This window comes from Streptomyces sp. NPDC058751, from assembly GCF_042746485.1.
GTDB lineage: Bacteria > Actinomycetota > Actinomycetes > Streptomycetales > Streptomycetaceae > Streptomyces.
The window spans coordinates 1-56,064 of the sequence record NZ_JBHYPZ010000007.1 but is presented as its reverse complement, the minus strand read 5'-3'; the positions used below and the strand labels follow the sequence as shown (position 1 = coordinate 56,064).

General features: G+C 72.5%; 49 protein-coding genes (1 of these 49 only partly in view). 25 read left to right on the top strand and 24 right to left on the bottom strand.

The window, feature by feature from the left end:
- Positions 1 to 524 carry the 3' portion of a formyltetrahydrofolate deformylase gene (gene purU, locus ACFW6B_RS09160; protein WP_386593653.1) on the top strand. The gene continues 358 nt to the left of window position 1, outside the view, so only the last 524 of its 882 coding nucleotides appear in the window; its start codon lies beyond the left edge, outside the window; it ends in the stop codon at positions 522 to 524.
- Between the two features lie 84 nt (positions 525 to 608).
- Here purU and ACFW6B_RS09155 read toward each other — a convergent pair whose 3' ends face one another.
- A complete protein-coding gene (locus tag ACFW6B_RS09155) occupies positions 609 to 2,009 on the bottom strand; it encodes an MDMPI N domain containing protein (protein WP_386593651.1) in 1,401 nt (466 codons plus the stop codon).
- The gene (locus ACFW6B_RS09150; RefSeq protein WP_386593649.1) at positions 2,006 to 2,584 is read right to left on the bottom strand and encodes a sigma-70 family RNA polymerase sigma factor; all 579 of its coding nucleotides are present in this window, start codon (positions 2,582 to 2,584) and stop codon (positions 2,006 to 2,008) included. The genes ACFW6B_RS09155 and ACFW6B_RS09150 overlap by 4 nt, the downstream gene beginning before the upstream one ends.
- 400 nt (positions 2,585 to 2,984) lie before the next feature.
- On the opposite strand from ACFW6B_RS09150, the gene ACFW6B_RS09145 reads away from it, so the two are divergent.
- The gene (locus tag ACFW6B_RS09145) at positions 2,985 to 3,374 is read left to right on the top strand and encodes an STAS domain-containing protein (protein WP_386593647.1); all 390 of its coding nucleotides are present in this window, start codon (positions 2,985 to 2,987) and stop codon (positions 3,372 to 3,374) included.
- A 199-nt stretch (positions 3,375 to 3,573) separates the two neighbouring features.
- Positions 3,574 to 4,086 (top strand): EF-hand domain-containing protein, encoded by a 513-nt coding sequence (locus ACFW6B_RS09140; RefSeq protein WP_386593645.1) that lies wholly within the window; start codon positions 3,574 to 3,576, stop codon positions 4,084 to 4,086.
- 64 nt (positions 4,087 to 4,150) lie between these two features.
- Here the strand turns inward: ACFW6B_RS09140 and ACFW6B_RS09135 are convergent, their stop codons facing one another.
- Positions 4,151 to 5,683 (bottom strand): class I adenylate-forming enzyme family protein, encoded by a 1,533-nt coding sequence (locus tag ACFW6B_RS09135; RefSeq protein WP_386593643.1) that lies wholly within the window; start codon positions 5,681 to 5,683, stop codon positions 4,151 to 4,153.
- A 166-nt stretch (positions 5,684 to 5,849) separates the two neighbouring features.
- Between ACFW6B_RS09135 and ACFW6B_RS09130 the strand changes: the two genes are divergently transcribed.
- The 4 genes from ACFW6B_RS09130 (at position 5,850) to ACFW6B_RS09115 (ending at position 10,128) form a co-directional block, all read left to right on the top strand.
- The gene (locus ACFW6B_RS09130) at positions 5,850 to 7,037 is read left to right on the top strand and encodes an amidohydrolase family protein (protein WP_386593641.1); all 1,188 of its coding nucleotides are present in this window, start codon (positions 5,850 to 5,852) and stop codon (positions 7,035 to 7,037) included.
- Positions 7,037 to 8,191 (top strand): acyl-CoA dehydrogenase, encoded by a 1,155-nt coding sequence (locus ACFW6B_RS09125; RefSeq protein ID WP_386593639.1) that lies wholly within the window; start codon positions 7,037 to 7,039, stop codon positions 8,189 to 8,191. Before ACFW6B_RS09130 ends, ACFW6B_RS09125 begins: the two co-directional genes overlap by 1 nt.
- A gap of 9 nt (positions 8,192 to 8,200) precedes the next feature.
- Positions 8,201 to 9,187 (top strand): acyl-CoA dehydrogenase family protein, encoded by a 987-nt coding sequence (locus tag ACFW6B_RS09120; RefSeq protein WP_386593637.1) that lies wholly within the window; start codon positions 8,201 to 8,203, stop codon positions 9,185 to 9,187.
- A gap of 479 nt (positions 9,188 to 9,666) precedes the next feature.
- The gene (locus tag ACFW6B_RS09115; RefSeq protein WP_386593635.1) at positions 9,667 to 10,128 is read left to right on the top strand and encodes an ATP-binding protein; all 462 of its coding nucleotides are present in this window, start codon (positions 9,667 to 9,669) and stop codon (positions 10,126 to 10,128) included.
- Positions 10,129 to 10,669: 541 nt separating this feature from the next.
- On the opposite strand, the gene ACFW6B_RS09110 is transcribed toward ACFW6B_RS09115, so the two are convergent.
- Positions 10,670 to 11,605: a cyclase family protein gene (locus tag ACFW6B_RS09110; protein ID WP_386593633.1), complete on the bottom strand. Its 936-nt coding sequence runs from the start codon at positions 11,603 to 11,605 to the stop codon at positions 10,670 to 10,672.
- Between the two features lie 96 nt (positions 11,606 to 11,701).
- On the opposite strand from ACFW6B_RS09110, the gene ACFW6B_RS09105 reads away from it, so the two are divergent.
- From ACFW6B_RS09105 to ACFW6B_RS09095, 3 genes are all read left to right on the top strand, one after another.
- Entirely contained in the window at positions 11,702 to 12,613 is a 912-nt protein-coding gene (locus ACFW6B_RS09105) for an SDR family oxidoreductase (RefSeq protein WP_386593631.1), read from the top strand.
- Between the two features lie 45 nt (positions 12,614 to 12,658).
- On the top strand, positions 12,659 to 13,879 hold the full coding sequence (locus ACFW6B_RS09100) for an acyl-CoA dehydrogenase family protein (RefSeq protein ID WP_386593629.1): 1,221 nt from the start codon (positions 12,659 to 12,661) through the stop codon (positions 13,877 to 13,879).
- Positions 13,880 to 13,943: 64 nt separating this feature from the next.
- Positions 13,944 to 14,993 (top strand): Zn-dependent alcohol dehydrogenase, encoded by a 1,050-nt coding sequence (locus ACFW6B_RS09095; RefSeq protein WP_386593627.1) that lies wholly within the window; start codon positions 13,944 to 13,946, stop codon positions 14,991 to 14,993.
- A gap of 319 nt (positions 14,994 to 15,312) precedes the next feature.
- On the opposite strand, the gene ACFW6B_RS09090 is transcribed toward ACFW6B_RS09095, so the two are convergent.
- From ACFW6B_RS09090 to ACFW6B_RS09060, 7 genes are all read right to left on the bottom strand, one after another.
- Positions 15,313 to 15,954, bottom strand: a complete 642-nt coding sequence (locus tag ACFW6B_RS09090; RefSeq protein WP_386593625.1) for a hypothetical protein — start codon at positions 15,952 to 15,954, stop codon at positions 15,313 to 15,315.
- Between the two features lie 38 nt (positions 15,955 to 15,992).
- On the bottom strand, positions 15,993 to 16,625 hold the full coding sequence (locus tag ACFW6B_RS09085; RefSeq protein ID WP_386593623.1) for a hypothetical protein: 633 nt from the start codon (positions 16,623 to 16,625) through the stop codon (positions 15,993 to 15,995).
- Complete coding sequence (locus ACFW6B_RS09080) at positions 16,612 to 17,025, bottom strand: hypothetical protein (protein WP_386593622.1); 414 nt, start codon at positions 17,023 to 17,025, stop codon at positions 16,612 to 16,614. The genes ACFW6B_RS09085 and ACFW6B_RS09080 overlap by 14 nt, the downstream gene beginning before the upstream one ends.
- A 15-nt stretch (positions 17,026 to 17,040) precedes the next feature.
- The gene (locus ACFW6B_RS09075; protein ID WP_386593620.1) at positions 17,041 to 18,387 is read right to left on the bottom strand and encodes a hypothetical protein; all 1,347 of its coding nucleotides are present in this window, start codon (positions 18,385 to 18,387) and stop codon (positions 17,041 to 17,043) included.
- Positions 18,384 to 18,683, bottom strand: a complete 300-nt coding sequence (locus tag ACFW6B_RS09070; protein WP_386593617.1) for a hypothetical protein — start codon at positions 18,681 to 18,683, stop codon at positions 18,384 to 18,386. Before ACFW6B_RS09070 ends, ACFW6B_RS09075 begins: the two co-directional genes overlap by 4 nt.
- Before the next feature lie 40 nt (positions 18,684 to 18,723).
- Complete coding sequence (locus tag ACFW6B_RS09065) at positions 18,724 to 19,764, bottom strand: hypothetical protein (protein WP_386593907.1); 1,041 nt, start codon at positions 19,762 to 19,764, stop codon at positions 18,724 to 18,726.
- Positions 19,765 to 20,349: 585 nt separating this feature from the next.
- Complete coding sequence (locus ACFW6B_RS09060) at positions 20,350 to 21,351, bottom strand: GlxA family transcriptional regulator (RefSeq protein WP_386593615.1); 1,002 nt, start codon at positions 21,349 to 21,351, stop codon at positions 20,350 to 20,352.
- A gap of 71 nt (positions 21,352 to 21,422) precedes the next feature.
- On the opposite strand from ACFW6B_RS09060, the gene ACFW6B_RS09055 reads away from it, so the two are divergent.
- Positions 21,423 to 22,760 (top strand): MFS transporter, encoded by a 1,338-nt coding sequence (locus tag ACFW6B_RS09055; RefSeq protein WP_386593613.1) that lies wholly within the window; start codon positions 21,423 to 21,425, stop codon positions 22,758 to 22,760.
- On the opposite strand, the gene ACFW6B_RS09050 is transcribed toward ACFW6B_RS09055, so the two are convergent.
- Complete coding sequence (locus tag ACFW6B_RS09050) at positions 22,743 to 23,387, bottom strand: flavin reductase family protein (protein WP_386593610.1); 645 nt, start codon at positions 23,385 to 23,387, stop codon at positions 22,743 to 22,745. The two genes, ACFW6B_RS09055 and ACFW6B_RS09050, sit on opposite strands and share 18 nt — an antisense overlap.
- Positions 23,388 to 23,491: 104 nt before the next feature.
- On the opposite strand from ACFW6B_RS09050, the gene ACFW6B_RS09045 reads away from it, so the two are divergent.
- Complete coding sequence (locus ACFW6B_RS09045; RefSeq protein WP_386593608.1) at positions 23,492 to 24,460, top strand: hypothetical protein; 969 nt, start codon at positions 23,492 to 23,494, stop codon at positions 24,458 to 24,460.
- Between the two features lie 214 nt (positions 24,461 to 24,674).
- Here ACFW6B_RS09045 and ACFW6B_RS09040 read toward each other — a convergent pair whose 3' ends face one another.
- The 3 genes from ACFW6B_RS09040 to ACFW6B_RS09030 form a co-directional block, all read right to left on the bottom strand.
- On the bottom strand, positions 24,675 to 25,559 hold the full coding sequence (locus ACFW6B_RS09040; protein WP_386593607.1) for an enoyl-CoA hydratase/isomerase family protein: 885 nt from the start codon (positions 25,557 to 25,559) through the stop codon (positions 24,675 to 24,677).
- A 50-nt stretch (positions 25,560 to 25,609) separates the two neighbouring features.
- Positions 25,610 to 27,835, bottom strand: coding sequence for an acetate--CoA ligase family protein (locus ACFW6B_RS09035; protein ID WP_386593605.1), 2,226 nt, complete (start codon positions 27,833 to 27,835; stop codon positions 25,610 to 25,612).
- Positions 27,836 to 28,402: 567 nt separating this feature from the next.
- Entirely contained in the window at positions 28,403 to 29,602 is a 1,200-nt protein-coding gene (locus ACFW6B_RS09030) for a flavin-containing monooxygenase (RefSeq protein WP_386593603.1), read from the bottom strand.
- Between the two features lie 329 nt (positions 29,603 to 29,931).
- Here ACFW6B_RS09030 and ACFW6B_RS09025 point away from each other — a divergent pair, with 329 nt between their 5' ends.
- On the top strand, positions 29,932 to 30,384 hold the full coding sequence (locus ACFW6B_RS09025) for a DoxX family protein (RefSeq protein ID WP_386593601.1): 453 nt from the start codon (positions 29,932 to 29,934) through the stop codon (positions 30,382 to 30,384).
- Positions 30,385 to 30,437: 53 nt separating this feature from the next.
- Positions 30,438 to 30,815 (top strand): Zn-ribbon domain-containing OB-fold protein, encoded by a 378-nt coding sequence (locus tag ACFW6B_RS09020; RefSeq protein WP_386593599.1) that lies wholly within the window; start codon positions 30,438 to 30,440, stop codon positions 30,813 to 30,815.
- Here the strand turns inward: ACFW6B_RS09020 and ACFW6B_RS09015 are convergent.
- From ACFW6B_RS09015 to ACFW6B_RS09005, 3 genes are all read right to left on the bottom strand, one after another.
- Positions 30,798 to 31,448 (bottom strand): GNAT family N-acetyltransferase, encoded by a 651-nt coding sequence (locus ACFW6B_RS09015; protein ID WP_386593597.1) that lies wholly within the window; start codon positions 31,446 to 31,448, stop codon positions 30,798 to 30,800. The genes ACFW6B_RS09020 and ACFW6B_RS09015 overlap by 18 nt on opposite strands.
- 78 nt (positions 31,449 to 31,526) lie before the next feature.
- Entirely contained in the window at positions 31,527 to 32,183 is a 657-nt protein-coding gene (locus tag ACFW6B_RS09010) for a pyridoxal 5'-phosphate synthase (protein ID WP_386593595.1), read from the bottom strand.
- 90 nt (positions 32,184 to 32,273) lie between these two features.
- The gene (locus tag ACFW6B_RS09005) at positions 32,274 to 33,467 is read right to left on the bottom strand and encodes an acetyl-CoA acetyltransferase (RefSeq protein WP_386593594.1); all 1,194 of its coding nucleotides are present in this window, start codon (positions 33,465 to 33,467) and stop codon (positions 32,274 to 32,276) included.
- A gap of 137 nt (positions 33,468 to 33,604) precedes the next feature.
- Between ACFW6B_RS09005 and ACFW6B_RS09000 the strand changes: the two genes are divergently transcribed.
- Together ACFW6B_RS09000 and ACFW6B_RS08995 are read left to right on the top strand one after the other, a co-directional pair.
- Positions 33,605 to 34,792, top strand: coding sequence for an acyl-CoA dehydrogenase family protein (locus ACFW6B_RS09000; RefSeq protein ID WP_386593592.1), 1,188 nt, complete (start codon positions 33,605 to 33,607; stop codon positions 34,790 to 34,792).
- Between the two features lie 119 nt (positions 34,793 to 34,911).
- A complete protein-coding gene (locus ACFW6B_RS08995) occupies positions 34,912 to 35,490 on the top strand; it encodes a nitroreductase/quinone reductase family protein (protein ID WP_386593590.1) in 579 nt (192 codons plus the stop codon).
- A 127-nt stretch (positions 35,491 to 35,617) separates the two neighbouring features.
- Here the strand turns inward: ACFW6B_RS08995 and ACFW6B_RS08990 are convergent, their stop codons facing one another.
- A complete protein-coding gene (locus tag ACFW6B_RS08990) occupies positions 35,618 to 36,265 on the bottom strand; it encodes a TetR family transcriptional regulator (protein ID WP_386593588.1) in 648 nt (215 codons plus the stop codon).
- 462 nt (positions 36,266 to 36,727) lie between these two features.
- On the opposite strand from ACFW6B_RS08990, the gene ACFW6B_RS08985 reads away from it, so the two are divergent.
- Positions 36,728 to 37,462 carry a VOC family protein gene (locus ACFW6B_RS08985; protein ID WP_386593586.1) on the top strand — a complete coding sequence of 245 codons (735 nt, stop codon included), beginning with the start codon at positions 36,728 to 36,730 and terminating at the stop codon, positions 37,460 to 37,462.
- Positions 37,463 to 37,846: 384 nt separating this feature from the next.
- Positions 37,847 to 40,171: a PQQ-binding-like beta-propeller repeat protein gene (locus tag ACFW6B_RS08980; protein WP_386593584.1), complete on the top strand. Its 2,325-nt coding sequence runs from the start codon at positions 37,847 to 37,849 to the stop codon at positions 40,169 to 40,171.
- A 271-nt stretch (positions 40,172 to 40,442) separates the two neighbouring features.
- Here the strand turns inward: ACFW6B_RS08980 and ACFW6B_RS08975 are convergent, their stop codons facing one another.
- The 3 genes from ACFW6B_RS08975 to ACFW6B_RS08965 all read right to left on the bottom strand — a co-directional run bounded on the left by ACFW6B_RS08975 (position 40,443) and on the right by ACFW6B_RS08965 (position 42,889).
- Positions 40,443 to 41,240, bottom strand: a complete 798-nt coding sequence (locus tag ACFW6B_RS08975; RefSeq protein WP_386593582.1) for an enoyl-CoA hydratase/isomerase family protein — start codon at positions 41,238 to 41,240, stop codon at positions 40,443 to 40,445.
- Positions 41,237 to 41,662 carry a Zn-ribbon domain-containing OB-fold protein gene (locus ACFW6B_RS08970; protein ID WP_386593905.1) on the bottom strand — a complete coding sequence of 142 codons (426 nt, stop codon included), beginning with the start codon at positions 41,660 to 41,662 and terminating at the stop codon, positions 41,237 to 41,239. The genes ACFW6B_RS08975 and ACFW6B_RS08970 overlap by 4 nt, the downstream gene beginning before the upstream one ends.
- A 78-nt stretch (positions 41,663 to 41,740) precedes the next feature.
- A complete protein-coding gene (locus ACFW6B_RS08965; RefSeq protein ID WP_386593580.1) occupies positions 41,741 to 42,889 on the bottom strand; it encodes a lipid-transfer protein in 1,149 nt (382 codons plus the stop codon).
- A 98-nt stretch (positions 42,890 to 42,987) separates the two neighbouring features.
- Here ACFW6B_RS08965 and ACFW6B_RS08960 point away from each other — a divergent pair, with 98 nt between their 5' ends.
- Complete coding sequence (locus ACFW6B_RS08960) at positions 42,988 to 44,604, top strand: FadD3 family acyl-CoA ligase (RefSeq protein WP_386593578.1); 1,617 nt, start codon at positions 42,988 to 42,990, stop codon at positions 44,602 to 44,604.
- 128 nt (positions 44,605 to 44,732) lie between these two features.
- Here ACFW6B_RS08960 and ACFW6B_RS08955 read toward each other — a convergent pair whose 3' ends face one another.
- Positions 44,733 to 44,912, bottom strand: coding sequence for a hypothetical protein (locus tag ACFW6B_RS08955; protein ID WP_386593576.1), 180 nt, complete (start codon positions 44,910 to 44,912; stop codon positions 44,733 to 44,735).
- A gap of 230 nt (positions 44,913 to 45,142) precedes the next feature.
- The gene (locus tag ACFW6B_RS08950) at positions 45,143 to 48,097 is read right to left on the bottom strand and encodes a BTAD domain-containing putative transcriptional regulator (RefSeq protein ID WP_386593574.1); all 2,955 of its coding nucleotides are present in this window, start codon (positions 48,095 to 48,097) and stop codon (positions 45,143 to 45,145) included.
- 268 nt (positions 48,098 to 48,365) lie between these two features.
- On the opposite strand from ACFW6B_RS08950, the gene ACFW6B_RS08945 reads away from it, so the two are divergent.
- The 6 genes from ACFW6B_RS08945 (at position 48,366) to ACFW6B_RS08920 (ending at position 55,929) form a co-directional block, all read left to right on the top strand.
- The gene (locus tag ACFW6B_RS08945; protein ID WP_386593572.1) at positions 48,366 to 49,625 is read left to right on the top strand and encodes an amidohydrolase family protein; all 1,260 of its coding nucleotides are present in this window, start codon (positions 48,366 to 48,368) and stop codon (positions 49,623 to 49,625) included.
- A 152-nt stretch (positions 49,626 to 49,777) separates the two neighbouring features.
- Entirely contained in the window at positions 49,778 to 50,719 is a 942-nt protein-coding gene (locus ACFW6B_RS08940; RefSeq protein WP_386593570.1) for a TIGR03619 family F420-dependent LLM class oxidoreductase, read from the top strand.
- An 11-nt stretch (positions 50,720 to 50,730) separates the two neighbouring features.
- Complete coding sequence (locus ACFW6B_RS08935) at positions 50,731 to 51,507, top strand: SDR family NAD(P)-dependent oxidoreductase (RefSeq protein WP_386593567.1); 777 nt, start codon at positions 50,731 to 50,733, stop codon at positions 51,505 to 51,507.
- A gap of 98 nt (positions 51,508 to 51,605) precedes the next feature.
- A complete protein-coding gene (locus ACFW6B_RS08930) occupies positions 51,606 to 52,724 on the top strand; it encodes an LLM class flavin-dependent oxidoreductase (RefSeq protein WP_386593565.1) in 1,119 nt (372 codons plus the stop codon).
- Between the two features lie 14 nt (positions 52,725 to 52,738).
- A complete protein-coding gene (locus ACFW6B_RS08925) occupies positions 52,739 to 54,469 on the top strand; it encodes an amidohydrolase family protein (RefSeq protein ID WP_386593563.1) in 1,731 nt (576 codons plus the stop codon).
- Entirely contained in the window at positions 54,466 to 55,929 is a 1,464-nt protein-coding gene (locus ACFW6B_RS08920) for an aldehyde dehydrogenase family protein (RefSeq protein ID WP_386593561.1), read from the top strand. The genes ACFW6B_RS08925 and ACFW6B_RS08920 overlap by 4 nt, the downstream gene beginning before the upstream one ends.
- Positions 55,930 to 56,064: the final 135 nt, after the last annotated feature.

Below are 56,064 nucleotides of genomic sequence, written 5' to 3'. Positions count from 1 at the left end.
GCGCGCTGCCCGTCGACATCGCCGCGGTGGTCTCCAACCACACCGACTTCGCGGAGCTGGTGGGGTCGTACGACATTCCCTTCCACCACATCGCGGTGACGAAGGACACGAAGGCCGAGGCCGAGGCGCAGCTGCTGGCGCTGGTGCGGGAGAAGGGCGTCGAACTGGTCGTCCTCGCCCGCTACATGCAGGTCCTCTCGGACGACCTGTGCAAGCAGCTCAGCGGCCGCATCATCAACATCCACCACTCCTTCCTGCCGAGCTTCAAGGGCGCCAAGCCGTACCACCAGGCGCACGCCCGAGGGGTCAAGCTCATCGGCGCCACGGCGCACTACGTCACCGCCGACCTCGACGAGGGTCCGATCATCGAGCAGGAGGTCGAGCGGGTCGGCCACGACGTCACCCCCGACCAGCTCGTCGCCATCGGCCGTGACGTCGAGTGCCAGGCGCTCGCCCGCGCCGTGAAGTGGCACGCGGAGCGCCGCATCCTGCTCAACGGGCGCCGGACGGTCGTCTTCGCCTGACCGCCTGACCGCCTGACCGCCTGACCGCCCGACCGCCCGGCTCACACGGCTCGCCGGGTCACGTCCGTGTCGTCCTGGGACCGCTCACATCCGGCTCAGCGAGGCCGCCGCGGACAGGACGTCCCAGATGACGTCACGGTCGCCGTCCTGTCCGGCGGCCGCCTCCTGCGGGGACACGTGGCCGGCGGCCAGGCGGCAGAACTCCACCCCGTCCAGCGCGACATGGGCCACCTCGTGATCGGCGGAGCCGAGGGCGCCGGGCGAGTCGACGGGGATGAGCCACTCGCCGCCCCCGGAGCCCTCGATCTCCAGGCGCAGGCTGCGTCCCGGGGCGCCCGCCGTGACGGGGTGCCGGGCCGACCGGGCCGACAGCCCGGCCCGGCGCCGCTCGGCGAGCGAGACGGGCAGCATCCGCGCGGCCAGGTCGATCATCCGGTTCAGGTGCCGGGGCGCGGGCGGCTCGTACGGGTAGTCCACCGCGTCGGCGATGTCCCCCGCGTGCACCCAGCACTCGAAGGCCCGGTCCAGCATCGAGTCGCTGAGCGGCAGTTCGAAACCGCCGTACGCCACGGTGAGCCGTCCGGACGCCTCCCCGCCCGCGACGCCGCCCGCGGCCGGGGCGCCCTCCTCGACGAACGACACGCTCCGGACGATGCTGTGGCTCTGTTCCCGCCAGGGCCCGCGCACGGACCGGGTGGGCGGGACGCGCGAGGCACGCCAGTACGCCTCGGTGCGGTCCCGGGGGGTCGGCCGCTCCGCGCCGGCCGTGCCGAGCGGATCGTCGAGCCCCAGCGCGACGGCGACCAGTCCGTCGACGCTCAGCAGATGCGCGATGACCCCGGCGACGGTCGTACGGCGGCTCACGGGCCCGTCGTCCTCGAACCAGCGCAGCCGCACGGGCGCGTGCCACTCGGAGCCGCCGATGTCCTGGAGCAGCGCGTCGAGACGGGCGGTCTCCGCGTCGTACGGATCGGCCCACCCGGGGACCGGGATGCGCGGCGGCCGCCGGTCCAGACAGCTCGTCAGGACGCGGGTGCGCAGCGTCGGGTCCAGGTCGAGGCTCTCCGGCGGGTGCAGCAGTCCGACCGCCTCGCGCAGCCGCAGCGCTTCCTCGGCGCACGCGCCGCAGTCCCCGAGGTGGTCCTCGACGGCACTCGTCTCCTCCGCCGAGCAGGCGGCCAGCGCCCACGCGCCCAGCAGGGACTTCAGGACCCGGTGTTCCAGGACCAGCGGAGCGGGGCCGGGGGCGGCGGCCGGTCCGGGCAGCGGCGGCCCGTCCGCCGGCCGCCCGTCGCCGCCGGCGTCCTCGTGCCCGTCCTCGCGCATGCCGCCGTGCCCGTCCTCGTTCTCGTCCGTGGTCCCGCGCCCGTCGGTGCCGTCGTCCGTGGTCCCGCGCCCGTCCGTGTCCCCGTACCCGTCCTCGTGCCCGGCCGCGCGCCCCTCCTCGTCGTCGAACGGCGCGAACCGGCCAGATTCCTCGCTCACCGGGCACCCCCGGGTTCCGGCGGCGCGGCGGGCCCGGAGTCGTGGGCGGTGGACAGCAGCTGGAGGCCGAGGCGGAGCCGGCGGCGGGCCTCGTCCTCGGTGACGCCGAGATCGGCGGCCGCCTGGCGGTAGTCGCGGCGCTGGAAGTACGCCAGCTCCAGGGCGGTCCGCAGCGGGGCGGGCATGGACGTGACGATGTAGTCGGCGCGGGCGGCGACGGACGCGCCGTGCACCTTGCGCTCCAGTTCCTCGGCGGTGCCGTCGCCGCCGCGGGCGAGCGCGGCGGTCTCGGTGGCGCGCAGGCGCTGCACGGCCAGACGGTGGGTCAGGCCGGCGAGCCAGGAACGCAGCGGGCCCTGCTGGGGGTCGTACGCGTCGGGGTTCTCCCAGACGTGGGCGAAGACCTCGCGGGTGATCCCGTCGGCGGCCCGCTCGTCCCCGAGCACGCGATGGGCGAGACCGTGCACCAGCGAAGCGAAACGGTCGTAGAGCTCGCCGAGCGCGGCCGCCTCCCCGCGTGAGAGCCGCTGCTGCATCCTGCGGTCCCAGCGGGGCGGTGCTTCCTGCGTCGTCATACGGCCCCCTCACCCCTGGTCGTGCCCGGTGTCCGTCCCCGCGTCCGGCCTGTTCGCCGACCGTGTCCCCCGTCGCCGTCCGGCCGTGCGGTGCCGCCGTACAGCCTGTGCGCACCGGCTGTCCTGAATGTAGTCGGCACGTCCGGCAACGCACGCCCCTTTGCGTCAATGTGCGCCCCTGGACGGGCCGTGGATGGTAGGAGCGCGCCACTTCCACCCCGGTACCTGACCGCTCCTGGCCGTATGCGACCGAAAGAGAACCCTCGTGAAGGATTTTCGACCGTAGACAGGCGTTTCTTCCTGGCGGGATCCGTGTTTCATGGAAGTACGGCGGGGCAGCCGCGCCGGAAGGAAGCGTACGGAGTTGTTCCGTTTCTGCTGGGCGAGGCGAGCGAAAGGCGTGGCGGTGACGCTCAAGGTGACGCACGTGACCGACGTGGCCGACGGCGGGTGGACCGTGCTGCGGGTGTCGGGCGAGCTCGATCTCGTGACGTCGCCCGCGCTGCGCCAGAGCGTCCACGACGTGGTGGCGACGGGCCGGCACGGCATCGTCCTGGACCTGTCCGAGGTCGTGTTCTGCGACTCCAGCGGGGTCGGCGTCCTGATCGCCGCCCGCCGCCTCATGCGCTCCTGCCGGGGGCGTCTGCGGCTGATCCTGCCCGCGCGGGGCGCGGCCGACGGCTCCCACGTGAACCGCGTCCTCGGGGCCCTCGGCGTGCGCCGGCTCTTCGACGTGTACCCCGACGTCGACGCGGCCACGGACGAGGAGTCCCGCCCGCTGTCGGCCTGAGGTCCCGTTCCCTCCCCTTCCGTCACCTCCCGTCCGCTCCCGTCACCCCTCGTCCCCTTCTTCTTGTCTCGGAATTCTTGCGGTCTTGGTACAACCGTCGCTTTCCGGCACCCGGGGCGGTCCGGGCGTCGTACGCTCCGTCCCAGATGAACCCCAGTCCGGCCGAGGCCGGCTGAGATGTGAGGCGGTCCGAACACCCATGGTCAGTTCCGATTACGAGCGCAGGATCGCCGCCCGGTTCGCCGGCTTCGACCAGGACGGCAACGGCTACATCGACCGGGAGGACTTCAGCGCCGCCACCAAGGCCGTGCTCGCCGAGTTCGCCACCACGGCCAGGTCGGACAAGGGCCAGGCCCTCTACATCGGCGCCGAGGCGTTCTGGCAGGGCATGGCCGGGATAGCGGACCGTGACGGAGACCAGCGGATCACGCGCGAGGAGTTCGTGAGCGGCGCGGTGAAGCGGCTGCGCGACAACCCCGAGCGGTTCGCCGAGATCGCCCGCCCCTTCCTGCACGCGGCGCTCGCCGTGGCGGACACCGACGGGGACGGCGCTGCCACGGTCGAGGAGGTCACGCGTGTCCTCAGGGCCCTGGGGGCGGACGACACCGTCGCCACCACCGTGGCCGCCGGCCTGGACACGGACGCCGACGGACGGATCGGCGAGACGGAGATCGTGACCTCGTTCGCCCGTTACTTCACCGTGCCGGAGTAGCCGGAACGGCCCCGGCTCCCGGGGCGGGTCCTCGGACGGCCCGCCCCGGGAGCCAGACAGGGCCTCATCCCGAGAAGCGCTCCCTGAGCCGGTACTTGAGCACCTTGCGCAGGGCCTCGTTGCGCGGAAGGGCGTCCACGACCTCCAGCTGCTCCGGCAGCTTGTGCACGGACAGCCCTTCCCCGCGCAGGTACGACGTCACCGCGGACAGCGTCAGCTCCGGCGAGCCCGGCGGCTGTTCCACCACCGCACACACGCGCTCCCCGCGCTCGGCGTCGGGCAGTCCGATCACGGCCGCGTCCCCGACCGCCGGGTGCCGGTGCAGCAGGTCCTCGATCTCCTTCGCGGAGATGTTCTCGCCCTTGCGGATGATGATGTCCTTCACCCGGCCGGTCAGGACGAGGTGGCCGCTCCCGGTCAGGTGCCCCACGTCCCCGGTGACCAGGAACCCGTCCGGGTCGAACGCCTCCGCGGTCTGCGCCGGGTCCAGGTACCCCTGGCACACGGCCTCCCCCCGCAGCCGTACGTCCCCGTCGACGCCGGCCGGCCGGGGAGCGCCCGCCGCGTCCACGATCCGGATCTCCATGCCCTCGGGGGGCCTGCCCTCCGTGGTCGCCAGGTCCTCGGCCGAGTCGTCCGGCGCGCCCATCGTGATCATCGGGACCTCGGTCATCCCGTACCCGTGGGTGAGCTGCACGCCCATCTCCCGGACGACCGAGTGATAGATCTCGGGCGGCTTCGGCGCCCCGCCGCCCGCGAGCAGCCGCAGCGTGGGGACGACCGGCTCCCCGGGCTTCTTGCGCTGCTCGGCGAGGAACATCGAGTAGAACGCGGTCGACCCGCCCGCCACCGTCACGCCGTGCCTGCGGTACTCCTCCAGGGCGTCGGGCAGCGCGAAGTGCTCGAACATCACGGCCGGGAAGCCGTACAGCAGCAGCATCACCGTGTAGTCGGGCCCGGCGATGTGCGCGTAGGGGAAGGCCATCGAGCCGACGTCGTCCCCGGACAGGCGCAGCGCGTGGGCGAGGCAGGAGCCGCCCGCGATCAGCGAACGGTCGGTGTGCAGCACGCCCTTGGGGTCGGAGGTGGTGCCCGAGGTCCAGTAGATCCAGCGGACGGAGGTGCCGTCGGAGGGCGGGGCGGGCAGGACGGCGGGATCGCCGTCGGGCAGCGCGTCGTACGCCTCGAAGACGTTCTTCGCGCCGAGCCGGTGCGCCATCGCGGTGTGGTCGAAGCCGCGCCACTCGCCCGGCACGGCGAAGTACTCGGCCTTCGACTCCCGCAGCGCGAAGCCGACCTCGCGGTCGCGGTAGAAGGGGATGACCGGCGACTGCACGGCGCCGATCCGGGCCAGCGCGAAGGACAGCAGGGCGGTCTCGATCCGGGTGGGAAGCTGCCAGGCGACCACCGTGCCGGGGCGCACGCCCCGCTCGTGGAGGCCCGCCGCCACCCGCTCGGCGCGGTCGCGCAGCTCACCGAAGGTCAGGGAGCGGTCGCCCTGGAGCAGGACGGGCCGGTCGGGGGTGAGGCGGGCCCGGCGGTCGACCAGTTCCCACAGCGTGCGCGCGGAGCTCAGGGCGTGTGCGGTGTCGTTCACTTCGGCCCCCTGCGGTCGTTCGCTTCGGCATCCGTAGCTGACGGACAGTCAGATCGTGCGCAGAGCGTAGGGCCCGGCGCCTTGTCGGTCCATAGGTGCGGGGCTAGCCTGCTTGTGGAGATGAATCTGACGGGTCATCAGAAATGAACGCCAGGCGGAGGGGACCATGACCGAACTGCCCCGCATCATCAGCGTCGACGACCACGTGATCGAGCCCGCACACCTCTTCGAGACCTGGCTGCCGCGCAAGTACCACGACCGGGGGCCGAAACCGCTGACCGCCGGGATCGGCGAGCTCGCCTACGTCGGGGGCAAGTACCGGATCACCATGGACCCGGACGGCCCGCCGACCGACTGGTGGATCTACGAGGACCTCCAGTTCCCGTACAAGCGCAACATCGCCGCCGTCGGCTTCGACCGCGACGAGATGACGCTGGAGGGCATCACCCGCGCGGAGATGCGGCGCGGCTGCTGGGACCCCGCCGAGCGGCTCAGGGACATGGACCTCAACCACGTCGAGGCCAGCCTCTGCTTCCCCACCTTCCCGCGCTTCTGCGGCCAGACCTTCGCCGAGGCCCACGACAAGGAGGTCGCCCTGGCCTGCGTGCGGGCGTACAACGACTGGATGGTCGAGGAGTGGTGCGGCGACAGCGGCGGCCGGCTGATCCCGCTGTGCCTGATCCCCCTGTGGGACATCGGCCTCGCGGTCGCCGAGATCCGCCGCAACGCGGCCCGGGGCGTGAAGGCCGTCACCTTCTCCGAGATCCCCACCTACCTGGGGCTGCCCTCCATCCACTCCGGCTACTGGGACCCGTTCTTCGCGGTCTGCCAGGAGACCGGGACGGTCGTGAACATGCACATCGGCTCGTCCTCCCAGATGCCGGCCGCCTCCCCCGACGCGCCCCCCGCCGTCCAGGCCTCGCTGTCCTTCAACAACGCGATGGCCTCGATGATGGACTTCCTCTTCAGCGGCGTCCTGGTGAGGTTCCCGCGCCTCAAGCTGGCCTACTCCGAGGGCCAGATGGGCTGGATCCCGTACGCCCTGGAGCGCGCCGACGACGTCTGGTCGGAGCACCGGGCCTGGGGCGGGGTCAGGGACCTGATCCCGGAGCCCCCGTCGACGTACTACTACCGGCAGGTCTTCTGCTGCTTCTTCCGCGACAAGCACGGGGTCGCGTCCCTGGACGTGGTGGGCCGCGACAACGCCACCTTCGAGACCGACTACCCGCACGTCGACTCGACCTTCCCGCACACCAAGGAGGTCGCCCTCGACCACGTGAAGGGCCTCGACGACGAGACCGTCCACAAGCTGATGCGGGGCAACGCCATCCGCATGCTGGAGCTGGACCTGTAGTGGACCTGACGTACACGCCCGAGGAGGAGGAGTTCCGCGCGCGGCTGCGGACGTGGCTCGCCGGGGTCCTCCCGGCGCTGCCGCCGAAACCGTCCCCGCACGACTGGCCCGCCAGACGGGCGTACGACCTCGGCTGGCAGCGGATGCTGTACGACGCCGGGTACGCGGGCCTGCACTGGCCCGTCGACGCGGGCGGCCGGGGCGCCACGCCGACGCAGCACCTCATCTACCTGGAGGAGACCGAGAAAGCGGGCGCCCCCTACGTGGGGGCCAACTTCGTCGGACTGCTGCACGCCGGACCGACCGTCGCCTCCGAGGGGAGCGCGGAGCAGCGGGCGCGCTGGCTGCCGCCCGTGCTGCGCGGCGAGGAGGTCTGGTGCCAGGGCTTCAGCGAACCGGACGCCGGCTCCGACCTCGCGGCGCTGCGCACGCGCGCGTGGCGTGACGGCGACGACTACGTGGTGAGCGGGTCCAAGATCTGGACCTCCCACGCCGAGGTGGCGAACTGGTGCGAACTGCTGGTGCGCACCGACCCCGACGCCCGCAAGCACCGGGGCATCACCTGGCTCGCGATGCCGATGGACGCGCCCGGCGTCACCGTCCGCCCGCTGCGCACGCTGGCGGGCTCCACCGAGTTCGCGGAGGTCTTCCTCGACGAGGTGCGCGTCCCGGCGGCCAACCGGGTCGGCGCCGAGAACGACGGCTGGCGCGTGACCATGGTGACGCTCTCCTACGAGCGCGGCACCGCCTTCGTCGGCGAGGTGGTCGCCTGCCGGCGCGTGCTGTCCGAGGTCGCGCGCGAGGCGCGGAAGAACGGCCGCTGGGACGACGCCGTCCTGCGCCGCCGTCTCGGCAGGCTGAACGCCGAGTTCCGCGCGCTGTGGCGGCTCACCCAGTGGAACGTGAGCGAGGCGCAGCACACCGGGGGCGTGCCCGGCACGGGCGGTTCGGTCTTCAAACTGGCGTACTCGCACGCCCGCCAGGAACTGTTCGACGCCGCCGCGGAGGTCCTCGGCCCCGACGCCCTGGACCTGGGACGGGAATGGACCCTGGACCGGCTCTCGTCCCTGTCGTACACCATCGCGGCCGGCACCTCGCAGATCCAGCGGAACATCGTGGCCGAGCGCATCCTCGGCCTTCCCAGGGGGAGGTGACGTCGACCGGTGGACTTCAGGCTCACGGACGACCAACGGGCTCTTCGGCGGGGCGTGCGCGACCTGCTGGAGGGCCGCTTTGGACGGGAGGCGTTGCGCGCGGCCGTGGACCGGGCGGACGGGCGGTGCGCGGCCGGCGGTGCGGGGCGGACGGGAGGGGCGGACGGGGGGCCGCGGGAGGGCGCGCGGGTGCTCGACCGGGAGCTGTGGCGCGAGCTGGGCGCGGCGGGGTTCTTCGCGCTGCGACTTCCCGAGGACGGGGGCGGCGTCGGGCAGGGCCTCCCGGAAGCCGTGCTGGTCTTCGAGGAGGCGGGCCGGGCCCTGCTGCCGGGACCGCTGATCGCCACGCACCTGGCCGCGGGAGCCGTCCCCGGGGCCGCCACCGGGGACGTGGTCGTGACCTCCGCCGCCGGCGGGCTCGTGGAATGGCTGGACGAGGCCGACGTCGTCCGGGGTGATGTCACCGGGGCCGAGCCGCTGGCCCCGGTGGACCCGCTGACCCCCCTGCACCGGCTGCCCGTGACCGGCGGCGGGCCGCCCGGGAACGGCGCGCTCCGGGCGGCCCGGACGCCGGACGGGCTCCTCACGTCGCTCCTCACCGCGGCCGAACAGCTCGGCAGCGCCGCCCGGACCTGCGAGAGCGCCGTGCAACACGCCCGGACGCGCAAACAGTTCGGGCAGCCGATCGGCGCCTTCCAGGCGGTGCAGCACCTGTGCGCGGGCATGCTCGCGCGGGTCGAGGTGGCCCGCGCGGCCGTCTACGCCGCTTCGGTCACCGCCGACCCGGCGGACGTCGCGGCGGCCCGCCTGCTCGCCGACGAGGCCGCCGTGCGCGGCGCCCGCGACTGCCTCCAGGTGCACGGCGGCATGGGCTTCACCTGGGAGTCCGACGTCCATCTGCACCTGAAGCGGGCGTGGACGCGGACGCACCGTCCCGGCGGTGTCGCGCAGAGCGAGGAGGAGCTGGCGGACGATCTGCAGGCCGGGCCGGTGTGAGGGGCCGCCGTTCCGGGACGGCACGGGAGGAACGGGGGCGGATGTCGCGGATCGTGGCAGAACGGCATCACGGAGCGTTGAGACCGGGTTGTGTCCTAGGCGTGACTTGTCACGGCCTGGAGTCGGCGCCGGGCTCCGGTACCTTGTGTGGGATGCGAGTGGTTCTGAGGCTGAGCCATCCCGGTGTTGCCCCCGAGGCCGCGCCGGGCCCGGCGATGCGCGCCCCTCGTACGGCAGGGCGGACCCCCGTGCCTGCCTGTTCGACTCCCCAAGGCGGGCGTCGCACAGTATGCCGCACGCGTACTCCTTCGCGCTGGAATATGCCCGAAGCGCTTGTTGGGGTGACTGTGCGTCAACCATGCTGTCTCGCAAGGGAATCACGTTCCGTGATCCTTGTTCTGGCCATGCAGAAAATGGCCACGATCGTGGCCCTTGTGAGGCGCGAGGCGATGTGTCCGCCGGTTCGGATGGTGTGAGCGGTGCAGGTGCTTCAAGTGCAGCTGGAGATCCGGCCCGACCCCGCAGAGGTGGGGCGAGCCCGGCGATGGGCCCGTTCGAGGCTCGCGGGGTCCGGGATAGACGCCGATGAACCACTCGCCGAGACGCTGATCCTGCTGGTCTCCGAGCTCGTCACGAACGCCGTGGTGCACACCGGGTGTCCGGCCGTCCTGCGCCTGTGCCTGCCCGGCGGCGAGGGCGCCGCCACCGTGCGCCTCGAAGTGGCCGACTCCAGTGCCCGGCCGCCGATGCCCCGGCACGCGGAGGGCGACGAGACCAACGGGCGGGGCCTGGAACTGGTCGACGGGCTCGCGGACCGCTGGGGCTGGAACCCCGAGGGCGCCGGCAAGCGCATCTGGTGCGAGCTGGACCGCTGCGCCTCGGACACCGCGCAGGACTCCCCGTACGGCGCCTACGGCGGCTTCGCGTACGAGGCGGTCTAGGCGGTCCGGGAGGCGTCCGCCCGGCACCCGGGCCGGGTCGGTCCGGTCCGTCCGGCCCGCCTCCTCGGGGGTGCCGGACGGGCCGGCCCGGGGTGGTGGGGCGGTCGTGCCCCCTCGGGCACGCCTCGCGTTTCGTGCATAGATGCACGAAATCGCTGTACACGGCCGCCGTGGTGGCCGAATGCGCCGGGTCGTGCTTCCGTACGCGCTGTCTCAAAAGGGATGGAACGCCGCAAATCCCCGATCGGGTGTTGACGCGACGTGTCCGTTTGATCACGCTTGTGTTCAGCGATTCGCCGCGAGGGGACGGCGAGGGTTCCGGTGACGGGGGCCCTCGGCGAGTGTGGGTCGTGATTCGGCGTCGGCTCCCCGTGGCCGGGGGAGGCAGGGCGGGTGCGCCGGAGGCGGATGGCGGCGCGCGGTGCCGTGCCCGGCGTGAGGTGGGGGCCTTCGGCCGGGCGCAGTCGAGAGTGGGGGAAGCGCGCCGCCGTCCGGCCCCTCGGGCGGGCGGCCCCCGGACGGCCCTCGTGCGGACGGGGCGTCAGAGGATCGCCACGGGCGCCACCGGTGTGCCGGTGCCGCCGACGAAGGGTTCCGGCATCGCCGAGAGCAGGAAGGCGTAACGGCCCTCCTGTCCACAGGCTGTGGACAGTTCTTCGAGGTTCCAGTTCTGGCCCTGCATCATCCCCATCTCGACCAGGTCGAGCGCGTGCACGGGCAGCCACAGGTCCTCGATCTCGGGCGGGAAGATCTCGAAGGTCAGGGTGTCGTTGGCGACCGCCGCGACGTCGCGCGCGTGGAACCACTCGGGGGTGCGCACCGACAGGCCCGGCGACGGATACCCGTACCCGTGCTTGTCGCCCGCCAGGTACACCTGGATCTGCCCGGTCCGTACGAGCACGATGTCGCCCGCCCTCACCCGCGTGCCCGCCAGTTCCTCCGCCGCCTCCAGGTCCTCGGGGGTCACGGCGTGCCCGCCGGCCAGCCGGTGTTCGCCGCGCGCCCGCGCCACGTCGAGCAGGACGCCCCGCGAGACGATGTGCCGCGGCTTGTCGATCCCGCCGAACTCGGCGCCGCCGTGCGGGGTGACGCTGGAGGCGGGGCGTCCGTTGTAGAGCCTGCCGGAGTGCGAGACGTGGGGCAGCGCGTCCCAGTGGGTGGCCGCCTGGAGCCCCATGGTCACGGCGTCGTCGCTGCACGCCACCGTGCCGGGGCCGAAGATCTCCTGGTTGATCTGCACCATCGCGTGCAGCGGGTTGACCCGCCCCGGGATCATCCCGGTCTGCACGCCGTCCTGCTGGAGCGGCAGGGCGAGCGGCACCCGGCGCCCCGTCCGCACCGTCCCGGCGGCCTCCCGCACCACCTCGTCCGTGATGAGGTTCAGCGTCCCGATCTCGTCGTCGGCCCCCCAGCGCCCCCAGTTGTTGACGCGCTTCGCGATCTCGTGGAACTCCGGACGGAGCGCCGGCTGCGACATGAGTCCTCCCCGGGGGCTTGTCTCCAGGTGTCTGACGGGTCGTAGAATCCAAAGGGAATCTAACGGACCGTCAGAAACTGCGGGAAGGGGCCGGGCATGGGGAACTTCCTTGCGGGCAAGGTCGTCGCCGTCACGGGCGCGGGCCGGGGGATAGGCCGGGCGGTCGCCCTCGCCGCGGCCGCCGAGGGCGCCCGCGTCGTCGTCAACGACCACGGCGTGTCCATCGAGGGCGCCGAGCCCACGAGTTCGGTCGCCGAGGCCGTCGTGAAGGAGATCGAGGCGGCCGGCGGGGAGGCGGTCGCCGTCGCCGACGACATCTCGACGATGGAGGGCGGCCAGCGCGTCGTCGACACCGCGCTCGCCTCGTACGGGCGGATCGACGGTGTGGTGTGCGTGGCCGGCATCCTGCGCGAGCGGATGCTCTTCAACATGTCCGAGCAGGAGTGGGACCCGGTGGTCGCCACCCATCTCAAGGGCACGTTCACGCTCTTCCGGGCCGCCTCGGCGGTGATGCGCAAACAGGGCTCGGGCACCCTGATCGGCTTCACCAGCGGCAACCACCAGGGATCGGTGGCACAGGCCAACTACAGCGCGGCCAAGGGCGGGATCATCTCGTTGGTGCGCAGCGCGGCCCTCGGGCTGCACAAGTACGGGGTCACCGCGAACGCCGTCGCGCCCGTCGCCCGCACCCGCATGTCGGCGAACGTGCCCATGGAGCTGAAGGAGATCGGCGAACCGGAGGACGTGGCCGCCCTCGTGGTCTACCTGCTGTCGGACCGGGCCCGCGAGGAACGCATCACCGGGCAGGTCTACACGATCGCCGGGCCCAAGATCGCCGTATGGGCGCAGCCGCGCGAACTGCGCGCCGGATACGCCGAGGGCGCCTGGACCCCGGAGCGGATCGCCGACTTCCTGCCCGGGACCGTCGGCGTCGACCCGATGCCGCTGCTGGAGCAGCTGGAGGCGATGGCGCGTGCGGCCGCGGACAGGACCCGTCCCAACGCGTGACCGTTCCCGGCCCCGGCGCACCGGGTCCGGTGGGGAGGAGAGCGCGTGGATTTCGCATTCGGCCTTGAGGACGAGGTCTTCCGGCGCGAGGCGCGGGCCTGGCTGGAGGAGCACCTGACCGACCACCGGACCGGCACCCCCGGGCGCCGCGACTGGGAGCGGGAACTCGGCAGGGGCGGCTGGATCGGGCTCGGCTGGGCGGAGGACGGCTACGGCAACCGGCGCGCGGACCTGACCCGGCAGGTCGTGTGGGCCGAGGAGTACGCCCGCTCGAAGGCGCCGCCCCGCTCCGGGCACATCGGCGAGAACCTGCTGGCGCCGACGCTCATCGCGCACGGGACGCCGGAGCAGAAGCGCCGCTTCCTGCCGCCGGTCGCCGAGGGCCGGGAACTGTGGTGCCAGGGGTACAGCGAACCGGGCGCCGGCTCGGACCTGGCGGGCGTCCGCACGACCGCCGTACGGGACGCGGGGGCCGGTTCCCCGGGGGCGTACCGGATCACGGGGCAGAAGATCTGGACCTCGCTCGCCCACGAGGCCGACTGGTGCTTCGTGCTCGCCCGCACCGAGCCGGGGAGCGTCCGCCATCACGGACTGTCCTTCCTGCTCGTCGCCATGGACCAGCCCGGCCGGATCGAGGTCCGCCCCATCCGGCAGCTCACGGGCACGAGCGACTTCAACGAGGTGTTCTTCGACGGGGCCCTGGCGGAGGCCGGGCACGTGGTGGGCGGCGAGGGCGGGGGCTGGAAGGTCGCCATGAGCCTGCTCGGCTTCGAACGAGGGGTCTCCACGCTCGCCCAGCAGATCGGGTTCGCCGAGGAGCTGGGGCGGGTGCTGCGCACGGCCGTCGCGACGGGGGCGGCCCTGGACCCCGTCGTACGCGACCGGCTCGTACGGCTCTGGGCCGAGCTGCGCGTGATGCGGTGGAACGCCCTGCGCACCCTGGGTGGTTCGGCCGGTGCCGGTGCCGGTGCCGGTGCCGGTGCCGGGGCCGGGGGTGCGGGTGCGGGCGTGCCGAGCGTGGCCAAGCTGCTGTGGGGCGGCTGGCACCGACGGCTCGGCGAGGCGGCGGTCCTGGTGCGGGGGGCCGCGGCGGCGGTGGGTCCGGCGGACTGGTCGGCCGCGCTGCCGTACGAACTGGACGAGGCGCAGCACCTGTTCCTCTTCAGCCGGGCCGACACGATCTACGGCGGCTCGGACGAGATCCAGCGCACGATCATCGCCGAGCGCGTGCTCGGCCTGCCGAAGGAGCCCCGGGGCCGGCCGTGACCGGACCCGGAACCAACAGCCCAGGAACAGCCCGGGGCGGCCCGGGGAGAGGGGAGCCGGCGCGATGCGAGGCGTGATCTTCGACGGGAGAAGGACCCAGGTCGTGGACGACCTGGAGGTACGGGACCCGGGTCCCGGGGAGGTCCGGGTGGCGATCTCCGCGGCGGGGCTCTGCCACAGCGATCTCTCCGTGGTGGACGGCACTATTCCCTTCCCCGTTCCCGTAGTGCTCGGCCATGAGGGTGCGGGCGTGGTGGAGGCGGTGGGCATGGGCGTCACCCATGTCGAGCCCGGCGACCATGTGGCGCTGTCCACTCTCGCCAACTGTGGGACCTGCGCCGAGTGCGACCGGGGGCGGCCCACGATGTGCCGCAGGGCGATCGGCATGCCGCAGCGGCCGTTCGCGCGCTCCGGCGAGCCGCTGTACCAGTTCGCCGCCAACTCGGCCTTCGCGGAACGCACGGTGGTGAAGGCCGTCCAGGCGGTCCGGATCCCCAAGGACATCCCGCTGACCTCGGCCGCGCTGATCGGCTGCGGGGTCCTCACGGGTGTCGGCGCCGTCCTGAACCGGGCCCGGGTCGAGAGCGGCGACACCGTCCTGGTCATCGGCACGGGCGGCATCGGCCTCAACGTCATCCAGGGTGCGCGGCTCGCGGGCGCGCTGCGGATCGTCGCCGTCGACTCCAACCCGGCCAAGGAGGCCGTGGCCCGGCAGTTCGGCGCGACGCACTTCCTGACCTCGGCGGACGGGGTGAAGGACGTCCTGCCGACCGGCGCCCAGCACGCCTTCGAGTGCGTCGGCCGCGTCGAACTCATCCGCCGGGCGGTCGACCTGCTCGACCGGCACGGCCAGGCGGTCCTGCTCGGCGTCCCCCCGGCGACGGCCGAGGCGTCCTTCCTCGTCTCCTCGATGTACCTCGACAAGTCCATCCTCGGCTGCCGCTACGGCTCGTCCCGCCCCCAGCGGGACATCGCCCGGTACGCCGAGCTGTACCGAGAGGGACGGCTGCTCCTCGACGAGCTGGTGACGGCGACGTACCCCGTCGAGGACTTCGAGAGGGCGGCCGAGGACGCGCACGCGGGGAAGGTGGCCAGGGCGGTGCTGACGTTCTAGAGACGGTTCCGGACCGTCATGTCCTCGCGGAGACCGGGGAGTTCCCGCCGTCGGCTCCCGTAGCCGATCCGAAAGGTGCGCCGGTACCGGGCCGGGCGGCCGGACCGAGCAGGTGACGACCTCGTGGAGCGGCTGTCTCCCGTCGACTGACCTGATCATGGACTACGGCGTGACCGGGTCACCGGACACCACGAATTCGACCTGAGCAACGGACGTCCGAGAAGAACCCTGGGATATCGAGCTCCGTCAGAAAAGCCGGACGAAACGCCACGCGCCGCTCGATGCTCTCACCGTTCGAGTCCGTTCCCGGCGGCGCCGGTCAATGGGCTGCCCCAGGGAGCCGGAGCGTCCGCGCGAAGTCGTCCAGTGCCTCCATCGCCGCGGCGATCACTTCCGGATCGTCGTGGTGCCCGCGGAGCAGTACGTCGGGGAGGCCGGGCGGGGTGTGCCAGTGGTACGTCACCGAGGTCATCATGATGGTGCTGTCCGCAGGGTAGGAGAGGGTGACCCGGACCCCGTCCGCGCCCAGGTGTGGAGAGGCGAACGGAATGCTGCCGGTTCGCTGCTGCCACTCGGGGATGTCCGGGTGCGGCACCGTCAACGCGGTGACTCCCTCGCAGGATGCCGCGTCACGGGCCTCGCAGTGGAAGCGGGTGGCGTGCATCACCAGAGGCATGCAGGTCAGCGGAACGGGGTGGTAGATGAACGCCTCGTCGGCCTGGAGCTTGTCGCGGAGCGTCACCAGTATCTGCTCGTAGAAATTTTTGTGGAATCGGCGGAGCTTGCGGGTGAGCTCGATGCCGTGGATGGCGGCCAGGCCGGACAGGTGCTGGTCCAGCCATTCCTTGAAGGTCTTCTTGTCGATCTGGAGGTGGAGATAGCCCCAGAGGCCTGGGTTGGCATCCGTGTCGATGTGCAGCGGTGCACCGAGGTCGGCGCTCCACAGGGTGTCGTCGGCCATGAGCGGTCTCTTTCGTCAGGGGCGCGGGCAGGGGGTGTTCAGGCGTAGCTCCAGCGGAAGGTGTTCATCACGGCGTCGAACAGTTCCACGAGGGTGTCGTAGAAGGAGGGATCTGAGCCGGGCGCGATCAGGGCGCTGAAGGTGAAGGTGAAGTACTGGTCAGGAGTGCTGTCCGGGATCGGCACGAAGTATTCGACCCGGCGGTGAGCGGCGTCGATGCCCTTTGCGGCGTCGGCGGGGACATCTCGTTCCGAGCGCAGGGCTGCCGCGTGGTCGAGTTCCCGCATCTCGGCTCCCGGGGTCTCGGAGGCGAGCGCGAGCAGGACCGCTTCCGGCCCGCTGTCGGGCCTGACCCTCGGAATCCCGATCGGCTCGGAGGCGACGATCGAGACGGGCAGCGCGACGCCGTGGAGGCGCTCGGTGGGGAGGTAGAGGGTCATACCCCCCTTGGCGCGGGCCCGGCGGACGACCTTCTTCATCTCTTTGGTGAGTTTCAGCCGGGCCTGCGGAATGTCGTCCTTGGGAAAGCCGACGGGCAGCTGCGCGACGGCCTTGCGGACGATGCGGTCCATCGCTTCCTGGGTACCGGTGCGTAGCGGAATCACGTCCCAGCCGGGCGGTGGCACCAGGTTGAAGCCGGTCGGGGACCGGTGCTGCTCAGCGGTGGCCACGGCGCGCCCGCCTCTCTTCCATTGCATAAGCGACGCCGACGAAGACTGCCCAAGCCGGGGCGGCGAACATGCCCGGCCAGAAACCCAGGAACATCGAGGGCAGGAAGAAACCACCGCCCATGGCGAGATCCCGGGTGAGGTAGGGAGGACGGCCCGAGTGCCGCGGGTACTTCGCGAAGACCCAGACGTAGTGCAGGAGGCAGCCGATGATCCCGGCCTCATAGACGTGAAGGACGTCGTCCATCAGGGACTTCGGCACCAGGATCATGATTCCGAATACCAGGAGGACCAGGGGCATCCCGATGATCAAGGTGAGCCGGAGCCGACGGTTGGGACCGGTGCCGAGTCCGGTGCGGCCCGCTTCCGCCTCGGTGATGCGTTGTGCCGAGTACAGATCCATGATCGTTCCTTCTCGCTACCAGTGGGTGTCGGGGGCAGGCTTGAGGGTGTTGTCCTTCCAGTCGGAGTACGGCGCGTTGTACGGCTTCTCGTCGGTCCCGAACTTTTCGTGGGTGTAGCTTGTCAGGTCGCTCTTGCCCAGCGACTTGTCCATGACGTCCATCCCCATGCCGGTCCAGGCGACGCCGAGGCCCGCCTGGTAGGACCTGTAGGCCTTGTCCGCGGCGGCTCCCGCGGCTTCCGGGAAGACGGCCTTGTTCGCTTTCAACATCTTTGCCATGCCCGCCATCTCCTTGTCGCCGAGGTGCGCCAACGTCGACAGCGGGCTGACCCTCAGCGGACCCTTGGCCACCAGGCCGACGTTCTGGGAGATGGACTTGCGCATGGCGTTACGAGCCCCGCCGATGGCCTGCCGCCCCTGCCCTTCCGGCAGTTTGGTCATCAACCTCCCCATGTCGTCCATGACGCCCTTGACGCCGTTGAGTCCTCTGCTCAGGCCGACGGTCCGGGCGGCCTGAGCGGCGCCCACGGTGGCCTTGGCGCCGCCGGCAAGCTTCGCGGCGGCCCCGAGACCACCCACCACGAGCAGTGCACCCACGACGTCGAAGATGACATCCGTCCAGGTGGCATCGCCGGATGCCACCAGGAGGAGCCTGAGCCCGACTGTGAGTATCGCGATGCCCAGAACGAGCAGGTTCAGGCCGGGGATGAGCAGCGCCAGGAAGCCTGCCATCGTCGCCACCCAGCCGAGAACATCGATGAAGGCCTTGATCAGGTCCGCATTGTCATGGGCCCAGCCCTTGACGTCGTCCCACCACGAGTCCTCGATGACGTCATCGATATCGTCCCTGATCTTTCCCGCGTGGTGGTTGGCGCGGGTGTCGCGCTCGCTGGTGACAGCGTTCAGCTGATTCCGGTATGCCTGCAGGGGATCATGGTCTGTTCCGCTGACGGACGGATTCGGATTGTTCTTGTCGTCGGAGGCGGACTCCTTCGCCTTCTCGGCCTCAATCTCTTCCTGCTTCTCCTTGGCCCGGCGCAGTACGTTGTCGGCGTCGGACTGGAAGTCCTCCAACTCATTCGACCAAGCGGTGAGGTGACCGTGAACGCGCTCGTAACGACTGGCCACCTCCCGCATGTGTTTCTCCAGGGTGGAGGACTCCTCGCGCAGGCTCTTGACGTACTTGCCCTTGAGTTTGTCCTCGTTGCTGATGGCCTGGAGGTTCTTGGCCTGGTCCCTGAGCTTCTTGGCAACCGACACCATGTGGCGGACCTCGGCGCGGATCTCCTCCGGGTCACCGGGTACCGGGTCGGAATCGCATAGCGGATGCCAATCGACCGGGCGGCGTTTGGACGCTGTCATTTCTTCTGCTTCTTCTCGTCGCGCTTGCTCAGCTTGTGGTCGAGTTCCTCGAACGCCTTCTTGGTGCCGGCTACTTGCTGGCCGACCGACTCGATTCCCTCGATGAGCTTTGTGCGGTAGTCGTCCCAGTTGTCGACGAAATCTCCCATGGCGTCAGCTATTGCGCCGGATCCCCAGTGCCGGCGCATGTCGTCGCGACGGTTCTCGATATCCTTGAAGGTTCTTTTGAGTTGGCCGAGCATTCGCTCGGAGTCCGCGAGAAAGTCGTAGTCGACCGTCAGGTCCGGGTCTGCCACTGATGCCCCTCCCTGTGCGTATGGTGTGGCGGTTCTGTGATCACCGGTTGACTGTCTGGATTTCCTGGACGATCACGCTCTGTTCGGCGCCGAACTCGCCGTCCGGGAGGTCCTGTACCTCGTTGACGCCGGTGCCGGTCCAGGAGATCTTCCAGGTGACCGAGGCGGTGAGCGGGTAGGAGCCGTTGCCGGAGGAATGCAGGTACTTCACGCCGCAGGGCGGAGTCTCTTCGGATTTGCCTTCGGCATAGGGTTCGCCGATCTTGCCGTTGCCGATCTCGCACACACCGGAGGCCGGATAGGTCTCCGAGTCCTCCGTGCTCGGGTCGATCTTCAGGGAGATCGGCTCCGCGGTCGCCTCGATGTTCAGCAGAGGGACGGAAGCGGTGACCGAGACCGGCTTGAACTCGGCGCCGTCCAGCCAGGCCCAGGTCGGCAGGTTCACCTTGGTCGTGCCCTCGGGTGCCAGGGCCACCTCGGTGCCGGGGGTGCGGATCTCGTTGTACGCGAGCTCTGCCGGGACCTGGGGCGTGATCGCTTGCGGGATATCGGCGGGCGGGTCGTCATCCGTATCGACCCAGAAGGTGTCCTTCGTGCAGTCGAGCGCGTCCGGATTGCCCGCGCGACCTGGTGCGACGTACGAGTCCCACCAGTAACCCTCGCCGGTCTTGTCCTTGTTGAAGTCCTTGTACGGCTTGCCGATGACGTACCGGTCACGTTGCTCGGCGTCCCACTCGTGTCCCGTTGGGCCGGCCTCCCGGATCGGCTCCAGATGCGCCTTGAGTTGGGTTGGGGTGTACTTCGGGGCGTAGTGGCAGGCAGGTGGTGCCCAGTTGTTGCCTGCGGAGGTCACTGGGCCCGCAGACCGCCCAGTTCCGTTCTTCGAACGGTCGAAAACCACCGCACCGGCTGTGGCCGATAGAACGCCCTTGCCGTCGGCGTCGCCCGAGACATCGGGCTCGACGGCCCCCTGCCCGCCTCCCGGGCCATATGCAGAGGCAACGTGAGGCAGAGCCAGGACAGCAAGCGCAGCGACTGTGCCACAGGTCAGTAATCTCCGCCGATGCGTCATCCGGCACATGCCTTGTCCCCCCGCCTTGTCCTTGTAGTAGAAGGTGAGCTCAGGCGCATCAGTGTCGCCGCGCAGGATGGCACCGTTCGTGGCGTCGATACGCCGGGCCGCGTCAGCCAGGACCGCGTCCTTGGTCTGGTTGCCGGTCTTCCCCTCCTCGTAGACGTCCTTCACGTCAGATGGGAGCTCGACCTTGGGCCGGTCCGCCCCCGTCGCAGCAGACGGGCTCGGTGAAGTGGGCTGCGCGGGGTCACCTTGATCGGCACCCGAGGTCTTGTCGTTGTCGCTGGACTTGCCGTCCCCGCTGCCGCAGGCCGTCACAACAGGGCTGCTGTCGCGGCGAGCGTGGCGGCGACGGGCAAAAGGCGGCGCTTCACAGTGAGCTCCCCGTGGGACATGAGTTCCGTCAAGAGCGATGACGCTATCGGTGGGCCCTCTGGTTCGCCACAGTGAACTTCCCTCTGAGGATGGACGGGGGGCGAGAATCGCGGCAATCCGGTCGTGCTTGCGATTCGACCGTTGTCGGGTGTGCCACGGCCCCGGACGACGCGTGTCGCGTGTGTCCGGGGCCGTGTGCGCGGTGAAGTTCGGGGGTCAACGGTCGGGCGTGGTGCCGGACCTGAAGGTGCGTCGGTAGGTGGTCGGGGTGACGCCGAGTGCCGTCTGGAGGTGCTGGCGCATCGACTGGGCCGTGCCGAAGCCGGCGTCGCGGGCCACGTGGTCGACGGACAGGTCGCTGGACTCCAGGAGATGGCGGGCGTGCTCCACGCGCTGCTGCGTGAGCCACTGGCCGGGGCTGACCCCGACCTCCTCGCGGAAGCGCCGGGTGAAGGTGCGCACCGACATGGACTCCTGCTCGGCCATGTCACGGAGCTGGATCGGCTCGTGGAGGCGGCCGAGCGCCCAGGCGCGGGCGGCGGTCGTGGTCGAGGAGCCCGCCTCCGGGACCGGGCGCCGGATGTACTGCGCCTGGCCGCCGTCGCGGTGCGGCGGTACGACGGTCCGGCGGGCCACCTCGTTGGCGACGGCGGCGCCGTGGTCACGGCGTACGAGGTGCAGGCACAGGTCGATCCCGGCCGCGACCCCGGCCGAGGTGAGGACGTCCCCGTCGTCGACGAAGAGCACGTCCGCGTCGACGTCGATCCGCGGGAAGAGCCGCTGGAAGTGCTCCGCGTGCATCCAGTGCGTGGTGGCGGGGCGGCCGTCGAGGTACCCGGCGGCGGCCAGGACGTAGCTGCCGGTGCAGATGGAGACGAGACGGGTGCCGGGGCGGACGTGCGCGAGCGCGGCCGCCAGTTCCGGGGTCAGGACGCCCTCCTGGTAAACGGGTCCGAGTTCGTACGAGGCCGGGACGACCACGGTGTCGGCGGTGGCGAGCGCTTCCGGACCGTTGGGGACCAGGACCGAGAAGTCCGCGTCCGTCCCGACGGGGCCCGGCGGCCGGACCGAGCAGGTGACCACCTCGTACACCGGGCGTCCCTCGGCGTCCCGGGCCTTGCCGAAGATGCGCTGCGGGATGCCCAGCTCGAAGGGGAGCAGGCCGTCGAGCGCGAGGACGACGACGCGGTGCGGGGAAGGCGTGCCGGAAGTGGCCATGGCCCGATCCTAGCGAATGCTGTCCTCCGGGCCAGTGGTTCACCGGTGCACGTTCCCCGAAGCTCTATGTCGTGACCCAGACAACCGAAGCCGCGCAGGTCCCGGAGGACGCCCGGCCCGTCCGCCCCGCCCCCTCCCACCGCATCCACCGCGCCTGGTTCGTCGCCGCCGTCACCTTCGTGACGATCATCGGCGCGGCCGCCTTCCGGTCGCTGCCCGGACTGCTGATCGACCCCCTCCACGAGGAGTTCCACTGGTCGCGCGGCACGATCGGCGCGGCCGTCTCCCTCAACCTCGCGCTCTACGGACTGACGGCGCCGTTCGCGGCGGCGCTCATGGACCGCTTCGGCATCCGCCGCGTGGTGGCGGTCGCCCTGACCGTGATCGCGGTCGGCTCCGGGGTGACCGTGTGGATGACGGCGGCCTGGCAGCTGATGCTCTGCTGGGGCCTGCTGGTGGGTCTGGGTTCCGGCTCGATGGCGCTCGCCTTCGCGGCGACGGTCACCAACCGCTGGTTCACCGAGCGCAAGGGGCTGGTGACGGGCATCCTGACCGCGGCCTCGGCCTCCGGCCAGCTCATCTTCCTGCCGTTGCTGGCCTGGATCATCACGGAGCAGCGGGACTGGCGTCCGGCCGCGGTGACCGTGTCCCTCGCCGCCCTCGCGGTCGTCCCCTTCGTCTGGCTGCTGCTGCACGACCACCCGGCCGACGTGGGCCAGGCGCCGTACGGGGCGGCGGAGTTCGTGCCGAAGCCCGAACCGGTGCGGGGCGCCGCCCGGCGCGCGGTGACCGTGCTGTTCTCCGCGATGCGCACGGGCCCGTTCTGGCTGCTGGCCGGGACGTTCGCCATCTGCGGCGCCTCGACGAACGGCCTGGTCCAGACCCACTTCGTGCCCGCCGCCCACGACCACGGCATGCCCGTTCCCGCGGCCGCCTCGCTCCTCGCGGTCATCGGCGTCTTCGACGTCATCGGCACGGTCGCCTCGGGCTGGTTCACCGACCGCTTCGAGCCGCGCCGGCTGCTGGCGGTGTACTACGCCCTGCGTGGGATCTCGCTGCTCTTCCTGCCGATGCTGCTGGCGCCGAGCGTGCATCCGCCGATGGTCTTCTTCATCGTCTTCTACGGCCTCGACTGGGTCGCCACCGTCCCGCCCACCCTGGCCCTGTGCCGTGAGCAGTACGGCGAGGACAGCGCCATCGTCTTCGGCTGGGTCCTCGCCTCCCACCAGGTCGGCGCCGCCCTCGTCGCCTTCCTCGGCGGCGTCGCCCGCGACCACTTCCACTCGTACGACGTGGTCTGGTACGCCTCGGGCGCGCTGTGCGCCGCGGCCGCGCTGATGGCCCTCGTCATCCGCCGTCGCCGTCCGGCCGTCCCGGCGGCCCCGGCGGTGTCACCGGCTCCCGCGTGAGGGGCCTCGGGCGAGGAACCGGCCCCGGTGGAAGAGCAGCGGCGGCACGTCCTCGCCGTCGTCGCCCGCGCCGAGGGCGTCCACCCGGCCCACCACGATGAGGTGGTCCCCGCCCGTGTGCACCGCGTGGACCGTGCAGTCGATCCAGGCCGCGGCGCCCGCGAGCCGGGGGGAGCCGGACACCGGGGCGGCGTCGTGGACCACCCCGGCGAACTTGTCCCCGCCGCTCACCGCGAAGCCGCGGCACAGGTCGCCCTGGTGCGCGCCGAGCACGTTGACGCAGAAGACGCCGGCACGGGCTATGCGCGGCCATGTCGTGGACGTACGGCCGACCATGAAGCAGACCAGCGGAGGATCCAGGGAGAGCGAGGCGAACGACTGGCAGGCGAAGCCGGCCGGGCCCGCCGGATCCCCCTCGCGCGCGGCCGGTGCCGTCACGACGGTCACGCCGGTCGCGAAGTGGCCAAGAACGTGACGGAACCGGGCCGGATCGACCGGCGCACGCTCGTCCTCGCCGACCGCGCGCAGATCCGGGCGCGGCAACGCCTCCACGGGCCCCGCGACGGTGGGGGCCCCGGACGACCTGAGGTAACGGACGGCGGCGGCGGCCATCCCTGCGTGTCCCATCACGCCTTTCATTGAAGCTGACGGTCTGTCAGATAGGAAGGGGTGTGGGCGACTCGGAGCACGGTGGTGTGAGGGGCGGGGCGAAGCCGCGTATCTTTCGCCCCATGAGGTCGGCGAACTCCGGGAGGCCCACGCGGCCCCGGCCGGCATGGACCGGGGCGGAGGTGAACCTCGCCGCCGCGATCTGCGCGGCGCAGCTCGCGGTCGCCGTCGTGGTCCGGTGGGTCGGGACGTTCGACGACGACGACCACGGCGCGGGGCTCGGCGGCGGGCCGGCCGCCGTCGGGCTGCTGTGCACGCTGGTCTTCGGGCCTTTCCTGCTCGCCGCCCTGGGCCTGCTGCACGCGGTGACGTGCACGATGCCGGCGGCCACGCTCGCCCGGCTCGCACGCCGGCGCGCGCCCGGCCCCGAGGGTGCCTGGCACCTGGGCTTCGTCCTGTTGCTCGGCGCTTTCTGGACCTTGCTCGCGGTCCTTCTTCTTGGTCTCGGACCCGGTGGCGCCGGGGCCCTGTCGCTCGTCCTGTCCGGCGTCCCGCCCGTGCTCGGTGCCGTCTGGTGGCGGCGGCGCGAACGGGCCGGCGGGCAGCCGCCGGAACGCGGGCGCGTCTGGTTCCGCTCGGCGCTCGTGGCGCTGGGGGGCTGCGTGCTGGCCGTGGCGGCGGGCACGGTGGGTCTGGCCACGGGGATCGTCCGGGAGTACGAGCCCCCGAAGCTCGGCGCCGACCGGCTCACCGGTGTCTGGCGCGGCGATCACGGGGCCGTGCTGCGGCTGCGCCCCGGCGGCAGCGCCCGGCTCTCGGGCGTGCCCGCCCAGCCCGAGTTCCAGGACGTGACCACCAAGGAGTTCACGCGCTGCGACGGCGCCGGAACGTGGTTCCTCGACACCGCCGGCCGCTACGACCCCTACGCCGACGGGCCCGTCTCCGAGCGGCGGGACGGCGTGGTCGTCCGCGTCGGCGACTGCGGGCACGACACGTACTGGACCATCGGCGGCACCGAAGCCCGTCCGGAACTCTTCGTCCTCTTCGGGGACCCCGACGCGGGGGATCTCCGCGTACTGCGGCGGGGGTGAGGGCGGGCGCCGCGTCCGCGTCCGGGTCCGGGCGGTGGGGGGTCGGGGCCGTGCCGGTGCATCAGCCCGTCGCCGTCGGACAAGAGGTGGGCGTTAGTGGCGACGGGCATCGATGTACCGGCACGGCCCCTCCCGTGCGTCGCCGGGTGCGGGTGATCGGTGGCCCGGGTGCGTCGGGTGCGTCGGGTGCGTCGGGTGCGTCGGGTGTGGATGGTCAGTGGCCCTTGAAGTGGGGGGTGCGGCGTTCCACGAAGCTCGTCACGCCCTCCACGGCGTCCGTCGTCGTCATGTTGATCTCCTGTGCCGCCGCCTCCGCGGCGAAGGCGGTGGCGCGGTCGGTGTCCAGGGACGCGTTGACCAGCTGCTTGGTGAGGGCGAGCGCGCGGGTGGGGCCGGCGGCCAGCCGCTCGGCCCAGGCGCGTGCTGTCTTTTCCAGCTCATCGGCGGGTACGACCCTGTTGACCAGCCCGATCCGCTCGGCGTCCGCCGCGCTCAGCGCGTCGCCGAAGAACATCAGCTCCTTGGCCCGCTGCGGGCCGACGAGGCGGGGCAGCAGATGGGCGCCGCCGCCGTCCGGTACGAGGCCGCGCCGCACGAACACCTCGATGAACCGCGCCGGTTCGGCCGCGAGGACGAGGTCGCACGCGAAGGCGAGGTGTGCGCCGATCCCGGCCGCCGTGCCGTTGACCGCGGCGATCACCGGCTTCTCGCAGTCGAGGACGGCGGCGATCAGGCGCTGCGCGCCCAGCCGGATGGTGCGGGCGACGTCGCCCGGCACCCGCTCCCCGGCCGGCGGGCCGCCCCGCAGATCCGCTCCGGCGCAGAACCCGCGGCCGGTGGCGGTGATGACCACGGCCCGCACGCCGGGGTCGGCGGACGCCGCCGCGAGCAGCTCGATCACGCGCTCCCGCTGGTCCGGGGTGAGCGCGTTCATCGCCTCGGGCCGGTCGAGGGTGATCCACGAGACGGCGTTGTCGGTGGTGTGGCGTATCGATGAGGTGAGGGGCTTTTCCGGTGGTGCGGGTCGTTCGTGGGATGCGTGGGGCTTTTCCGGTGGTGCGGGTCGTTCGTGGGGCGTGTGGGGGGAGCCGTCGGTCATGGGGTGCTCCGATTCGTACGGGGGTGGGTACGGGGTGGGGCCGCCTCGGTTCAGCGGCACATCACCAGCGCGTCCAGGGCCACGGCTCCCTGTCCGCGGGGCAGCACCATCAGCGGGTTGATGTCCAGCTCCGCGATCTGGTCCCCGAGTTCGAGCGCCATCCGCTGGACCCGGATCACGACCTCGACCAGCGCGTCCACGTCCACCGGCGGGCCCCCGCGCACCCCGTCGAGCAGTGCCCGTCCGCGGAGTTCGGACAGCATGGCCCGCGCCTGGTCGTCACCGAACGGCGGCACGCGTACGGCGGTGTCCCGCAGCACCTCGACGAGGACCCCGCCGAGGCCGACGGCCACGGTCGGCCCGAAGAGCTGGTCGTGCGTGACGCCGACGACCATCTCGACGCCCCGCTCGACCATCTGGCAGACGAGGACCCCGTCGAGCGAGATGCCCTCGTAGCGGGCGATGTCGGTCAGCTCGCGGTAGGCGTCGCGGACCTGGCTGGCGGAGGTCAGCCCGATCTTGACCAGGCCGAGTTCCGTCTTGTGGGCGATCTGCGCGCCGGAGGCCTTCATGACCACCGGGTAGCCGACCTGGCTCGCCGCGCGCACGGCCGCCGCCGCGCTGGTCACCAACTGCTCGCGCGGCACGCGGATCCCGTATGCCCGCAACAGCTGCTTGGCCCCGTGCTCGCTCAGCTGCTGGCCCGGGCGCATCAGGGCCTGTGCCTTGCGGAAGGAGGGCGACGGGGTGCGCGGGGCCTCGTCGAAGGGCGAGCGGTAGGCGGCGGTGAACCGCGCGTGGTCGAGGTACGCGCGGACGGCGGTGATGCAGTTGGCGAACGTACGGAAGGTGGCGACCCGGGACGACCCGAGCAGCGTCTCGCGGTAGGCCGCCTCCGTGCCGACCGGCGACCCCCACACCACGCACACCAGCTTGTCCGTCTGCTCCGCCGCGTCCACGAGGTCCTGCGCCAGCTTGTCGCTCATGGGCGGGAAGGGCCCGGTGATCGGGCAGATCAGCACGCCGACGGCGGGGTCGGCGAGGATCGCGTCGATGATCTTCCGGCCGCGCCGGTCGCCGACCGGGTGCCCGCCGTTGTCGACCGGGTTCGCGACGTTCAGGTACTCCGGTATCCAGGTGTGCAGTTCGGCCTGTTTGGCCTCCGAGAGGACCGGCAGGTCGAGGCCGGCCCCGGTCGCCAGGTCCGCGAAGTGCGCGCCCGTGCCGCCCGAGATCGAATAGACGACGACCCCGTCGGCCAGGGGGGCGCGGGCTCGCGCCAACAGGGCGGCGGTGTCCTGGAGTTCGTCGAGCCCGTCGACGCGGATCACGCCGTACTGCCGCATCGCCGCGTCCACCACGGTGTCGGCTCCGGTCAGCTTGCCGGTGTGCGAGGCGGCGGTGCGGGCGCCGGTCTCGGTGCGGCCGACCTTCACCGCGACCACGGGCACCTTGCGACGGGCGGCGCGGTCGGCGGCGAGGAGGAAGGAGCGGCCGTCCTTGAGTCCCTCGACGTAGCAGGCGATGGCGCCGACCTCGGGCCGCTCGGAGAAGTAGGAGATGAAGTCCGCCGTCTCCAGGTCGGCCTCGTTGCCGGTGGGCGCCCAGTGGGACAGGCGGACCCCGAGCTGCTGCATCGCGAACACCGGCCGGCCCTGGTGGCCGGACTGGGTGATGAGGGCGATCGCGGGTCCTTCGAGGTCGTCGCGGAAGTTCTCGAACGCGTTGAGGTTGGTGTTGGGGCCGAGCAGGCGTACTCCGGTGCCGCGTACGGCGTCGGCGAGGCGGGCCTGCGCGGCGGCGCCCTCGGGCCCGGTCTCGGCGAATCCGGACGCGAAGGCGACCGCGAACCTCACCTTGGCCTCGGCGAGTTCCCCGATCAGGGGGAGGGGGTCGGCGACGAGGAGCACCGCGAGGTCCACCTGGTCCGGAAGGTCCGCCACGGAAGGGAGACAGGGGAGGCCGAAGACCGTGGCGCGGGTGGGGTGCACGGGGTGGAGTCGGGCGCCGACCCGTTCGGCCCAGGCGATGAGCTGGCGGGTGATACCGGTGTTCGGCCGACCCTCGGCGTCCGAGGCGCCGATGACGGCCACGGACTCGGGGCGGAAGAAGCGGTCCAGGTCGGGGACGGCGGCGTACAGGGGGCGGCCGCTGACGTCCAGGTCGTCCACGTCGGCCGGGCGTCCGTGCACGACCGGTGAGGGCTGCTCGCCGCAGGCGATGACCCGGGCCCGGCGGGAGTCGGTGGTGAGGGTGCCGTGGGTTGATCCAAGCATCGGTCCGCCCGCTCCTGTGTGACAGCCAATGGTTGACTAACTGACGCACTGTCAGATTACTTAACTGACGCCGCGTCAGGAACTGTCGTGCAGGGGTGGGCTTCTGTTGGGTACCCCGTGGGGGGTGCGGGGGAACGCGGGTGCGGGTCCGGTCCGGGTCCGGTGGGTGGGTCGGGGCCGTGCCGGTGCATCAGCCCGTCGCCGTCGGGTGAGGTGTGGGCGTCGGTGGCGACGGGCATCGATGTACCGGCACGGCCCCTCCCGCGCGTCGCCGGGTGCGGATGAGTCGTGGGTCCGCTCGTCCGCCGCGGGTGCGTGACGGCTTGGGCGCAGCCCCTTGCGGGCGTGATTTTTCGGCCACGGCCGGGGAAGGCCTCAGCCCCGGCCGGAGGAAGTTTCAGTCCCGGCCGGGAAAATCCAGCCCCGGTCGGGGAAATCCAGCCCCTCCGGCGTTTGAGGAGCGGGGTCCGGGGCGGAGCCCCAGGGGTGGGAAGGGCAGGGGCGGAGGGGGCGAAAACCTGCTTGGGCCTGGGCGTGATCGGCGGGGCAGGCAGGGGTGCTCGTGCGTCAGCCGGTGGTCCCGGACCTGGACGTGTGGCGGGCTACCGCCTTCGCGATCTTCTCGGCGTCCAGGGCGAGTTCGCGGAACATGCCGCTGATGGGGTTGGTGAAGCCGGTGAAGTACAGGCCGGGCGCGTCCTTCGGGGCGTGCCCGCCGTGGACGACCGGGTGCCCGCGCCCGTCGAGCACGCCGAGGTGCCCGACCATGCCCTCCAGAGCACGCGTGTACCCGGTCGCGGCGATCACCACGTCGGGGTCGATCCGGCTCCCGTCGGCGAGGACGGCCTTGCCCTCCTCGAACCCCTCCACCGCGGCCACGACCTCGACCTTCCCCTTGCGGACGGCGTCGACGATGCCGACGTCCTGGACGGGGATGGAGCCCTCGTTGACGCGGGAGTAGAGCCCGGCGGAGGGGCGGGGCAGGCCCTGCGCCGACAGGTCGGGGACGCTCAGCCTCCCCACCGGCCCGGCCAGGGCGTCCACGAGGCGCACCGGCAGCCGTCGTACGGCTATGCCCGTGTACTGCGCGGCCCAGCCCGCCGTGGAGCGGCGCAGGATGTGCGGCGCGGTGCGGACGGACAGCCGCACGCGCGAGGCGCCGCCCTCGGCCAGGTCGGCGGCGATCTCGGCGCCGGTGTTGCCGATGCCGACGACGAGGACGTCACGGCCGGCGTAGGGGGCGGGGTTGCGGTACTCGCCGGCGTGCAGGAGCTCGCCGGTGTAGGCGTCGCGGCCGGTCCAGTCGGGGATGCGCGGGGTGTGGTTGTAGCCGGTCGCGACGACCACCGCGCTGCCGGTCAGCTCGCGTCCGCCGGTGGCGTGCAGCAGCCAGCCGTCGCCGTCCGGGGCGGGCTCGATACGCGAGACCTCGACGCCCGTGACGATCTCCAGGGCGTGGTGCTCGGCGTACTTCTCCAGGTAGCGCACCACGTTGTCACGTGACACCCAGCGGCCGAACGAGCGCGGCATCGACAGGCCGGGCAGCGAGGACAGCCGACGGGTGGTGTGCAGGTGCAGCCGGTCGTAGTGGTTCCGCCAGGACGCGCCGACCTGGTCCGACCTCTCCAGCACGACGGCCCGTACGCCCCGGGCGCGCAGTGCGTACGCCGCCGCGAGCCCCCCGGGGCCGCCTCCGATCACGTACACGGGGCGGTCCTCGTGAGAGGGCACCGTGCGGGAGGTCGTGGAAGCAGTCGAGTCGGCCATAGCGCGAGCGTAATCATGGGTTGGCTTGATAGGTCTCGGTCAAGACCGGAATCGGTTGCGAAGTGGTCACGACTGCGGGAGGGGCGGGTGGGCCCGGTGGCGTAGGTCACCTCGATGGGGCGGGTGTGTGCGAAAAGTTCCCATTGCCGCAGGTGGACGGGTGGGGCGTACGTCGTTTGCGGGAGCGTGGGAGCGGCTTCGCGCGCCCCTGGGGGGAGAGGGGTGCCGGGCCGCTCTCTGTCGGCAAGTGTCCGCCCCTTGCGCGCGGCGTCCGGGGCGGTTGAAACTGACGTACCGTCAGATATGTTGGCTCTGCGGGAGGTTCGGGCATGGACGCGATCTGGCTCGACGGGGCGGAGTGGCTGGCAGTGCTCCGCGTCGGGCTCGGGCTGTGGTGGCTGGAGAGCTGGCGGCACAAGGACAAGAAGGGCTGGTTCGAGCGGGGGACCGGTATCGCGTGGGCGGCGGACGTCGCCGCCAGGCACCGGTGGAACGCCGTGCGGTCGGGGTTCGACACGATCGTCGCTCCGCGGCCCAAGGTGATGGCGTACGTCGTCGTGTACGCGGAGCTGGCACTCGGTCTCGGGCTGGTGGCCGGACTGCTGACTCCCGTCGCGCTGGTCGCGGGGCTGCTCCTCAACGTCCTCTACTTCACCCTCATGATCCACGACTGGGCGGAACAGGGACAGAACGCGATGATGGCGCTGGTCTCGGCCGTCGCCCTGTTCGCGATGTCCTGGCAGACGTGGTCCCTGGACGACGCCCTGGGACTCTTCCGGTGAGCGGGGCCGCGCGGGGGCCGGGGGGCTCCGGGGGCGGGTTCGACGTTCCCGACGTGGACGCCTTCACCCGGCCCTACTGGGACGCGGCGGCCGGGGGGCGGCTGCTGGTCCGGCACTGCGCGGCCTGCGACCGCGTCCACCACTACCCCCGGGAGTTCTGCCCGTACTGCTGGAGCGAGGAGGGGAGTTGGCTCCCCGCGAGCGGACGCGCCACGCTCTACACCTGGTCCGTCGTCCACCGCAACGACCTGCCGCCGTTCGGCGGGCGCGTGCCCTACACCGCCGCCGTCGTCGACCTGGCGGAGGGCCCCCGGATGATGACCGAGGTGGTCGGGTGCGAGGAGGCGGCGCTGCGGATCGGGATGGAACTGGAGGTGGCCTTCCGGGCGGGGATCCCCGTGTTCCGGCCCGTCTCACGTGCCGGGGGGTGACGGTTTCCGTGCGGGTGCGGGTGCGGGTGCGGGTGCGGGTGCGGGCTCGGGGTCCGTCGCCAGGCGTCCGTGCAGGTGCACGTCGCGGAACGCGTCGTGGCGGCCGGCCTCGAACATCGCGCCGCGCAGGGTCCCCTCGTGCCGGAATCCGCAGCGCTCGGCGACCCGGCAGGACACCTCGTGGCCCACGGCGTGCCCCAGGTCGAGGCGGTGCAGGGCGAGGCCGGTGAAGCCGTAGCGGGCCGCCAGGGTCAGGGCGCGGGTGGCGACCTGGTTGCCGCGGGCCTCCGGGAGGACCCAGTAGCCGACGCGGGCGCAGCTCATGACGTGGTCGATCTCGTTGACGCCGATGTGGCCCAGCGTCTCGCCGGTCCCGGCGTCGGTGACGCAGAAGGAGACCTGGGTGCCGTCGGCCGCCGACGCGACACGGGTCCGCAGGGCCTCACGGGCGGTGTCGATGTCCCGGACGAACCTGACCGGGGTGTTCCAGCGCTGGAACTCGGGATCGACCAGCCCGCGCAGGTACGCCGACACGTCGGCGTCGGACTCCGGGTCCCAGGGGCGGAGCCGCAGACCGAGGCCCGTCAGCTCGGGGGCGGGCTGGACGGAGAACCGCACATGGGCTTCGGCCATCCCGTCATTCAAGCCCCTCCGGGCCCACGCGTCACTCCGTCGAGGAAATCCGGCGGCAGGGCTCCGGGGCCGGACCGCTCAGGGCCACAGCAGTCCGGTGTCCCAGCCGGTCTCCGTGCGGCGGTAGACGAGCCTGGTGTGGCGCCGGCGGGCGTCGCCCTGGAAGAACTCGGCCTCCTGCGGACGGAGGCGGTAGAGCGTCCAGGTGGGGGCGGGGGAGTCCGGGGCGCTCCCGGCCCGCTCCCAGGCCGCGTCCGAGGCCCGGTCCAGCTCGTCCCGCGAGGGGAGGGCCTCGCTCTGCCGGCCCACGAGGGCGGCGGCCAGCGCGCCCGTGGAGCGGGCGTGCAGGTCCGCCAGGCTCTCCTCGGGCGACGCGGCCGTGACCGGGCCGCGGAGCCGGATCTGGCGTCCCTGGGCGGGCCAGTAGAAGTGGAGGGCCGCGTACGGCCGCGCGGCGAGCTGGCGTCCCTTGCGGCTCGTCACGTGCGAGGCGAACGCCCAGCCGTCGTCGTCCGCGCCGTGCAGCATCACCGTCCGGGCGTCGGGCAGTCCGTCCTCGCCGGCCGTCGCGAGCGTCATCGTGTGCGGCTCGGCCTGGCCGGCCGCCACCGCTTCCGCGAACCACCGGGTGAACAGGGCCAGCGGGTCCGCCGGAGCGTCCTTGGGCGCGAAGCCGGGCAGCTCCGTGTCCCACACCCGCAGCGACCTCAGCAGCTCATGAAGATCCGGTTCCATGCTCCGAGTATCCCCGGGGCCCCTTCGCCGGGGCCCGGTGGACCGGTTTCCCGGGCCGGGAGACCGGGGGTCCGGGCGCGACGCCGTTCCTCACCCCCGCCCCAGCACCACCGTCCCCGACGAGCAGAACCAGCCCCCCGTCCCGGACGCCACCGCCAGTTCGGGCAGGGTGCCGTCCGGGCGCCGCACCTGCCGCTCCACGGGGAGATCGCCGCGCAGCTGCCGTACGGCCTCCACCAGCAGGAACAGGCCCCGCATGCCCGGGTGCTGGGCCGAAAGACCGCCCCCGTCCGTGTTCACCGGCAGTTCCCCGCCCACCAGCAGCCGCCCCTTCGCCGCGTCCACGAACGCGCCGCCCTCGCCCTTGGCGCAGAAGCCGAGGTCCTCCAGCGTCACCAGGGTCATGTAGGTGAAGGCGTCGTAGATCTCGGCGAAGTCGATCTCCGCCGGGCGGACTCCGGCCCGTTCGAAGGCGAGCCCGCCGCTCACCGCCGCCGGGGAGACGGTGAAGTCGGCCCACTCGGACATGGTGGTGTGGGAGACGTGCTCGCCGGTCCCGAGCACCCACACCGGGGTCGTACGGCAGTCGCGCACGTACTCCTCGGCCGCCAGCAGCACCGCCGCGCCGCCGTCGGAGCGGATGCAGCAGTGCAGCTTGGTGAACGGGTCCGCGATCATCGGCCCCGACAGGACGTCGTCGACGGTGACCGGGTCGCGGAACATCGCCTCCGGGTTCCGGGCCGCGTTCGCGCGGGCCTGGACGGCCACCGAGGCGAGCTGTTCGAGCGTGGTGCCGTACGTGTGCATGTGGCGGCGCGCGGCCATCGCGTACTTGGCGATCAGCGTGTGGCCGTAGGGGACCTCGAATTGCAGCGGGCCGCGGGCGCCGAAGGAGAGGTCGCCGGTGCGGCGGCCCGCCCTGATGTCGGCGCGGGCCGTGGAGCCGTAGACGAGCAGGACGGCGTTCGCGTGGCCCGCGGCTATGGCGTCGGCCGCGTGGGCCGCCATGACCTCCCAGGTCGACCCGCCGACCGAGGTCGAGTCGACCCAGGTGGGCCGCAGCCCCAGGTACTCGGCCACCTCGGCGGGCGCGAGGGTGCCGAGCCCGGCCGACGCGAAGCCGTCGACCACCGAGCGGTCCAGGCCCGAGTCGGCCACGGCGCGGCGCGCGGCCTGCGCGTGCAGCGCGTACGGGGTCGTCCCGTCCACGCGGCCGCAGTCGGACAGGGAGACGCCGACGACGGCGACCTTGCGACGGCGGTGGCCCGGGGCGGCATGCGTCATGAATCTGACGGTACATCAGATCGGTGGCTCGCCGGGAGGTCGTCGCACCCCTGTGCTTCTGGGTTCCTCCGCCCTAACATGACGGCCCGTCAGATCGGCTTGCCGGACCAGCCCCCCGACGAGGGAGGAGCCCGCCCATGGACGCCCGTCTCACCGCTGAGCAGGAGGAGATCCGCCGCACGCTGCGGGAGGTGCTGGTGAAACGGTGCGGCCCGCGGGAGCTGCGGGCCGCCGAGCCGACCCCCGCCGGTTACGACCCGGAGCTCTGGGAAACCCTCGCGCTCGGCCTCGGGCTGCCCGGACTCGCCCTTCCCGAGGCGTACGGCGGTGCCGGCTGCTCGACGACCGAACTCGCCCTCGCCTGCGAGGAGTCGGGCCGCGCTCTCGCCCCCTCGCCGCTGCTGGCCACCGCCGTCCTCGCCGCCCCGCTGATCCTGGCCCTCGGCACCGGGGCGCAGCGCGCCGCGCTGCTGCCCCCACTGGCCTCGGGCGAGCTGACCGCCACCCTCGCGGTCCCCGGCACGGGCCTGGCCACCGCCCTCGCCCTGACCGGCGACAACCGCGGCGACTGGGCCGGCGGGGGGCGCGCCGGGGGCGTCCAGGCACGTCGGGCGGACGGCGTGTGGCGGCTCTACGGCCAGGCGGCGCAGGTGCTCGACGGGCACAGCGCCGGACTGCTGCTGGTGGCCGCGCACACCGGCGGGTTCGCACGGTCGCGGACGCTGCTGTTCCTGGTGAGGGGCGACGCCGACGGGCTCGTGCGCACACGGCAGACCGCCCTGGACCCGACCCGGCCGCAGGCCAGGCTCGAACTGCGCGAGGTGGAGGCCGAGTTGCTGGGCGACGACCGGGCCGACGTGCCCGCGGCGCTGGCCGCCGCCGGGGACGCCGCCGCGGCGGTCCTCGCCGTGGAGGCCGTGGGCGCCGCCGACCGCGTACTGGAGCGGACCGTCGAACACGTCGGCCTGCGCGAGCAGTTCGGCCGGGCGATCGGCTCCTTCCAGGCGGTCAAGCACCGGCTCGCGGACGTCTACGTGGGCGTGCAGTCGGCCCGCTCCGCGGCGTACTACGCGGCCTGGGCCTGCGGGACGGGCGGCGAGCGCGTCGGCGGTCTCGCGCTGGCCCAGGCGCTGGAGGCGCTGCGCACCGCCGCCTCCGAGGGCGTCCAGCTCCACGGGGGCACCGGCTTCACCTGGGAGCACGACGTCCACCTCTACTTCAAGCGCGCGTCCGGCGACGAGCTGCTCTTCGGCCCCGTCCACCGGCTGCGCGCCCACGCGGCCGACGCGGCGCGGCTCTTCGACGGCGGCGGGGTGACGGTGTGACGGCGGCGGCCGGGCGTCCGCGCGGCGGGGGCGGGGCGGGAGACGACAGGACCGGCACGAGGGCCGGGGCCGGGACCGGCACGAGGGCCGGAGCGGGGACCGGGGCCGGGGCGAGGAAGGTGCCCGGGGTGCGGCTGGTGCAGCGGGTCTCCTCCACCCGGGTGTTCGCCAGGGTCGCCCCGCACCTCGTTCCGGCCCTCGACCGCGCCGTGCACCGGCTCACGCGCGGGAAGGTGCTGCTCAGCGCGCAGATGCTGCCCGGGGTCGTGCTGACCGCGCGGGGTGCCAAGAGCGGTCTGGAGCGCCGTACCCCGCTGGCCTGCATGCCGGAGAGGGGCGTGCGGGAGACGGGCACGCCGGGGGCGGCGGAGGGTGCCGGCCGGGGGCCGGCGGGGAGCACGGCCGAAGCCGGGTGGATTCTCGTCGGGTCCAACTTCGGCCGCACGGACCATCCCGCCTGGACCGCGAACCTGCTCGCCGGCCCCGACGCCGTCATCAACTGGAAGGGCGAGGACATCCCCGTGACCGCCCGGCTCCTCACGGGCGAGGAGAGGGAAGAGGTCTGGAAGGCGGTGCTGGCGTTCTGGCCGCCGTACGCCACCTATCAGGCGCGGGTGGACCGGGAGATACGGCTCTTCAGGATCGTGCGCCGGACGGGGCCGGCCGGTCCGGCGGAGGGCGGGGTCCGGCCGGGCTGAGCGGGCGGCCCGGTTCCCGGGGGCCCGGCCGGCCGGACAGCGCAGCGGGCGGCGGTCCGCCGGAAGGTTCCTCCGGAACGAACTGCCGCCCGCATGACAGGAACTGGGGCGTGCGGACGCGGGACGTCTACTTCGTGGGCTTCTTCCCGGTCACGCCCAGATACACCAACAGCGCGAGGTTCGGCTTGAGTTCGGCCTGCTTGACGCCCCAGCTCTGGAACCCCTTCTGGTGCGAGGCGACCGCGGCGAGCATGGCGACGATGGAACCGGCCATCGCGGCCGGGTTCACGTCCTTGTCGACCTTTCCCTTGGCCTGGAGCTCGGTGACCGAATTCGTGAGGGAGTTGTTGACAGAGTTCAGGATCTTCATGCGGATCTTGTAGAACCGTTTGTCGCCCTCGGCGGCACCGAGATCGACGACGCGCAGGATGGCGTCGTTCTTCCGCCAGAACTCCAGGAAGCCGTCGACGAGTTCCTGCGCGGTCTGCCATCCGGCCTTGCCGACCCAGGAACGGTCTTCGAGCAACTGGGTCAACGCCGCGCCCTCGGAGGCCATTTGATCGGCGATCTCCAGGACGGCGCCTTCGACGTCCGGGAAGTACTGGTAGAAGGTCGCCGGGGAAGTGCCTGCCTTCCGGGCGACGTCGATGACTTTGACATCCCGGTAGGGCGACGAGCTGAGCATCTCGCTGAGGCAGTCGAGCAGCTTCTGCCGGGTCGCCTGCCCACGTCGTCCGGCCACGCGGCCGTCGACGGTACGCACTTGTCCTGTCATGCCGTCAGCTTACCGAGGGGTGATCGGAGCGCGATTCGGCCGACTGCAAATGGGGTGCGGCCGTGCGTCACGGGGGTCCGGGGGGTGTTCGCAGGGGGTTCAACGAGGGGTTCAGCAGGGCTTTCGAGGTTCTTTCGGGATGTTTTCGCACCCGCGGGAAAGGCTCCCGCGTTCCGCCCGCACCCTCTCGGCCGGAGCTCCGGCGGGAGCTCCGGCGGGAGTCCGGGAGAAGGGTCGGGAGAAGGGGGCGTGGGAAGAGCCGCGCGAAGGGTGTGGGAAGAGCCGCGCGAAGGGCGTGGGAAGAGCCCGGGGAAGGGCTGCGGGAAGGGCCCGCGGAAGGCGCCGGGACGACCCTCGGGAAGTCCCGTGGATTCCCGCGCGGGCCCCTGAGCAGGGACGGGGCGTCACCGGAGCAGGTGCGCACGCCCTGCGGGATGCCGAAAGGGCCGTTAACTTGGCCGCATGGCCGAATCAGCCGCTGTCGCGGGGTTCCCCGAGGGTGTGCCCTGCTGGGTCGACGCACAGCTCCCCGACGTGGAGGCGGGCAAGCGCTTCTACGGCGAGCTCTTCGGCTGGACGTTCTCCGAGGACCCCGGCCCGGTGGGCTGGGCGGAGCTGGACGGCGAACCGGTCGCGGCGCTCACGCCCAAGCTGGACGGACGGATGCCCACCGTATGGACGGTGTACTTCGCGACGCCGGACGTCGAGGCGCTCACCCGGCGGATCGTGGCGGCGGGCGGCGGGGTCGTCTCCGTGCCCACGGCGGTGGGCCCCTCCGGCGAGCTGGGCACCGCGGCCCTCGTCACCGACCCGGAGGGAGCCGTCTTCGGTCTCTGGCAGCGCGGCACCCACACCGGCTTCGCCAGACGGCACGAGCGCCGCACGTTCTGCTGGGCCGAGCTCTACGCGCGCGAGACCGCGACGGTCGACCGCTTCTACGGCGCCCTGTTCCACGACGCGCTGTTCGGGCCCGACGCGACCCCCGATTTCGGCCGCGTTCCCGTGACGGGTGTCTTTCCGGCCGAGATGCCGCCCCATTTCCTCGTCCACTTCGGGGTCGAGGACTGCGATGAGACACTCGGGACGGTGAACAGGCTCGGTGGCCGTGTCCAGGTGACACCCTTCGACACGTCGTACGGGCGGCTGGCGGTCGTCACGGACAACCAGGGCGCGTCGTTCGCCGTGCTCGAACGGTGACGGCGCTTCGACCAGCGGTGACGTCGCGGGGGCGGTGAGGACGCCGTACCGCCGGGGGACGCTCCGGGGGGTGCGGGCCGAAACGCTTTCGCGGGGAAGGGCACGGCATTTCGACGTGAGGGACGGCACTTCCGGGGGCCGCAGGGGGGTACTTCTGGGGTGAGGGGCGCATTTCGGCCCTGAACCGTGGAGCCCCGGCGGCCGTACTCCTGCCGGGGCGGTTGTTTTGTCATGAGACACCCCGATCCGCCCCCGGGTTCGCAACCGGAGGCTCGGCCAGGAAGAATCGGGGTGCGTGCCGCCATGGCGGTGCGGTGGTGAGACGCTGCACTGGGCCGCGTTCATACGTGGATGACGCGACCCGTACGGGGAGGTGGCAGGCAAGTGGTGGATCAGCTGACGCAGCACGATCCGCGCCGGATCGGGCCGTTCGAGGTGCTGGGACGGCTGGGTGCCGGCGGCATGGGGCTGGTCTATCTCGCGCGTTCGGCCTCGGGCCGGCGCGTGGCGATCAAGACGGTCAGGACCGAGCTCGCCGAGGACCAGTTGTTCCGGGTCCGCTTCTCGCGCGAGGTCGAGGCGGCCCGTGCCGTGTCGGGCTTCTACACGGCGGCCGTGGTCGACGCGGACGCCCGTGCCGCCGTGCCGTGGCTGGCCACCGCCTACGTGCCCGCGCCCTCGCTCGAGGAGATAGTGAACGAGTGCGGGCCGCTCCCGGCCCAGGCCGTGCGCTGGCTGGCGGCGGGCGTCGCGGAGGCGTTGCAGTCGATCCACGGTGCCGGGCTCGTCCACCGCGACCTGAAGCCGTCGAACGTGCTCGTGGTCGAGGACGGCCCGCGCGTGATCGACTTCGGCATCGCGTCCGGCGTCTCGAACACCCGTCTGACCATGACCAACGTCGCCGTCGGCACCCCCGCCTACATGTCGCCCGAGCAGGCGAAGGACTCGCGCAGCGTCACCGGCGCGAGCGACGTGTTCTCGCTCGGCTCGATGCTCGTCTTCGCGGCCACCGGGCACGCCCCCTTCCATGGCGCCAACCCCGTCGAGACCGTCTTCATGCTGCTGCGCGAGGGTCCGGACCTCGAAGGGCTGCCCGACGAGCTGCGCCCGCTCATCGAGTCCTGCATGCAGATGGAGGCCGCGGGCCGTCCCAACCCCGCCGACCTCCAGGCCCAGCTCGCGCCCCACCTCTTCGGCTCCGGCTCCGACGACAGCGGTACGGCCTCGGCGTGGCTGCCCGAGCGCGCGGTGACCCTGATCGAGACGCGCCGCGGCGGCCGTCCCCCGGTCATGCAGACGACCGGCGGAGGCGGACGCAGCGGCGGCGGGCGCCCCGCGGTGCCTCCGCCCCCGTCGCACGCCCCGGCGGCCGCCGGGGTGCCCGACACCGGCCCCGTGCGCCTCGCGGGCGGCAAGGTGCCCATCGGTCCCGGCCCGAGGGTCCTCGACGCCCGTGCGGCGGCCGTGAAGGCGCCGCCGCCGGAGGCCGGGCTCGCGGCGTCCTGGTCCAGGCCGCGCATCGGCGTGAACGGCGCCGACGCGGCGCCGGTGCCCGTGCCCGCGGCCCCCGAGTCGCCGGCGGGCTGGCGCCCCTGGCGCTTCCGCATGTCGAACGACGTGTGGGGCACCCCCTCGGTCGCCGACGACCTCGTCTACGTCACCTCCTTCGAGGTGCACGCCCTGGACGTGTCGACCGGCCGGCGCCGTTTCAAGACCCGTGACGTGGCGTGGTCGATGGCGGTGGCGGACGGCCGCATCCACGCGTCCGACGGGCCGACGCTGTACGCGCTGGAGGCCAGGGAGGGCGCGGACCTCTGGCGCCTGTCCACGGAGGCCTGGGTCTACTCCCTCCAGGCCGACCGCGGAACGGTCGTCACCGGCACGCGCGGGGGCGGCGTCCAGGCCTGGGAGGCCGCCAACGGCCAGAAGCTGTGGGAGATCACCGGCGCCCAGACGGACTTCGAGTCCCCGGAGGCCGGTCCGGTGGTCCACGACGGCACGGTGTACGTGTGGAAGGACGCGCGGCTGCGCGCCCTGGAGGCCCGCACGGGCGAGGAGCGCTGGTCGTACCCGATCGGTGACGCGGCCTCCTGCGGCGGCGTACCGGTCCGGATGACCCACGCGTCCGACGGCTACGTCTACATCTGCGCGGGCACCCGGGTCCTCGCCATCGACGTGGCCGGCGGTCACGTCCGCTGGCACTTCGAGGCCCCGGCCGTCTTCCTGTCCCCGCCCACCTTCGCCCCGGGCCCCGCGGTGACGGGCGGCGGCGTCTACCTCGCCGACTACCTCGGCACGGTGTACGCCCTCGACGCGACCGACGGCCGCGACCGCTGGCGCATCGCCACCGAGTCCCGCGCCTCCACCGAGCCGGTCCTGGTGGCCGGCGGACACGTCCACGTGGGCAGCGGCAAGGGCCTGTACACGCTGGACGCCGTCACCGGCACCCCGAAGTGGCGCTTCCAGGCCGGGGGCGACCTGGTGGGCGCTCCGGTGGTGGCCGAGGGCCGTATCCACTTCGGCTCCACGGACCACCTCCTGTACACCCTGAAGGCCGACGACGGGCGCCTGCGCTGGAAGCTGGCCACCGGCGGCGAGATCACCGGGGCACCGGTGGTCAAGGACGGCGTCGTGTACGCGTGCAGCAAGGACCGCTGCGTGTACGCGCTGGACGCGGAGAAGGGCACCGGGACCGCTCGCACCACGTGAGGCGCCACGGCGTCGCGACGGGCGGACGGCGCCTGCCGCGACGCCGGGTCCGGACCTCTGTGACGGCCGCCGTACCGGGCACGGAAGGGTCTCCGGACGGCGGCCGTCGTACACGCGGACGGCCTGCGGAAGCCGCTCCGGCTGCCGAGGCTACGCCCGGTGTGACCGGACCGCCACAGGGAGCGAGGACCGGGTGTCCCGCTCCGGCTCCTTTCGAGGGTTCCTCCAATCCGGCGGGAGCGGCGTTCGACCGGTCGCCGTCCGCGGGACCTCAGCGCAGCCGGAACCCCGGCCTGCGGGCCGAGAACAGCTCCGCCTGCCGCTCGCCCGGCAGGTTCCCCAGGGAGACGAGCTGCGGAGCGTGCGCCAGGGCCGCCGTACGGGTCGCCTCCTGTGCCGACCACAGCGCCCGCACGGTCCCCTGGACGGCCTCGGGCGGGTAGGACGCGATGACGGCCGCGCACGCGACGGCCGCCGCCAACGCCTCGCCCGGCGCGGTGAGTTCGGACACCAGCCCCACCTCGTACGCCCGCCGCGCGGAGACCCGCTCGGCGGTCCCCATCAGCGCGAGGCGCGCCACCTCCCCGAACGGCATCCGCTGCGCGAGGTAGACGGACTCGTACGCGCTGACCATCCCGTACGTCGTGTGCGGGTCGAAGAAGGTCGCGTCCTCGTCGGCGACGACGAACTCCGACTCGCCCAGCAGGTAGAAGGCGCCGCCGCAGGCGATCCCGTTCACGGCGGCGATCACCGGCTTCCACAGGCCGTTGGCCTTCGGGCCGACCGAGGCGAGCGGATCGTCCACCATGTACGGGGAGCCGGGCTGCGGCACCTCGGCGCCGCGGTCGATGCCGGTGCAGAAGGCCCGCCGTCCCGCGCCGGTGACGACGAGCGCCCGTACGGTGTCGTCGTACCGGAACGCGCGCCAGGCGGCGGCCAGTTCGGCGGCCGTCCGGAGGTCGATCGCGTTGAGCCGGTCCTGCCGGTCGAGCGTGAGGACGGCGACCCCGGTGTCCTCGTCGACGCTCACCACGAGCCCGCCGCCCGTCGTTTCCCCCGCCCCGCTCACGCCCGCTCCAGGACCCAGCGCGGCACGGTCACGCCGTTCACCTCGGTGAACACCGCCTGCACCCGGGCCCCGATCCGGATCCGCCCCGCCGGAACGGAGTCGATGGGCTCGTCCGGCCCGCTCACCAGGTTCCCCGCCAGCCGTATCCGCGGCGCCTCGTCCAGCTCCACCACGATCGCGTTGTACGGGGCCAGCGCCGCGTAGGCGGGAAGGAGCGGCGGATGCGGGAGGACGTACGACCAGATCCGGCCCCGTCCGCTCATCCTTCGCCACTCGTCCGCGAAGGAGTGGCAGTGCGGGCAGCAGGGGCGCGGCGGGAAGCGGAGTTCGCCGCAGTCCGCGCATGCCTGGACACGGAGTTCGCCCAGGGCCGCGTACCGCCAGAAGGGCGCCCCGTCGTCGTCGGGGACGGGGGAGAGCAGCGGCTCCCCGTCCCGGTCCGTCCCGTCGGCCCCCGTGGTCGTGCCGGCCGCTTCGGTCGTGTCAGCCATCGAGGCTCCTCAGTTCCTCAGCAGGAGTGCGGAGGTCGGGACCCCTTCCCCCGCCGTGACCAGACAGGTCGCCGCCCCCGGCACCTGTGCCGTGCTCGTGCCCCGCAGCTGCTTCACGCCCTCGTTGATGAGGTTGAAGCCGTGCACGTAGGCCTCGCTGAGCCCGCCGCCCCCGGTGTTGAGGGGCAGCCGTCCGCCGATCTCCAGCGCCCCGCCCTCCGTGAAGGCCGCGCCCTCCCCGCGCCCGCAGAAGCCGTACCCCTCCAGCGAGAGGGGTATCAGGGGCGTGAACGCGTCGTAGATCTGCGCCACGTCCACGTCCTCGGGGGTGAGGTCGGCGTGCTTCCACAGGTGCCGGGCGGCGGTCCAGGCGGGCCCGGTGAGCGGGTCGTCGTTCCAGTAGTTGACCATCCCGTGGTGCTGGGCGGGCAGGCCCTGCGCCGCGGAGTGGACGTAGACGGGACGCTGCCGGCAGTCGCGGGCCCGCTCCGCGGAGACGATCACGCAGGCGAGCGCGCCGTCCGTCTCCAGGCAGTTGTCGAAGAGGCAGAGCGGCTCGCTGATCCAGCGGGCGGTCATGTACATCTCGCGGGTCAGCGGGCGTTCGTACATCATCGCGGCCGGGTTCTGGTTGGCGCGGTTGCGGCAGGCCAGCGCCACGTTGAAGAGGTGGTCGCGGGTCGCCCCGTACTCGTGCATGTACCGGCGCGCGAGCATCCCGATCTCGTCGGCGGGCCGCAGCAGTCCGAAGGGCCGGGTCCACTGGGCCGGGGTGGGGAGTTGGACGGCCGTGTTCCGCCAGGGGCGCGGCCCGCTGCCCCGTTTGCGCGAGCGCCAGGCCACGCCCACCGTCGCCTGTCCGGCGGCGACGGCGGCGGCGAGGTGCGCGACGGTGGCGCAGGAACCGCCGCCGCCGTAACCGACCTTGCTGAAGAAGGTGAGGTCGCCGAGCCCGACGGCCTTGGCGACCTCGACCTCGTCGGTCTCCTCCATGGTGTAGGAGGCGAGGGCGTCGACCTCGGCGGGCGCGATGCCGGCGTCGTCGAGGGCGGCGAGGACCGCGCGGCAGGCCAGCGCCTTCTCGGACTCCGGGAGCCGTTTCGCGAAGGAGGTCTGGCCGATCCCGACGACGGCTGTGGCGTCCTTGAGCCCTGGCATGGGTGACCTCCGCACACGGTCCCGGCTGCTGACAGTCCGTCAGGTTACAGCTAATCTGACAGACAGTCAGCTAGTGGTGCTCCGGCGGGAGGTGCACGATGCGCGGTGACCTGGAATGGGGCGGCGTCCCGGGTCTCGTACGGTCGGCGGCGGCCCGCTTCGCGGACCGCGAGGCGGTCGTCGAGGGCCGGACACGCGTCTCCTACGCGGAGTTGGGCGCCCGGGTGGAGCGCGCCGCGGCCGCCTGCATGGCGAGCGGCGTCCGCACGGGCGACCGCGTGGCGATCTGGGCCCCGAACACCCTCGACTGGATCGTCTCCGCCCTCGGCGCGGTGTCCGCGGGGGCGGTCCTGGTCCCCGTCAACACCCGCTTCAAGGGCGCCGAGGCGGCGTACGTCCTGGCCAGGAGCCGGGCGAAGCTGCTCTTCGTGACGGGAACGTTCCTCGGCACGTCGTACGTGGCCGCGCTGCGCCGGGCGGCGGGGGAGCCCGGGGAAGCGGACCCCGGGCCGGCCGCCGGACCGCTCCCCGGCCTCCCGCACCTGGAACGGGTGGTGGTCCTCGCGGACGACGCCCCCGCCGACTTCCGCACGTGGAAGGACTTCCTGGCGGACGGGGAGGGGGTGGGCCGGGACGAGGTGCGCCGTCGCGGGGCCTCGGTGTCCGGCGCCTCCCCCTCGGACATCGTCTTCACCTCGGGCACCACGGGCCGGCCGAAGGGCGCCCTGATCACGCACGCCCAGACCCTGCGCGGCTACGCGATCTGGAGCGACCTCGCCGGCCTGCGCGAGGGCGACCGCTATCTGATCGTGAACCCCTTCTTCCACACCTTCGGCTACAAGGCCGGGATCATCGCCTGCCTGATGCGCGGGGCGACGATGGTGCCGCAGCCGGTGTTCGACGTGGACGCGGTGCTCGCGAACGTGGCCGCGGAGCGCATATCCGTCCTCCCCGGCCCGCCCACCCTCCACCAGTCGCTCCTCGACCACCCCGCCCGCGACGCGTACGACCTCTCCGCGCTGCGGCTGGTGGTGACCGGCGCCGCCGTGGTCCCGCTGCGTCTGGTCGAGCGCCTGCGCACCGAACTCGGTGTGGACACGGTCCTGACGGCGTACGGGCTCTCCGAGGCGAGCGGCATCGTCACCATGTGCCGCAGGGGGGACCGGCCGGAGGTGATCGCCTCGACCTCGGGCCGGGCGATCCCGGACACCGAGGTACGGGTGGCGGACGCCTCGGGAGCCCCGGTGGCCCCCGGAACCCCCGGCGAGGTCCTGGTCCGCGGCTTCAACGTGATGAGCGGCTACTTCGAGGACGCGGCGGCCACCGCCGAGGTGCTGACGGCGGACGGCTGGCTGCGCACGGGCGACGTGGGCGTCCTCGACGCCGAGGGCAACCTCCGCATCACCGACCGGATCAAGGACATGTTCGTCGTCGGCGGCTTCAACGCCTACCCCGCCGAGATAGAGCAGGTGCTCGGCCTGCACCCCGAGGTCGCCGACGTGGCGGTCGTCGGCGTCCCGGACGGCCGCCTCGGCGAGGTCGGCAGGGCCTACGTGGTCCGCCGCCCGCACTCCGCGCTCACGGCCGACGACCTGATCACCTGGTCCCGCCGGGAGATGGCCAACTACAAGGTGCCCCGCACGGTCGCCTTCGTCGGCGAGCTGCCCCGCAACGCGAGCGGGAAGGTGGTGAAGGGGGAGCTGCGGGGGCGGTGATCCCCAGGGTCCCGGGCCCGGACAGGCGGCGTCCCGGCCCCGGACACACGGCGACCGCGGCGGCTCCCCCTCCGCGCCGCCGCGGTCGATCCCCGTGTGATGTGAGTCCGTTCCCCCCCAGGCGGGACTTAGACCGGCTCGCCCGTCGCGTGGATGTTGTCCGTCGAGGCGTCGCCGGTGCCGTCGTCCTTGGTGATCGGGTTCTTGCCGGTGAGCGGCTCGCTCGTGGCGTGGATGTTGTCCGTGGAGTCCCCGCCCGTCGGCTCGCCCGTGGCGTGGATGTTGTCGGTGCTGTTGGTGTCGCTCATGGTGGCTGTCCCCCTGACAGTCTTGGTGCGTTGTTTGGAGCGGCCCGTCCGGCAGCTCCCCCGTGGGCCGCCGGACGGGCACTCGGGGCCGATCACCTTAGTGCTACGGCCTCAGGTCGTCCCGCCTGCCCCCCGACGCGACGGATCGACAACACAGAGACTGCCGTGCGGCGATAAACGAACGATGAACGCGCGGACGCGCGAACGCCGATGAGGCACCGGGACAGCACTCAGGCGACGGCCATCGGGTTGAGGAGTGCCCTGACCGTGGCGGCCTCCGGGGCCCCCAGCGTCTGGAAGATGTCCAGGGACTCGCGCCAGCAGACCTGGGCCCGGCCGGAGTGGCCGATCGCGTTCAGCGCCTGTCCGAGCACGACGAGGACGTTGCCCCTGCGCCACTCGCCGCCGATGCCGCGCAGCACCGTCAGGGCCGTCTCGGCGTTCGTCGCCGCGGCGGCCGGGCGCTGGGCGGCGAGATCGGCCTCCGCGAGGCGGAACAGGGACATGCCCTCCCACAGCCGCTGGCGGCTGTTGCGGAACACCGCGAGCGCCTCGGTGAGACGGGCGGTCGCCTCCGACAGCCGGCCGCTCTGGGTGAGGGCGAGGCCCAGCGCGTAACGGCCGTTGGCGCCCTTCAGGGCGTGGCCCATGTCGTCGTACATGTCGGTGCCCTGCTGGGCCAGCGACACGGCGCCGCCGGTGCGTCCGGTGGCGAGGTGGATGCGCGAGAGGTTGCACAGGGCGCTGGCCTCGCCGGCCCGGTCGTGGCAGGCCCGGAAGCTCTCGATCGCCCGGGTGAGATGCGCCTCGCCGTCCTCGTACTGGTTCTGCAGGAGGGCGATCACACCGAGGGTGTTGGAGGCCCAGCAGCTCGTCAGGTGGTCCGTCTCGGCGGCCAGTTCGAGGGCCTGCGCGGCGGCCTCGCGGGCGGGGTCGAAGCGTCCGGTGTAGTAGTGGACGTAGGCCACGGTGACCAGCGCCCGCGCCTCGGCGTGGGCGTCGGCGGCCTCCCGGGCGGCCTCCCGCAGCGCGGAGGCGACCACCTCGTACGCCTTGGAGTTCGTGCCGGACTCCGCCAGGTCCACGGAGGCCCACAGCGCGTCGACGGAGCGGCGGAGGAAGCCGTCCCTGGTGGACTGCCGGACACACGCCAGCAGGGAGATCGCCTCCGAGTACAGCCAGTCCTGCGCCCGGTGCCGGTCCCCGAACACCAGCCCCGGGTACGCCGTCGGCTCCAGGTGGTCCACCAGGCGGTCCCCCGGGCGTTCGATCGCGTACACCCCCGCCGCCGTGGCCAGGTAGAAGTCCAGCAGCCGCGACATGGCCGCCGCCCGCTCGCTCGGCGGCTGTTCGTCGCGTTCGGCGCACGCACGCGCGTAGAGGCGTACGAGGTCGTGGTACCGGTAGCGGCCGGGGGCCGCCGACTCCAGCAGGGAGGTGTCGACGAGGGACTCCAGGAGGTCCTCGGTGTCCTCGGCCGGGAGGCCGAGCACCGCCGCCGCGGCCGCGAGCGAGATGTCCGGGCCGTCGGCGAGGCCCAGCAGGCGGAAGGCGCGCGCCTGGGCCGGCTCCAGCTGGCCGTAGCCGAGCTCGAAGGTCGCCTTGACGGCCAGGTCGCCGGCCTGGAGCTCGTCCAGCCGGCGCCGTTCGTCGCCGAGCTTGGCCGCGAGCACCGACACCGTCCAGGTGCGGCGGGCCGCGAGCCGGGACGCGGCGATGCGGATGGCCAGCGGCAGGAAGCCGCAGGCCGCGACCACGTCGAGGGCGGCCTCCCGCTCGGAGGCGACCCGTTCCTCGCCCACGATCCTGGTGAAGAGCCGCAGCGCCTCCTCGGGGGACATCACGTCGAGGTCCACCAGGTGGGCGCCGGCCAGGTCCACCATCCGGATGCGCGAGGTCACCAGGGCGGCGCAGCCCGCGGTGCCGGGCAGCAGCGGCCGTACCTGGGCGGCGTCGCGGGCGTTGTCCAGCAGGACCAGGACGCGGCGGCCGTCGAGGACGGAGCGGTAGAGCGCCGAGCGTTCCTCCAGCGAGTCCGGGATGGCGGAGTCCGCCGTTCCGAGGGCCCGCAGGAAGGCGCCGAGGACCGTCTCCGGCTCCGCCGCCCGTGATCCGGCGCCCTGGAGGTCGACGTAGAGCTGCCCGTCGGGGAAGGAGCCGCGGGCCTGGTGCGCCACGTGCACCGCGAGCGTGGTCTTGCCGACGCCGCCGATGCCCGCGAGCGCCGAGACGGCCATGACGCTGCCCTCCTCGGAGGACGCGGCGGCGAGGACGTCGCTCAGTTCCTGCACGAAGGACGCCCGGCCGGTGAAGTCGGTGACGGTCGCCGGGAGCTGGGCGGGGCGGACGACGGCGACGACGGGCTCCGCCTTCGGGGCGGAGGGCTCCGCGAGACCCGGGTCCGCCCGGAGTATGCGCTGCTGGAGTTCCTTCAGCCCCGCCCGCGGGTCCACCCCCAGCTCGTCGGCGAGCAGCCGCCGGGTGTCCGCGTACACGGCCAGGGCCTCCGCCTGGCGGCCGGAGCGGTACAGCGCCAGCATCAGCAGTTCCCGCAGGCGTTCGCGCAGCGGGTGCGCGGCGGTGAGCGCGGTGAGTTCGGAGACCGCCTCCGCGTGGAAGCCCTGTTCCAGGTCCATGTCGAGGCAGGATTCGAGGAGTTGCAGGCGCCACTCCTCCAGGCGGGCCCGCTGGGTCTCCGCGTGGGGGCCGGGGATGCTCGCGAGCGGTTCGCCGTCCCACAGGGCGAGGGCGTCCCTGAGCAGGTCGCGGGCGCGGGACAGGTCGCCCGCCGCGCGCGCCTTCTCGGCGTCGGCGGCGAGTTCCTGGGCGTTCACGTGGTCGAGCGCGCCCTCGGACAGGGAGCGGATGGCGTAACCGCCGGACTCGCTCACCAGCACCTCGGCGCCGAGCGTCTTGCGCAGCCGTGAGGCGTACGTGCGCAGGGCGGCCAGCGCCTGGGAGGGGGGCTCGTCGCCCCACAGGGCGTCGATGAGTTCGGCGGCCGTGGCCGTGCGGCCGTCACGGAGCAGCAGCGCGGCCAGCAGGGCGCGTTGCTGCGGGGACCCGGCCGGCAGCGGATCGTCCCCGAGCCAGGCGCGCACCGGGCCGAGCACGCTGAAGCGCAACGCCGCGGGCTCCTCGGGGCCCGGACGTTCCTGCTTCGGTACGCGCGGCACACCGTCCATCGCTGTCCCCCTGCCGAACTGTCAGTGCAACGAGGCCAGTTTGCCTTGTTCATGGCGGATGCGTCAGCCGTGCCGGGACAGCGATCACGGGGCGCCGCACGGTGATCACACGGTCCCCGCACGGCCTCCTCACACTTCCCCGGCCGTTCATCCGCCCGCAGCCGTCCGCCGCGTCCCCCGCCGGGCGTCCGGGGGGCCCGCGGCGGGCGGCGAAGGGGGCGCCGCCACATAGCTGACGCACCGTCAGATCAGCGCTACCGTGGCCGGTATGGAGACCACGGAAACCGCGCAGAGCCCCTCGGCGGACGCCCCTGCCGCCTTCCCGAGGATCATCTCGGTGGACGACCACACGGTCGAGCCGCCCGACGTCTGGCGGGACCGGCTGCCCGCGAAGTACCAGGACACGGGACCCCGCATCGTCCGCGCCCCGCTGAAGGAGATGACCTTCCTGGGCGGGAAGTTCGCACCCGTGATGGGCGCTCCGGGCGACGAGGGCCCCGTCGGGGACTGGTGGGTCTACGAGGACCTGCACCGGCCCCTCACCCGTCTCGACACGGCCGTGGGCTACGACCGCGACGAGATCCGGCTGGAGGTCATCACGTACGACCAGATGCGCCCCGGCTCGTACGACGTGCCGCGGCGGCTGGCCGACATGGACGTCAACCACGTCCAGTCCGCCCTCTGCTTCCCCACCTTCCCCCGGTTCTGCGGGCAGACGTTCACCGAGGCCGCCGACCGCGAGCTGGGCCTCCTGTGCGTGCGGGCCTACAACGACTGGATGGTGGAGGAGTGGTGCGGGTCCGACGCCCGGGGGCGGCTGATACCGCTGACGCTCGTACCGCTGTGGGACGCCCGGCTCGCGGCGGACGAGGTGCGGCGCAACGCCGCCCGTGGCGTGCGCGCGGTGGCCTTCTCCGAGATCCCGCCGCACCTCGGGCTCCCGTCCGTGCACACCGACGACTGGGACCCCTTCCTCGCCGCCTGCGACGAGACCGGCACCGTCATCGCCATGCACATCGGCTCCAGCAGCCGGATGCCGTCGACCTCGGCCGACGCGCCGCCCGCGGTCGGCTCCACGATCACCTTCGCCAACTGCTGCTTCTCGATGGTCGACTGGCTGATGAGCGGCAAGTTCGAGCGCTTCCCGAACCTGAGGGTGATGTACGCCGAGGGCCAGATCGGCTGGATCCCGTACATCCTGGAGCGCGCCGACGTGGTCTGGGAGGAGAACCGGGCCTGGGGCGGGGTGGCCGACAAGGTCCACCGGCCGCCGTCCGAGCTCTTCGCCGACCACGTGTACGGCTGCTTCTTCGACGACGCCTTCGGGCTGCGGAACCTCGACGCGATCGGCGTCGGCAACGTCCTCTACGAGACCGACTACCCGCACTCCGACTCCACCTGGCCGAAGTCGAAGGAGGTCGGCGAGGCCCAGATGGGGCACCTGGCCCCGGACGTCGTCGAGCGGATCGTACGGGGGAACGCGATCGGCCTGCTGGGGCTGACGGAGGACGGCCTCTGGGCGGGCTGAGGGCCCGCCCGCCCCCGCCCGCCCGTGCGCGCCCGGCGCTCCGGAGGGCCGCGCGGCCGGTACCCGCCCGCCTCTTGCCTGACGATGCGTCAGCGATGAGCATGGTGGCGCAGCCCGGTAAATGACGGACCGTCAGATAAGAGGTGCGGGTCATGCGAACACTGCCCGAAGGGCGGCTGGAGTACGGGATGCAGCTCCCGGTCCAGTCGCAGAGCACCATCTACGCGGAACCCTGGGAGGCCGCCGCCGGCGTCGACGACCTCGTCGAGATCGCCCGCGTCGCCGACCGCTCCGGATTCGCCTACATCGCGAGCTGCGACCACGTCGCGATCCCGCGCCGGCTCGCGGACGCCATGAGCACCGTCTGGTACGACCCCGTCGCCACGCTCGCCTTCCTCGCGGCCGCGACCGAGCGCGTCCGGCTGCTCAGCCACGTCGCGGTCGTCGGGCTCCGGCACCCGCTCGTCACGGCCAAGCAGTACGCGACCCTCGACCACCTCTCGGGCGGGCGGCTGGTCCTCGGGGTCGGCGCCGGGCACGTACGGGAGGAGTTCGAGGCGGTCGGGGCCGACTTCGAGCGCCGGGGGGCCGTCCTCGACGAGACGATCGACGCCCTGCGCGCCGCGCTCGGGCCGGACGAGTTCCCCGTCCACCACGGCAAGACCTACGACTTCGAAGGGCTCGGCCAGCGGCCCAGGCCCGCCCAGGAACGGGTCCCCGTGTGGGTGGGCGGCTCCTCGCCCGCCGCCGTGCGCCGGGCCGCGCTGCGCGGCGACGGCTGGCTGCCGCAGGGTGATCCGCGCGACCGGCTGCCGGGCCAGATCGCCCGGCTCACGGCCCTGCGTGCCGAGGCGGGCGTCGAGGAGCCGCTGACGATCGGCGCCATCGCCGAGCCGCTGTACGTCGGCGAGCCCGGCTGGGAGGTCGGGCGGCGGACGCTGAGCGGACCGCCCGAGGTGCTGGCCGCCTCGCTGCGGGAGTACGCGGCGATGGGCGTGCACCAGATCCAGGTGCGGTTCCGCAGCCGGAGCCGCGCCGAACTCACGGACCAGATGGCGGCGTTCGGCGCGGACGTCGCACCCCACCTCGGCTAGGGAGTCACGGCATGGGCAAGCTGGACGGGCGGGTCGTCCTGATCACCGGCGCGGCGCGCGGGCAGGGCGAACAGGAGGCGCGGCTCTTCGCGGCGGAGGGCGCGCGCGTGGTCGTCGCGGACGTCCTCGACGACCAGGGGCGGGAGCTCGCCGAGGAGATCGGCGCGCACTACGTCCACCTGGACGTGAGCCTGGAGGCCGACTGGACGGCGGCGGTCGCCTCCGCGAAGGCCGCGTACGGGCGGATCGACGGGCTGGTCAACAACGCCGGCATCCTGCGCTTCAACGCGCTCGTCGACACCCCGCTGGCCGAGTTCCTGCAGATCGTGCAGGTCAACCAGGTCGGGGTGTTCCTCGGGATCAAGACCCTCGCGCCCGAGATCGCCGGGGCGGGCGGCGGCACGATCGTGAACACGGCGTCCTTCACCGGGCTCACGGGGATGGCGTACGTGGGCGCGTACGCGGCGACCAAGCACGCCATCGTCGGCCTCACCCGCGTCGCGGCGCTCGAACTCGCGGACAAGGGGATCCGGGTCAACGCCGTCTGCCCGGGCGCCGTCGACACGGCCATGAGCAACCCGGCGCAGCTCTCCGGCGGCACCGGCGGCGAGGAGGCCTCGCAGGCGCTCGACGCGTTCTACGGCAAGCTCGTGCCGCTCGGCCGGATCGGCCGCCCCGAGGACGTGGCGAGGCTCGCCCTGTTCCTGACCGGCGAGGACTCCTCGTACATCACCGGGCAGCCCTTCGTGATCGACGGCGGCTGGCTCGCGGGCGTGAGCGTTCTCTGACGCAGCGTCAGCTATTGACGGTGCGTGCGCGCGGTGGAACAGTCGGCTCAATGAATCTGACGGTATGTCAGATAACTGGATGGGGACGGTGAACCGCCTTGGAATTCGGGCTCTTTGTACAGGGATACGTGGGCAAGCGCGCCGAGACCGACCCGCTCGCGGAGCACAAGGCGCTGATGGAGGAGACCGAGTACGTCATCCAGGCGGACAAGTCCGGCTTCAAGTACGCCTGGGCCTCCGAGCACCACTTCCTGGAGGAGTACTCGCACCTGTCGGCCAACGACGTCTACCTCGGCTACCTCGCGCACGCCACCGACCGCATCCACCTCGGCTCCGGCATCTTCAACCCGCTCGCCCAGGTCAACCACCCGGTCAAGGTCGCCGAGAAGGTCGCCATGCTCGACCACCTCACCGGCAACCGCTTCGAGTTCGGCTCCGGACGCGGCGCCGGTTCGCACGAGATCCTCGGCTTCCTCCCCGGCATCACCGACATGAACCACACCAAGGAGATCTGGGAAGAGACCATCGCGGAGTTCCCGAAGATGTGGCTCCAGGACGAGTACGTCGGCTTCCAGGGCAAGCACTGGTCGCTTCCGCCGCGCAAGATCCTGCCCAAGCCGTACGGGAAGTCGCACCCCGCGATGTGGTACGCCGCCGGATCGCCGCCCTCGTACGCCATGGCCGCCCGCAAGGGCCTCGGCGTGCTCGGCTTCAGCGTGCAGAAGGTCGCCGACATGGAATGGGTCCTGGAGCAGTACAAGACCGCCGTCGTGGACGCCGAGCCCGTCGGCGACTTCGTCAACGACAACGTGATGGTGACCACCACCGCCATCTGCGCGCCCACCCACGACGAGGCGATCCGCATCGCGGTCGGCGGCGGACTGCACTACCTGCCCTCCCTCGTCTTCCGCTACCACGACACCTTCCCGCGCCCCGAGGGCTTCCCCGTCTGGCCCGAGACCCTCCCCGAGTACAACGCGGAGTTCGTCGAGCTCCTCATCGAGGAGGAGCTGCTGATCTGCGGCGACCCGGACGAGGTGCTCACCCAGTGCAAGCGCTGGGAGCAGGCGGGCGCCGACCAGCTCAGCTTCGGGCTCCCCGTCGGCGTCCCCAAGGAGGAGACCCTCCAGACGATCCGGCTCATCGGCGAGCACGTCGTCCCGAAGATCGACACCGACCCGGTGCACCGCACGACCCGGTTCCGCCAAGCCGCCTAGGGGGTACTTCCGCGATGCTCGACCATCTGATCAGGGGCGCGACCGTCGTGGACGGCACGGGAGCGCCCGCCCGCACCGCGGACGTGGGCCTGCGGGAAGGCCGGATCGCCGTGATCGGCACGGTCACCGAACCGGCCCGGACCAGCGAGGACGCCCACGGACTCGTCCTCGCCCCCGGCTTCGTCGACCCGCACACCCACTACGACGCCCAGCTCTTCTGGGACCCGTACGCGACCCCCTCCCTCAACCACGGCGTCACCACGGTCGCGGGCGGCAACTGCGGCTTCACCCTCGCCCCGCTGAACCCCGGCCGACCCGAGGACGCCGACTACACGCGCCGCATGATGTCCAAGGTCGAGGGCATGTCCCTGGTCGCCCTGGAGGAGGGCGCGCCCTGGAACTGGCACACCTTCGGGGAGTACCTCGACGCCCTGGAAGGCCGGATCGCCGTCAACGCGGGCTTCATGGTGGGCCATTGCGCGCTGCGCCGGTACGTGATGGGGCCCGACGCGGTGGGCGGACAGCCGACCGGGGAACAACTCGACGCCATGCTGCGGCTGTTCCACGAGGCGATGGACGCCGGGGCCTGGGGCTTCTCCACCACCCAGTCCTCCACCCACTCCGACGGCGACGGCCGCCCGGTCGCCTCCCGGCACGCCCTGCCCGCCGAACTCCTCGCCCTGGCCCGGGCCGTGGGGGAGCACGAGGGAACCCAGATCGAGGCGATCACGGCCGGCTGCCTCGACCGGTTCAGCGACGACGAGATCGACCTGTTCGTGGAGATGAGCGCGGCCGCGGGCCGCCCGCTCAACTGGAACGTCCTGACGATCGACTCCGCCGTCCCCGAGCGCGTCCCGCGCCAGCTGGAGGCGAGCGAACGCGCCCGCAAGGCAGGCGGCCGCGTCGTCGCGCTCACCATGCCGATCCTCACCCCGATGAACATGTCGCTCGGCACCTTCTGCGCCCTGAACCTGATCCCCGGCTGGGGCCCGGTCCTCGCACTGCCCGTCCCCGAGCGCATCGCGAAACTCCGCGACCCCGGGGTCCGCGCCGAGATGCTCGGGCGCGCGCAGAGCAAGGAGGCGGGCGTCTTCCGGCGCCTCGCCGACTTCGGCCGGTACGTCATCGGCGACACCTACAGCGACGCGAACGAGGGCCTGACCGGGCGCGTGGTGCGGGACATCGCCGCCGAACGCGGCCAGGAGCCGTTCGCCTGCCTGGTGGAGATCTGCGCGGCCGACGGACTGCGCACGGTCCTGTGGCCCATGCCCACCGACAACGACCCGGACTCCTGGGCCCTGCGCGCCGAGACCTGGCGGTACGAGGACGTCCTGCTCGGCGGCTCCGACGCGGGCGCCCACCTGGACCGCATGTGCGGGGCCCCGTACACCACACGGTTCCTCGGCGACTGTCTGCGCGGCCGCGGGCTCGCCTCCCTGGAACAGGCGGTGAAGATGCTCACGGACGATCCGGCGCGGCTGTTCGGGCTGCGCGGCCGAGGGCGCGTCGAGGCGGGGTTCCACGGGGACCTGGTGCTCTTCGACCCGGAGCGGATCGACGCAGGCAAGGCCACCCTGGTGCACGACCTGCCGGGCGACAGTCCGCGTCTCGACTCCCGGGCGATCGGGGTGCGGGCCGTGTGGGTCAACGGGGTCGAGGCGATACGCGACGACGTGGTGACCGGCGCGGTGCCGGGCAGGGTGCTGCGGTCGGGCCGCGACACCCGGACGGTGAGCACCCGGTGACGGCGCGGGGGAGCACCGGGCAGCGGCTGTTCATCGGCGGGGAGTGGGTGACGCCCGACCACGGCTTCTACGAGGTGACCGACCCGGCGACCGAGAAGGCGGTCGGACTCGCCCCCGAGGCGTCGCGGGCCCAGGTGCACGCGGCCGCCGCGGCGGCCCGCGAGGCGTTCGGGCCCTGGTCGCGCACACCCGCCGAGGAGCGGGCCGCCCTCCTCGCGCGGGCGGCGGACGCCATCCGGCGCAACTTCGTGGCGTACGCCGATCTCGCCCAGGCGGAGAGCGGCGCCACCACCGGGACGGCGCGCGGGATGCAGGTCGGGGTCGGGGCGGCCCGCTTCCGGCGCTACGCGCGGCCCGAACCGGTCGAGAGCCCGCTGCCGCCGCAGGTCAACGAGGCGGGACCGTTCGGCCCGGCCGCCGTGATGGGCGCGCTGGCCGTGCGCCGGCCCGTCGGCGTGGTCACCTGCATCACCTCGTACAACAACCCCTGGGCCAACCCGGCGGGCAAGATCGCCCCCGCACTGGCGATGGGCAACACCGTGGTGGTGAAGCCGGCCCCGCAGGACCCGCTGTCCGTGTACCGGATGGCAGAGGCGCTGGAGGCGGCCGGTTGCCCGCCGGGCGTGGTGAACGTGGTCGGCGGTTCGACGGCGGAGTCCGGCGAGGCCGCGGTCGACTCCCCGGACGTCGACATGGTCAGTTTCACCGGCTCCACCGCGGTCGGGCAGCGGATCGCCGAGGTGTGCGGGCGCGGCATGAAACGCCAGCTCATGGAGCTGGGCGGCAAGGGCGCGGCGATCGTCTTCGACGACGCGGACCTGGCCTCGGCGGTGTCCGGCATCGGCACGACCTTCTCCTTCTACAGCGGACAGATCTGCACGGCGCCGACGAGGGTGCTGGTCCAGCGGGGCGTCCACGACCTCCTGGTCCGGCAACTGGCCGACTACGCGGGCCACTTGAAGGTGGGCGATCCGCGGGAACGGGGCACGGTGGTCGGCCCGGTCATCTCGGCGGCCCACCGCGACCGCGTCGAGTCCTACGTCGAACTCGGCCGCAAGGAGGGCGCGCGGGTGGTGGCGGGCGGCGAACGCCCCTCCCTGCCCAGCGGCTTCTACGTCGCGCCCACCCTCCTCACCGACTGCACACCGGAGATGAGGGTCGTGAGGGAGGAGATCTTCGGCCCGGTCGTCGTCGTCCTGCCCTTCGACGACGAGGAAGAGGCGATCGCCCTCGCCGACGACTCCGACTACGGCCTGATCGACTACGTCTGGTCCGGGGACGTGGCCCGCGCCTTCCGCGTCGCGGGCCGGCTGCGGGCGGGCGGTGTCGGCGTGAACACGGTCGGCCGCAACATGGAGGCCCCCTTCGGCGGCTTCAAGAAGAGCGGCGTCGGCCGCGACGTGGGCTCCTACGCCCTGCACGCGTACAGCGAGACACAGGCGATCGTCTGGCCGGGGTGAGGCCGTCCGGGGGCGGCCGCACCCCCGCCCGGCCCCCGGCGCCGGGGGATCGGGTGTTTGGGTTCGCGGGGTCTTATAAAAAAAAACCAGCCCCCCAGACACACCAAAAAATCGGTATGCGGGGTGGGGGTTTGA

What these genes read in the sequence shown, in the direction of transcription:
- ACFW6B_RS09045 (WP_386593608.1), top strand. Translation starts at nt 23,492, where the DNA reads ATGAGGTCGGCGAACTCCGGGAGGCCCACGCGGCCCCGGCCGGCATGG.
- ACFW6B_RS08985 (WP_386593586.1), top strand. Translation starts at nt 36,728, where the DNA reads ATGGCCGAATCAGCCGCTGTCGCGGGGTTCCCCGAGGGTGTGCCCTGC.
- ACFW6B_RS09080 (WP_386593622.1), bottom strand. Translation starts at nt 17,025, where the DNA reads ATGGATCTGTACTCGGCACAACGCATCACCGAGGCGGAAGCGGGCCGC.
- ACFW6B_RS09005 (WP_386593594.1), bottom strand. Translation starts at nt 33,467, where the DNA reads ATGACGCATGCCGCCCCGGGCCACCGCCGTCGCAAGGTCGCCGTCGTC.
- ACFW6B_RS08960 (WP_386593578.1), top strand. Translation starts at nt 42,988, where the DNA reads ATGCGCGGTGACCTGGAATGGGGCGGCGTCCCGGGTCTCGTACGGTCG.
- ACFW6B_RS08945 (WP_386593572.1), top strand. Translation starts at nt 48,366, where the DNA reads ATGGAGACCACGGAAACCGCGCAGAGCCCCTCGGCGGACGCCCCTGCC.
- ACFW6B_RS09150 (WP_386593649.1), bottom strand. Translation starts at nt 2,584, where the DNA reads ATGACGACGCAGGAAGCACCGCCCCGCTGGGACCGCAGGATGCAGCAG.
- ACFW6B_RS09015 (WP_386593597.1), bottom strand. Translation starts at nt 31,448, where the DNA reads ATGGCCGAAGCCCATGTGCGGTTCTCCGTCCAGCCCGCCCCCGAGCTG.
- ACFW6B_RS08940 (WP_386593570.1), top strand. Translation starts at nt 49,778, where the DNA reads ATGCGAACACTGCCCGAAGGGCGGCTGGAGTACGGGATGCAGCTCCCG.
- ACFW6B_RS09060 (WP_386593615.1), bottom strand. Translation starts at nt 21,351, where the DNA reads ATGGCCACTTCCGGCACGCCTTCCCCGCACCGCGTCGTCGTCCTCGCG.
- ACFW6B_RS09105 (WP_386593631.1), top strand. Translation starts at nt 11,702, where the DNA reads ATGGGGAACTTCCTTGCGGGCAAGGTCGTCGCCGTCACGGGCGCGGGC.
- ACFW6B_RS09040 (WP_386593607.1), bottom strand. Translation starts at nt 25,559, where the DNA reads ATGACCGACGGCTCCCCCCACACGCCCCACGAACGACCCGCACCACCG.
- ACFW6B_RS09000 (WP_386593592.1), top strand. Translation starts at nt 33,605, where the DNA reads ATGGACGCCCGTCTCACCGCTGAGCAGGAGGAGATCCGCCGCACGCTG.
- ACFW6B_RS09035 (WP_386593605.1), bottom strand. Translation starts at nt 27,835, where the DNA reads ATGCTTGGATCAACCCACGGCACCCTCACCACCGACTCCCGCCGGGCC.
- ACFW6B_RS09130 (WP_386593641.1), top strand. Translation starts at nt 5,850, where the DNA reads ATGACCGAACTGCCCCGCATCATCAGCGTCGACGACCACGTGATCGAG.
- ACFW6B_RS09065 (WP_386593907.1), bottom strand. Translation starts at nt 19,764, where the DNA reads ATGTGCCGGATGACGCATCGGCGGAGATTACTGACCTGTGGCACAGTC.
- ACFW6B_RS09095 (WP_386593627.1), top strand. Translation starts at nt 13,944, where the DNA reads ATGCGAGGCGTGATCTTCGACGGGAGAAGGACCCAGGTCGTGGACGAC.
- ACFW6B_RS09030 (WP_386593603.1), bottom strand. Translation starts at nt 29,602, where the DNA reads ATGGCCGACTCGACTGCTTCCACGACCTCCCGCACGGTGCCCTCTCAC.
- ACFW6B_RS09050 (WP_386593610.1), bottom strand. Translation starts at nt 23,387, where the DNA reads ATGGGACACGCAGGGATGGCCGCCGCCGCCGTCCGTTACCTCAGGTCG.
- ACFW6B_RS08950 (WP_386593574.1), bottom strand. Translation starts at nt 48,097, where the DNA reads ATGGACGGTGTGCCGCGCGTACCGAAGCAGGAACGTCCGGGCCCCGAG.
- ACFW6B_RS09090 (WP_386593625.1), bottom strand. Translation starts at nt 15,954, where the DNA reads ATGGCCGACGACACCCTGTGGAGCGCCGACCTCGGTGCACCGCTGCAC.
- ACFW6B_RS09075 (WP_386593620.1), bottom strand. Translation starts at nt 18,387, where the DNA reads ATGACAGCGTCCAAACGCCGCCCGGTCGATTGGCATCCGCTATGCGAT.
- ACFW6B_RS09025 (WP_386593601.1), top strand. Translation starts at nt 29,932, where the DNA reads ATGGACGCGATCTGGCTCGACGGGGCGGAGTGGCTGGCAGTGCTCCGC.
- ACFW6B_RS08925 (WP_386593563.1), top strand. Translation starts at nt 52,739, where the DNA reads ATGCTCGACCATCTGATCAGGGGCGCGACCGTCGTGGACGGCACGGGA.
- ACFW6B_RS08935 (WP_386593567.1), top strand. Translation starts at nt 50,731, where the DNA reads ATGGGCAAGCTGGACGGGCGGGTCGTCCTGATCACCGGCGCGGCGCGC.
- ACFW6B_RS08955 (WP_386593576.1), bottom strand. Translation starts at nt 44,912, where the DNA reads ATGAGCGACACCAACAGCACCGACAACATCCACGCCACGGGCGAGCCG.
- ACFW6B_RS09010 (WP_386593595.1), bottom strand. Translation starts at nt 32,183, where the DNA reads ATGGAACCGGATCTTCATGAGCTGCTGAGGTCGCTGCGGGTGTGGGAC.
- ACFW6B_RS09110 (WP_386593633.1), bottom strand. Translation starts at nt 11,605, where the DNA reads ATGTCGCAGCCGGCGCTCCGTCCGGAGTTCCACGAGATCGCGAAGCGC.
- ACFW6B_RS08965 (WP_386593580.1), bottom strand. Translation starts at nt 42,889, where the DNA reads ATGCCAGGGCTCAAGGACGCCACAGCCGTCGTCGGGATCGGCCAGACC.
- ACFW6B_RS09140 (WP_386593645.1), top strand. Translation starts at nt 3,574, where the DNA reads ATGGTCAGTTCCGATTACGAGCGCAGGATCGCCGCCCGGTTCGCCGGC.
- ACFW6B_RS08990 (WP_386593588.1), bottom strand. Translation starts at nt 36,265, where the DNA reads ATGACAGGACAAGTGCGTACCGTCGACGGCCGCGTGGCCGGACGACGT.